Annotated in this window: 41 protein-coding genes, 1 tRNA gene and 1 riboswitch (1 of these 43 only partly in view); of the genes, 23 read left to right on the top strand and 19 right to left on the bottom strand. The window is 46.3% G+C overall.

The window, feature by feature from the left end:
• The 8 genes from DYP60_RS14305 to DYP60_RS10355 all read left to right on the top strand — a co-directional run.
• Positions 1-471, top strand: a 471-nt coding sequence (locus tag DYP60_RS14305; protein WP_165849557.1) for a hypothetical protein, incomplete at its 5' end; no start/stop codon positions are given.
• Position 472: 1 nt separating this feature from the next.
• Positions 473-652, top strand: a riboswitch (cobalamin riboswitch).
• Positions 653-703: 51 nt separating this feature from the next.
• Complete coding sequence (locus tag DYP60_RS10385) at positions 704-1579, top strand: ABC transporter substrate-binding protein (RefSeq protein ID WP_117330941.1); 876 nt, start codon at positions 704-706, stop codon at positions 1577-1579.
• A complete protein-coding gene (locus DYP60_RS10380) occupies positions 1579-2559 on the top strand; it encodes a FecCD family ABC transporter permease (RefSeq protein WP_117330940.1) in 981 nt (326 codons plus the stop codon). The genes DYP60_RS10385 and DYP60_RS10380 overlap by 1 nt, the downstream gene beginning before the upstream one ends.
• On the top strand, positions 2552-3307 hold the full coding sequence (locus DYP60_RS10375; protein ID WP_117330939.1) for an ABC transporter ATP-binding protein: 756 nt from the start codon (positions 2552-2554) through the stop codon (positions 3305-3307). Before DYP60_RS10380 ends, DYP60_RS10375 begins: the two co-directional genes overlap by 8 nt.
• Positions 3308-3325: 18 nt before the next feature.
• On the top strand, positions 3326-3997 hold the full coding sequence (locus DYP60_RS10370) for a lysophospholipid acyltransferase family protein (protein WP_117330938.1): 672 nt from the start codon (positions 3326-3328) through the stop codon (positions 3995-3997).
• A gap of 2 nt (positions 3998-3999) precedes the next feature.
• On the top strand, positions 4000-4752 hold the full coding sequence (locus tag DYP60_RS10365; protein ID WP_117330937.1) for a hypothetical protein: 753 nt from the start codon (positions 4000-4002) through the stop codon (positions 4750-4752).
• A 66-nt stretch (positions 4753-4818) separates the two neighbouring features.
• On the top strand, positions 4819-5790 hold the full coding sequence (locus DYP60_RS10360) for a Gfo/Idh/MocA family protein (RefSeq protein WP_237446241.1): 972 nt from the start codon (positions 4819-4821) through the stop codon (positions 5788-5790).
• A gap of 3 nt (positions 5791-5793) precedes the next feature.
• Complete coding sequence (locus DYP60_RS10355; protein WP_117330936.1) at positions 5794-6294, top strand: heme-degrading domain-containing protein; 501 nt, start codon at positions 5794-5796, stop codon at positions 6292-6294.
• Here DYP60_RS10355 and DYP60_RS10350 read toward each other — a convergent pair.
• The 4 genes from DYP60_RS10350 to DYP60_RS10335 are packed head-to-tail and all read right to left on the bottom strand — an operon-like array spanning position 6278 to position 8694.
• Positions 6278-6853: a CYTH domain-containing protein gene (locus tag DYP60_RS10350; RefSeq protein ID WP_117330935.1), complete on the bottom strand. Its 576-nt coding sequence runs from the start codon at positions 6851-6853 to the stop codon at positions 6278-6280. The genes DYP60_RS10355 and DYP60_RS10350 overlap by 17 nt on opposite strands.
• 1 nt (position 6854) lies before the next feature.
• Positions 6855-7631 carry an ABC transporter permease family protein gene (locus DYP60_RS10345; RefSeq protein WP_117330934.1) on the bottom strand — a complete coding sequence of 259 codons (777 nt, stop codon included), beginning with the start codon at positions 7629-7631 and terminating at the stop codon, positions 6855-6857.
• Between the two features lie 41 nt (positions 7632-7672).
• On the bottom strand, positions 7673-8512 hold the full coding sequence (locus DYP60_RS10340; RefSeq protein ID WP_117330933.1) for an aldo/keto reductase: 840 nt from the start codon (positions 8510-8512) through the stop codon (positions 7673-7675).
• A gap of 11 nt (positions 8513-8523) precedes the next feature.
• Positions 8524-8694 carry a zinc ribbon domain-containing protein gene (locus tag DYP60_RS10335; protein WP_237446242.1) on the bottom strand — a complete coding sequence of 57 codons (171 nt, stop codon included), beginning with the start codon at positions 8692-8694 and terminating at the stop codon, positions 8524-8526.
• A gap of 95 nt (positions 8695-8789) precedes the next feature.
• On the opposite strand from DYP60_RS10335, the gene DYP60_RS10330 reads away from it, so the two are divergent.
• The 5 genes from DYP60_RS10330 (at position 8790) to DYP60_RS10310 (ending at position 12173) form a co-directional block, all read left to right on the top strand.
• Positions 8790-8862: transfer RNA gene (locus DYP60_RS10330), tRNA-Met, on the top strand.
• Positions 8863-9434: 572 nt separating this feature from the next.
• On the top strand, positions 9435-9950 hold the full coding sequence (gene thpR / locus DYP60_RS10325) for an RNA 2',3'-cyclic phosphodiesterase (protein WP_117330931.1): 516 nt from the start codon (positions 9435-9437) through the stop codon (positions 9948-9950).
• Positions 9951-10006: 56 nt separating this feature from the next.
• On the top strand, positions 10007-10783 hold the full coding sequence (locus DYP60_RS10320) for a class I SAM-dependent methyltransferase (RefSeq protein WP_117330930.1): 777 nt from the start codon (positions 10007-10009) through the stop codon (positions 10781-10783).
• Positions 10784-10813: 30 nt separating this feature from the next.
• Entirely contained in the window at positions 10814-11653 is an 840-nt protein-coding gene (locus tag DYP60_RS10315; RefSeq protein WP_133299331.1) for a tetratricopeptide repeat protein, read from the top strand.
• Positions 11654-11747: 94 nt separating this feature from the next.
• Positions 11748-12173, top strand: a complete 426-nt coding sequence (locus DYP60_RS10310) for a flavodoxin (RefSeq protein ID WP_117330928.1) — start codon at positions 11748-11750, stop codon at positions 12171-12173.
• Here DYP60_RS10310 and DYP60_RS10305 read toward each other — a convergent pair.
• The 5 genes from DYP60_RS10305 to DYP60_RS10285 all read right to left on the bottom strand — a co-directional run bounded on the left by DYP60_RS10305 (position 12147) and on the right by DYP60_RS10285 (position 19312).
• Entirely contained in the window at positions 12147-13025 is an 879-nt protein-coding gene (locus DYP60_RS10305) for an agmatinase family protein (protein ID WP_117330927.1), read from the bottom strand. The two genes, DYP60_RS10310 and DYP60_RS10305, sit on opposite strands and share 27 nt — an antisense overlap.
• Positions 13026-13035: 10 nt before the next feature.
• Complete coding sequence (nspC, locus tag DYP60_RS10300; RefSeq protein WP_117330926.1) at positions 13036-14151, bottom strand: carboxynorspermidine decarboxylase; 1116 nt, start codon at positions 14149-14151, stop codon at positions 13036-13038.
• A 3-nt stretch (positions 14152-14154) separates the two neighbouring features.
• Entirely contained in the window at positions 14155-15360 is a 1206-nt protein-coding gene (locus DYP60_RS10295) for a saccharopine dehydrogenase family protein (RefSeq protein WP_117330925.1), read from the bottom strand.
• A gap of 3 nt (positions 15361-15363) precedes the next feature.
• Positions 15364-17271: a biosynthetic arginine decarboxylase gene (gene speA / locus DYP60_RS10290; protein WP_117330924.1), complete on the bottom strand. Its 1908-nt coding sequence runs from the start codon at positions 17269-17271 to the stop codon at positions 15364-15366.
• A 262-nt stretch (positions 17272-17533) separates the two neighbouring features.
• Positions 17534-19312 carry a bifunctional metallophosphatase/5'-nucleotidase gene (locus DYP60_RS10285; protein WP_117330923.1) on the bottom strand — a complete coding sequence of 593 codons (1779 nt, stop codon included), beginning with the start codon at positions 19310-19312 and terminating at the stop codon, positions 17534-17536.
• Between the two features lie 78 nt (positions 19313-19390).
• On the opposite strand from DYP60_RS10285, the gene DYP60_RS14300 reads away from it, so the two are divergent.
• Positions 19391-19843 (top strand): hypothetical protein, encoded by a 453-nt coding sequence (locus DYP60_RS14300; RefSeq protein WP_165849556.1) that lies wholly within the window; start codon positions 19391-19393, stop codon positions 19841-19843.
• A 151-nt stretch (positions 19844-19994) separates the two neighbouring features.
• Here the strand turns inward: DYP60_RS14300 and DYP60_RS10275 are convergent, their stop codons facing one another.
• The 5 genes from DYP60_RS10275 to DYP60_RS10255 form a co-directional block, all read right to left on the bottom strand.
• Complete coding sequence (locus DYP60_RS10275) at positions 19995-20849, bottom strand: DUF72 domain-containing protein (RefSeq protein WP_117330921.1); 855 nt, start codon at positions 20847-20849, stop codon at positions 19995-19997.
• A gap of 256 nt (positions 20850-21105) precedes the next feature.
• Positions 21106-21525, bottom strand: a complete 420-nt coding sequence (locus DYP60_RS10270; protein WP_206363134.1) for a 4-alpha-glucanotransferase — start codon at positions 21523-21525, stop codon at positions 21106-21108.
• A gap of 298 nt (positions 21526-21823) precedes the next feature.
• Positions 21824-24676 (bottom strand): HD domain-containing phosphohydrolase, encoded by a 2853-nt coding sequence (locus DYP60_RS10265; RefSeq protein WP_117330920.1) that lies wholly within the window; start codon positions 24674-24676, stop codon positions 21824-21826.
• Positions 24673-25731 carry a PAS domain-containing protein gene (locus DYP60_RS10260; RefSeq protein ID WP_237446247.1) on the bottom strand — a complete coding sequence of 353 codons (1059 nt, stop codon included), beginning with the start codon at positions 25729-25731 and terminating at the stop codon, positions 24673-24675. Before DYP60_RS10260 ends, DYP60_RS10265 begins: the two co-directional genes overlap by 4 nt.
• A gap of 80 nt (positions 25732-25811) precedes the next feature.
• On the bottom strand, positions 25812-26684 hold the full coding sequence (locus tag DYP60_RS10255) for an HAD-IIB family hydrolase (protein ID WP_117330918.1): 873 nt from the start codon (positions 26682-26684) through the stop codon (positions 25812-25814).
• A 20-nt stretch (positions 26685-26704) separates the two neighbouring features.
• Between DYP60_RS10255 and DYP60_RS10250 the strand changes: the two genes are divergently transcribed.
• The 3 genes from DYP60_RS10250 to dnaE are packed head-to-tail and all read left to right on the top strand — an operon-like array spanning position 26705 to position 31585.
• The gene (locus DYP60_RS10250; RefSeq protein ID WP_117330917.1) at positions 26705-27529 is read left to right on the top strand and encodes a DUF72 domain-containing protein; all 825 of its coding nucleotides are present in this window, start codon (positions 26705-26707) and stop codon (positions 27527-27529) included.
• On the top strand, positions 27490-28665 hold the full coding sequence (locus DYP60_RS10245) for a DNA polymerase Y family protein (RefSeq protein ID WP_117330916.1): 1176 nt from the start codon (positions 27490-27492) through the stop codon (positions 28663-28665). The genes DYP60_RS10250 and DYP60_RS10245 overlap by 40 nt, the downstream gene beginning before the upstream one ends.
• Positions 28640-31585 (top strand): DNA polymerase III subunit alpha, encoded by a 2946-nt coding sequence (gene dnaE / locus DYP60_RS10240; protein WP_240622866.1) that lies wholly within the window; start codon positions 28640-28642, stop codon positions 31583-31585. Before DYP60_RS10245 ends, dnaE begins: the two co-directional genes overlap by 26 nt.
• Before the next feature lie 33 nt (positions 31586-31618).
• Here dnaE and DYP60_RS10235 read toward each other — a convergent pair whose 3' ends face one another.
• Positions 31619-31768, bottom strand: a complete 150-nt coding sequence (locus tag DYP60_RS10235; protein WP_240622865.1) for a hypothetical protein — start codon at positions 31766-31768, stop codon at positions 31619-31621.
• 88 nt (positions 31769-31856) lie between these two features.
• Between DYP60_RS10235 and DYP60_RS10230 the strand changes: the two genes are divergently transcribed.
• The gene (locus DYP60_RS10230) at positions 31857-32303 is read left to right on the top strand and encodes an NUDIX hydrolase (protein ID WP_117330914.1); all 447 of its coding nucleotides are present in this window, start codon (positions 31857-31859) and stop codon (positions 32301-32303) included.
• 508 nt (positions 32304-32811) lie between these two features.
• On the opposite strand, the gene DYP60_RS10220 is transcribed toward DYP60_RS10230, so the two are convergent.
• The 4 genes from DYP60_RS10220 to DYP60_RS10205 are packed head-to-tail and all read right to left on the bottom strand — an operon-like array spanning position 32812 to position 38141.
• Complete coding sequence (locus DYP60_RS10220) at positions 32812-34797, bottom strand: dipeptide ABC transporter ATP-binding protein (protein WP_117330912.1); 1986 nt, start codon at positions 34795-34797, stop codon at positions 32812-32814.
• On the bottom strand, positions 34787-35617 hold the full coding sequence (locus DYP60_RS10215; protein WP_117330911.1) for an ABC transporter permease: 831 nt from the start codon (positions 35615-35617) through the stop codon (positions 34787-34789). The genes DYP60_RS10220 and DYP60_RS10215 overlap by 11 nt, the downstream gene beginning before the upstream one ends.
• Positions 35614-36582 carry an ABC transporter permease gene (locus DYP60_RS10210; RefSeq protein WP_117330910.1) on the bottom strand — a complete coding sequence of 323 codons (969 nt, stop codon included), beginning with the start codon at positions 36580-36582 and terminating at the stop codon, positions 35614-35616. Before DYP60_RS10210 ends, DYP60_RS10215 begins: the two co-directional genes overlap by 4 nt.
• Positions 36579-38141, bottom strand: coding sequence for an ABC transporter substrate-binding protein (locus DYP60_RS10205; protein WP_117330909.1), 1563 nt, complete (start codon positions 38139-38141; stop codon positions 36579-36581). Before DYP60_RS10205 ends, DYP60_RS10210 begins: the two co-directional genes overlap by 4 nt.
• Positions 38142-38569: 428 nt before the next feature.
• On the opposite strand from DYP60_RS10205, the gene DYP60_RS10200 reads away from it, so the two are divergent.
• From DYP60_RS10200 to DYP60_RS10180, 5 genes are all read left to right on the top strand, one after another.
• The gene (locus DYP60_RS10200) at positions 38570-39817 is read left to right on the top strand and encodes a hypothetical protein (RefSeq protein WP_117330908.1); all 1248 of its coding nucleotides are present in this window, start codon (positions 38570-38572) and stop codon (positions 39815-39817) included.
• Positions 39818-39904: 87 nt separating this feature from the next.
• Positions 39905-40654: a DeoR/GlpR family DNA-binding transcription regulator gene (locus DYP60_RS10195; protein WP_117330907.1), complete on the top strand. Its 750-nt coding sequence runs from the start codon at positions 39905-39907 to the stop codon at positions 40652-40654.
• 12 nt (positions 40655-40666) lie between these two features.
• Positions 40667-41449 (top strand): S-methyl-5'-thioinosine phosphorylase, encoded by a 783-nt coding sequence (locus tag DYP60_RS10190; protein ID WP_117330906.1) that lies wholly within the window; start codon positions 40667-40669, stop codon positions 41447-41449.
• A gap of 14 nt (positions 41450-41463) precedes the next feature.
• The gene (mtnA, locus tag DYP60_RS10185; protein WP_117330905.1) at positions 41464-42528 is read left to right on the top strand and encodes an S-methyl-5-thioribose-1-phosphate isomerase; all 1065 of its coding nucleotides are present in this window, start codon (positions 41464-41466) and stop codon (positions 42526-42528) included.
• Between the two features lie 74 nt (positions 42529-42602).
• Positions 42603-43187, top strand: the 5' portion of a protein-coding gene (locus tag DYP60_RS10180) for a BMP family lipoprotein (protein WP_117330904.1). It continues 537 nt past the right edge of the window; only the first 585 of its 1122 coding nucleotides appear in the window; it begins with the start codon at positions 42603-42605; its stop codon lies off the right edge, out of view.

Below are 43187 nucleotides of genomic sequence, written 5' to 3'. Positions count from 1 at the left end.
ACAGCGTATCTCGGAGAGTCCATACTGTTTGTTCCTGATGATATCGTCAGGAAAGATTGTCGAGTAGAGGCCATCCCGAGGGCAACGGTAAACGGCGAGGAGCATCTTCTCCACCGCCGGGCCAGCTTCTGCCGTGTACCTCCTGCCTCGCTCCCGGGAAAACGCATACTCACCCGGGCCCAGGCACTTGCGGCACACAATCCCGCCGTTGCCCTTTCTCAAGGATGGATGGCAACTGTCTTGAACTTAATAATGACCGGTGTTACTGTTTTCATGGTTGTTGATGAAGAGGAAGTCATTGAAAGTTGCCACAGACAAAGGGCTTCCTCTTCATTTTCTCCTTCGGGGATTCTCAATCCAATTATTATCCTATTAAACCACAGCTTTCCCCCTACTGGAATATTTCATTTACGGTATGAGTGGGAGTTTTCATATTCGAGACAGTCAATAGCAATATACACCAAAGGATAGACTTGACAACCCCTTCTCTAGTTCGTAGGATAGGTTGTCCATGCCAAGGGAAAGGGGTTGAAGCCCCTGCGGTCCCGCCACTGTAGAGGCTGGGAATCTGCATAAAGACACTGTGTAAACGGGAAGTCGCAGATTCTGTGTATGCCTGAGCCAGGAGACCTGCCATGGATAAATTCCGACGGCCTACGGAGTATAGGTCAGGGTATGTTACATGCCCGTGCAAAGGGGCGTTATGCACAATCGAACAGTAAAACAGTATCTTCTATTTCTGGCATCTTTCCTGCTTTTGACATTCTCTCGTGTCGGAGCTCAACCAACTCTTGAGATCGATAATCATGATAATGGGCAAGAATTGAGGATTGTAAGCCTCTCCCCCAATGTTACCGAAACCCTGTATGCATTGGGAGCAGGAGAGACTTTGGTGGGAAGAAGTGACTACTGCAACTACCCTGAACAGGTTACAGCGCTCCCATCGGTTGGAACCTTGTACAACCCAAGCCTTGAGACATTGCTTTCGCTTGAACCAACGGTGGCAATCAGCAGCGCATTTGTCCCTGAAGACTTTCTCTCTTCTGTAGAAAGAGCCGGCATAGAAGTTGTACAACTCGATACCCAACAAACCTTTCAAGGCACCTATGGGCTGATCAGAAAGATTGCCGAGGTGGTTGGAAAACAAAGTGAAGCTGAATTGATGATCCTCTCCATGCAGAATACGGTGAGGGAGGTGGTAAGCTCCTACAAAAACGAAACAAAGCCAAGTGTGTATATGGTTATCGACTTTGGCGGGTTTGATGCCACAGCCACAGGGGACACCTTTCTTGGAGAGATGATAGAACTCGCAGGGGCAACCAATGTAGCAAAAGATGCCAGAAACTGGACGTACAGCAAGGAACTGCTGATGGAAGCAGATCCTGAGATTCTTTTGCTCAATCCTCGATGGGGAGAAAGCGGAGAGGCAACCATCCAGGAGTTCAGAACCACAAAACCCTATAGTGACCTTAGTGGTGAAATTATTGTCTTTGATGCCGATTCAACCAGCAGGCAAGGACCAAGGAGCGCTGATGCATTGAAAGCACTAGCTGCCCTGATCCATCAAGGGAAACAATGATGAAGAAAGGGTTGTCAGCAACACTCGCGCTCTGCAGTATGCTCTTGATGTTGCTCTCCCTGACCTTGGGCCCGTCCAAAATCTCGCTTGCAAACACAATCGCCATACTTACAGGCCAGGAGGTTGGAGGAAATCAGGGGTACATCATTTGGCAACTGAGGCTGCCTAGGATTCTTGCATCATTTTTCTCGGGTGCGATCCTTGGATGTGCGGGCACGGTTTTTCAGGCTGCCCTACGCAACCCCATGGCAGACCCCTTCATACTGGGCATTAGCAGTGGGGCCTCATTTGGGGTAGCTCTTGCATTGTTCATAGGGATTGCACCGCTGCTTGGATTTCCCCTCAGTGCACTGATTGGTGCCAACCTCACTACCCTCTTCATCGTGGGAATGTCTCTCAAGCGCAAGAGCAGTGATACGACCCTTCTGCTTACTGGAGTAGCAGTGAATTACATTCTTAGCGCAGCAATGACACTGTTGATGTTTTTGCATCGTGAACAGTATCAACGTATTCTCTATTGGACTCTAGGGAGTTTCTCTACCAGTACCTACGCGCAGGTAATTATTCTATCAATTACGTTTCTCTTGCTCTTTATTCTGCTGCGGGCAAACCACCAAACCATGGACATGTTGCTTCTCGATGAAGCCTCTGCGCATGCAGGAGGGTTGGCAGTGGGAAAAACCCGACTCCTTCTCCTGCTTGCAGGTTCTGCAGCCAGTGCTATCTGTGTATCCTATTTTGGTGTCATCGGGTTCATCGGTCTGATGGCCCCCCATGTAACGCGTTTGTTGGTAGGTCCAAAACACAGCAGGCTCTTACTCCCTGCAAGCCTGTTCGGTGGGTTTCTTCTCCTTGCCAGTGATACTGTCGCCAGGGTCATGCTTCCTACCGGGGAGTTACCGGTAGGTATTATCACCAGCTTGCTGGGAGTTCCTCTGTTCATTTACCTGCTCCGCAAGGGACGATACCGCTATGGATAGCCTCAAGATACATCTCCTTACAGGTGGTTATGAGAAGCATCAGATTTTTCATGAGCTGGACCTCACCCTCCCCAAGGGGAAATTTATTGCGCTCACAGGTCCCAATGGCAGTGGCAAGAGCACGCTCTTGAAGTTTTTGTACAAACAGCTCAAACCAGAATCTGGAGCGGTCTATATCGATGGACAGGATATCCAACACCTCAAGCAGAAAGAGCTTGCTACCAAGTTGGGCTTTGTCGCCCAAAACGGTAAACTCGATTATGCCTTTACTGTACATGAGGCGGTTTCTATGGGTCGGTATGCATATGATGGGGAAGATAATGGTCATGCAATTGAAGCAGCAATGGAATCCTGTGACATTCTGCATTTACAACACAAGACAGTTACAGAGCTTAGTGGAGGAGAGGTGCAGCGTGTCTTGCTGGCAAGGGCGTTAAGCCAGGATGGAAGGCTTCTATTGCTTGATGAACCTGTGAACCACCTTGATGTCAGGCATCAGAGAGCCATGATGGGATTGCTTACCGAACTGGTTAAAAAGGGCTATACGGTCATCTGTGTCCTACATGATATGCTGCTTGTTCAGGTATATAGTCAACTTGCACTGGTGCTCAAGGAAGGAAAGATCGTCTCCTATGGGCCTACTGAAGAAGTCTTCACTGATGATTTGCTTAACGAGGTCTATCATATCAAGGCACACCAGGTTTATGATGGTGAACTGGACCGTAAGATTTGGCTACCCACCTGGTAGCGACAAGGATAGTTGTGCATGAAACCATTGAGCTTGTTTCTTCATCACATCTACCGTACCGTAGTCAAGGTAGGGTTGGCATTGAACTACGACTTTTTTACGTGGCAGGAAGAAGCATTACCCAAAGGTCCAAAATTATTCTGTTCAAACCATTTCAGCTCCAGTGATGTGCATTTTGTCACCACCCTTACCAATGAACCGTTGCATATGGTCATTGGTCCTGCTTTCGGAATTCCCGTCATTGGGTCTTTTCTCGGCTGGACAGAGCAGATCAAGGCCTTGAATAGAGAGGATCGCAAGCACGTTGTTGAAGAAGCCGTCTCATATCTCAAAAAAGGAGACAATGTGTATATTTTCCCTGAAGGTGATCTGAACACCCAGGAGGAGCTGATGCCCTTCAAGAAAGGGATTGCAGAGATGTATCTCTCCTACCCCGTCCCCATAGTCCCCATTGGCTTGATCGCCCCGAAAAGAAGGGTGAGAAACAAGATGAGTAAAACTGCACGACGAGAAATGCGGGTTGTGAGCAGGAATTACTATGCTAATATTGGAAAAGTAATGGAGTTTCCTGAAGCCTTGGAGGTAGCCAAGGTGGATAGAGAGGCAGCACGTGAGATGATCCTGACTGAACTCAGGAACACCATAGATTCATTGATTCGCGAAATCAAGACAGATAAGTTCTGGAGTTGAAAATGGATGATGTACAAAAGATCTTTTCAGATTTCAAGAACCGGGTTGATGAGATTGCAACACATGCAGAGCATGTACATTCAGTCTCTTTCAAAGCGGAATTGAAGAATGGCACCTCGTTCAACTTCTCCTTTAATGCGGAGAAGTTTGCAAAAGCAAAGAACCCAGAAGGGGCTTTCAAGTCCTATAGCATCTTCAATGGAATTGTGGACATTATTGCTTCCCTTTCCAGTATTGCAATGATTGCATACTTGATTCTTCAAATGCCTGATGGACAGGGGGTAAGAGTGCTGACATTTCTTACCTATTCTCTTTTTATCATCAGCTTTATCTGCTCAGCACTCTTCCACTTCTTCTCTACTGAACAGAAGGCCCATGTAATCTTCAGCTATATCAAGGAAAGTGCAAAAATCTTTGCTCTTGCTTTGGCTAACCTCTTGTGGGCACATATTCTAGAGCCTTCAAGCCTTGTCATGGTCAGAAGTCTTTCCTTGTTGTTGATCGCCCTTGCATTCCTTTTCCTCTCAGGAAGGACCCAGCTCTCATTGCAAGTAAGTTTAGCCATAACGGCCCTCTTGCCTTTCGTCTCACTGGTCGTTGATACCAGCATGGATTCCATCCTGCGTAGTATATTATTCAGTCTCTGGTCTATCGCCACCTTGGTGTTCAAGCCTGAATCCCGTATGAAAACCAACTCAGCTTTTGCATTGATGGGAGTAATCTCATTCTCCACCGCTCTCACAGCTCTGCTTTAATGGCGCATATTGTATCTTTTCATTCTGTTGAGTTGCCTCTATACTGAGAACATCAAGGAGGACGCTATGATGAGAATGGGAATTCTGGGGGCAGGCAACATCGCCCGCAAGATGGCTGCGACCATAGGTGAAATGGAACAGGTGGAAGCGTATGCTGTTGCTTCCAGAGATTTGCAGAAAGCGCGTGCCTTTGCCCAGAAGTGGAATGTACGGAAAGCATATGGTTCTTATGAGGAAATGTTGGGTGACCCTGATGTCGATTTGGTGTATGTCTGCACCCCACACTCCTTGCACTATGAACATATGATGCTCGCCCTTGAGCATAACAAACCGGTACTCAGTGAAAAGGCATTCACGATGAATGCCAAACAAGCACGAGAAGTCATTGCATTGGGGAATAAGAAAAAGCTTCTGGTGGCTGAAGCCATCTGGACACGATATCTTCCCATGCGACTGGTATTGGACCAGATTCTTGAGCGCAGGGTCATCGGGGAACCTCATTCTCTGACTGCAAATCTCTGTTATCCTGTCAAAGGTGTGAAGCGTATGATGGATCCAGCGCTTGCAGGGGGGGCACTCCTTGATCTCGGTGTTTACCCGATCAACTTTGCCATGATGGTCTTTGGCAATGAGATTGAATCAATAGACTCGTCTTGCATCAAGACTGACAGCGGTGTCGATGAATCGAACTCCATTACGCTCTCCTTCAAGGGGGGGAAGATGGCACTGCTTCACTCCTCAATGCTCAGCACGAGTGATAGGCGAGGTGCCATCTTCGGCAGCAGAGGTTATATTGAGTTCTTGAATATCAACAACTGTGAAGGGATCAACGTATATGACCGTGATTACAATCTGGTTGAAACCTACAAACCTTTCAAGAATATCACCGGATTCGAACACCAAGTTGAGGCATGTAGAAAGGCACTCGAAGAAGGAGAAATAGAACTCAAGCAGATGCCGCATAGTGAAATCATCAAAGTAATGGAAGTGATGGATACCCTAAGAAGCCAATGGGGTGTGCATTTCCCAGGAGAATAAGATATGGATTTACAAGAACAGATTGCGCTGGTGGAGAGCCAAGAAGCACTCCTGCAGTTTGACCATTTCTCCAACCAGGATGCATGGGAATTGGGAAAGGTGTTTGTGCAGGAAGCTTTGGGCAAAGAGATTCCTATTGCCATTTGCATCAAGACACTGAGTGGCAAGACGTTGTTCCACTATACTGCAGAAGGATCAAACAGAGGATCCCAGGACTGGATCGAACGCAAATTCAATACGGTCCAGCACTTTGAAACAAGTACATTGGGATACTCTTTATTTCTTAAGCAACGGGGAGCGACATTGAGTGAACGGGGGCTGGATCCAACCAAGTTTGTTGCTTGCGGAGGTGGGTTTCCCATTGTTGTCCGATCAGCTGGATTGGTTGGGGCAGTAATGGTAAGTGGTCTTACCGACTTGGAAGATCATGATGTTTTGGTACGTTGCATCAGCAAGTATCTCGGGGTAGAGAGTGTACCCAACTACCCTACGAAAGCTCCTTGAGCAAATGCATGTAATAGCGTTCCTCAATACGTTCTTGGGGAACACCTAACAATGAAAGTACTTCGAGCAAACGGGTCCTGGCATACGGGACCTGTTCTTCTGCCTCCAGTACGAATTCCATCTCTAGAAACCACCCAAGGGAAGCAATTTCAACAAGCTCAATGTGCAGCGCTGAGAGTGTTTCATCAACCTTCCATTCATAGGAATACCCACGTTTTGTTTTTCTGATATACACTTGATACCCAAGGCTCAGGAAAAATGCATGAGCTTGCTCTGCTTGGTCAGAGGAAGTGAGAAACTCAACTTCTTCATTGACTTCAATTCCCCCTTTCAGGTTTTTATATTTTCTTGTAAAACGGACGTTTCCAGAAAGCTCATGAAATGAGGGACCAAAACGTTCCATTCTAAGACGGAAAAGTGGTTCATCTCCTAGTAGTGCATAGTAGATATCATCCTTCTCCTCACAACATGCATCTACAATTCCAGTATGTTGCTCAATATCGTGCATGAGTGTGATGGGATCATCTACATGTGCTTTCAGTTCAACTTCATAGGACATATTAATCTTTCCAGGGGAAAATCATATTCTTTAATGATCGGTTGCCAACACTTTCGCGCTCTTCATAGAGCAGTTCATCCCAAGGGATATGCTTCCTGTCTGCGTCTGCTTCTGCTTCAAGATAATCATACTTGTACATCATCAGTTTGATGGCATCACTACTGGCAAGCAGCATACCGGTTACCCCAGGGGCAAGACCAGCAAGAAGTGCTGAGAGTGCAAGATTTATAAGTTGGTATACAGCAAAAAACAACGTAAAGGGCAAGTTGTCGAATACGATGAGAAAGCTCTTCTTCAGTGTCTTGATTGGACGATCGCCAGGCATGGAACGGAAGAGTGCCCAGTAATAGAGAAGGGCAAAACTCAATCCCATGAACAACCAGAAAAGGATAACACTGAGCAAGGTGCCCACCACATTGCCATAGCTCAGATAAAAAGGTACCACGAACAAAATGAGGGAGAGATCAAGGGCGGTAAGAAGCCAGTAAAAAAGACTATGTCGCCAAGAATCACGAATCCCATGTTTGAATCCTTCCCAACCAGGCCGTTCATATTTCGAATATGCCCAGGCAGAAGCAGATGCTCCTGCAGTGAAGAAGGCAAATAAGCCAATCGATAAGACCATGGCGAATGCTGCCAAAAGACCATTGGTTTCCATTAGACTCATGCTACCCATGAAGGCTAGCAAAATCAGAAGAAACCCAAGGTTGTGGACAACCATCGAAATGAGGTTGTCCCAGCCATCAAAGAACGCTTTTTTAATGAAGAATCCAGTCATGCTACAAGAGTACTCATACGCTTGCAGGAAAGCAAGAGGTTTTAGAAGGAGGTTTCATCTGGATTCTGTGTAGGTCCACAGATATTCTCCATTGCATCGAGTTGTGCCATTTGCTTGTCATCCAACGTGAAATCGAATATGTCCTTGTTCTGGAGAATGGAGGATGGTGTTACTGATTTAGGAAGCACAACATACCCTTTCTGGATATTATAACGAAGACATACCTGTGCAGGGCTCTTCCCCACTTCTTCTGCAATTCCTTGAACCAGAGAACTGGTCAGCAACGCACCGGTGCCTAATGGGCTGTACGCTTCCAACACCATCTGCTTGTCCTTGCAGTATTGGACCAACGGACGTTGTTGTTCTCCTGCAAAGAGGCGGATTTGATTGACCTGTGGTTTAATCTCGGCCTTTTCAAGCAACGACTCAATATGGTGTTCCCTGAAGTTACTGATACCGATGCTCTTGATCAGACCCTTTTCAACAAATTCCTCCATTGCCTTCCAACTTCCCCTGTTGGCATCCTGCCAATGAGAACGGGAAGCAATGGGATTGGGCCAATGGATCAGATACAGGTCAACATAGTCTGTTCCCAATTTTCTCAGGCTTTCCCAGAAAGCTTCCTGTGTTTGTTCATAGCCATGATCATTGTTGTGGAGCTTGGTGGTTAGAAAAATCTCCTCACGAGCGATACCGCTCTCTTGTATTGCTTTTCCAACGCTGACTTCATTCCCATAGGCAGCAGCAGTATCAATATGGCGATATCCTACCTCGAGTGCATAACGAACACTTTCATATGCCACCTTACCTTCTGGTATCTGCCAGGTCCCGAACCCAATTTGTGGAATCTCGAGATTGTTGTTCATCTTCACCGTCTGCATAAAACCTCCTGTTAATTCAAGAAGAAATCAAAAATATCCCATTCTGTCTGCCCTTTTTGCTTGAACAGTTCAGTATACCCACATCTAGTACAGGGTATCGTGATGAACCGTTTGCTTTGGGCATCGAAAATCTTGGCAATATTGCCACCATATTTTGGGCACCTATATTGTTTCTTCTCCATGCATGTAAGCATACCATGGTTTTAAGGAACCAAAAAGTGATAAAAACCCTCTTGACTAACTGTTTGGCCATTGGCTATAGTGTGGGAGTTGCTGTGGCGGCATAGCTCAGTTGGTAGAGCAAACGGCTCATATCCGTTCGGTCAGGGGTCCGAGTCCCTTTGCCGCTAGAAAGACCTCCTTGGAATACCAGGGAGGTCTTGTTGTATCATTGCACACAACCCAACTACCGCTGGTTTCGTTCGATCACCACAATCCAAGTAAGAAGCAATCCTCGGCTCAAAATATCAACAGCAAGTTCCCCGAACGGGAGAGCATCTCTTTCTGTCTACACATGGTTTCTTGCTCTTGATACCCTCTGACAGCGGATGAAGGGTGGACCCTTCGGCGATGAAAGCTTCTCCGTGCTTTTCCTCTATCCCTGTAGTATGTCTCCTGAAACACGCTGAAATGGTTCAAATCTGCACTCCGGGATTGTACCGGGGAGCCATCTCATGACAAATACCCACAAACCTGAGATCAGGAAAGAGTGCGGTAACATTACTACCATTTACTGCTTCCTTGCGCTCTGTAGCAACTTCTATGATGAAAAGATTATGCGCTTCAACAGATGCTGTAGCCTGGAAATACAGGCCATAACGCTTGTATAGTGTTATCCATCAAGGGGTACAAGACAAACATGGGCACTCCCTGCTTCTCTTACTCTTGCTACAAAGTCTATGTTTCATAGTATACTCAATCCATGAGACTCTTTTATGCACTCCTCTTCCCAGAGCATACATTGCGAGAACTTATTTCCATCCAGAATGCCATTAATCCGTATCTTTACAAAGGAAATGCTACAAGAAAGGAAAATCTCCATCTTACTCTGGCTTTCTTGGGTGAACAGGACGAGAAACTCCTTCCTTTGCTCAGTTCCATCTTGGATGCATTACCGGGAAAAGAGATTGAAGTTACATTCAATCATCTAGGGGTATTCCCAAAGAAGGGAGGGGATATCATCTACACTGGAATTGCATACCACCAAAGACTGTTCCAAGTACAGAAGACACTTATAGCTTTATTGCAAGAGTACCACGTTGTTTTCAAGGATACCCGTTTCAAAGCACATGTAACACTTTTTCGAAGAGCACAGTATGAAGAGATTCCCAGTTTTACTCCCTGTATCAGCAGGGCAAGCAGTATAGCCCTCATGCAGTCACACCGCGTGAGGGGAATACTCACCTACTCTCCTATATATTCTAAAATATTGCAATAAATACAGTTGTATCTCTTTTGATTGCAAACTTTCCCCTTTCATGCTACCGTAATAGCATGGATGGATATGTTGAGCATAATGCAAAGGCTTGGGATAGTGAGGTTGATAAACACAACATCTGGACAAACGGTTGTACTGAAGAACAGATAGAAAAAGCTCAAAAAGGCGAACTTGATATGGTGCTCTCTCCCTTTAAGCAGGTTCCCCCTTCCTGGGTAGCAGATGTGAAAGGAAAAGAGATACTCGCCCTTGCCTGTGGTGGAGGACAGCAAGCTGTTCTTCTCTCCCTTGCAGGGGCGCATGTGACACTTTTCGATATCTCTGAAAAACAACTTGCACGGGATGCATCATATGCTGGGCGTCTTCATCTGGACATGAAATTCTGCAAAGGTGATATGCGTGACCTCTCCCGGTTTGCTGACTCAACATTTGACATGATCTACAACCCAACCTCAACGTGTTTCATCGATGAGGTGCATAGCATGTATCATCACTGTTACAGGATCCTGAAGCCGGGAGGACGATTGCTTACCAGTATTACCAATCCAGTACTTTACCTCTTTGATGAAAAGAAAGCCCTTAAAAACCACTTACGGGTAAAATACACAATCCCTTACTCTGATTTGAAGAGTCTTGGAAAGAAAGAGTTGGAAAAACGGATGAGGAAAAATGATACCATTGAATTTTCCCACACACTGCAAGACCTGCTTGGTGGGCTTACAGATTGCGGTTTTCATTTGACCGGAGTCTACACGGATACTGCCGGATTCATGATGATCGACAGCTATATCCATGACTGTTATCTTGCGGTACGGGCAGAGAAGAGCTTGTAGGGCGCAAACCCATCTGTGTATACTAGAGGTATGGAAAACTACTTTACACGATTATTGATCTCCAGTGAACTTGATGACCCGCTCTACTTTGCACGTGTGCATCAGAATATTGCTGACCTGGAGAAGAAGCGAGTTGCACATTTCAATGAATATGGACCCATTAATCAGAAATACATTGTTTTGATGGGAGAACTTAATATGGCTTATTATCGTGCAGGAGAGACACAGAAGGAGCTTGAGATAGCACAACAGATTTATCAAACAAGCCAACTCCTTCACGGTGAGGAGGATGAGGCGACTGTTGAGGCAATGATAGCCCTCGGCACCTCTTATCTTGATAACGGCCTGAGTACAGAAGCACAGTCCATTGTTGAGAACTTACTGAGTCGGGACTTCACCAAAGAAGACGGGCCTTCCTACGACCTCTATATTGATTTACTCTGCCTGCAGGCGGACATCTATTACAAGCGAAAGCAGTTTGATGAGGAGCTCTTGATTCGTCAACAAGTACTCACCATACTCACCTCCTTCCAAGGTTCTACAAGCAGTCAAAGCATCATGGCACGTTGTGCACTAGGGGTATGTCTGGAGAAACGATACGCATGGAGAGAAGCACTTGAACAGTACAGGATCATCCGCTCTTACCTTGATATTGAGACAGATTTTGCTTCTGAAGCAGAAAAGATTGGACTGCTTGTGCACATTGCACGTTGCTATCGCAAACTTGGGGAGGTGGAAGATGCAAAAACCCTTTACCGATGGGCTCACCGTAAAGCGCATGTTTACTTTGGTCCTGCTTCTCCCTTGGCTTTGAAAATGCAGAGGATTCTTAAGGCTGCTGAACAAAATAAGAGATCCTATCATTCTTGACACACTTCCCTACAATGATGTAGTAATTAGCCAAAAGAGTTAGCTTGCACTAACCCTTATGGGATACATGAGAGCATGCCCCTATGGAGGAATTATGAAACGCATTGCAATTGTATATTATAGTGGAACAGGAAATACTGAAGCCCTGGCTCAGGCCGTAGCAAAGGGAGCAAAGGAAGCTGGAGCGGAGATCAGGATCATCAAGGCAGGACTTTTTTCAGCAGATATGCTAGGGAACTATGATGCTGTCGCGTTTGGTTGTCCTGCTATGGGATCAGAGAACCTGGAGGATGAGGTATTCGAACCCATGTTCGATGCAATCCTTCCCCATCTTAGTGGAAAACCTGTTGGGCTCTTCGGCTCCTATGGATGGGGAAATGGGGAGTGGATGGACGAATGGGCTGAAGTCACAAGAGAATCAGGTGCAGTATTGGTTGCAGATCCCGTCATTGCCTTGGATACTCCTGAAGAAGATTCACTGGAAGCAGCATTTTCACTGGGAACAGCGCTTGCTGGCTAATCCCATAAGGAAATATGTGAGCTTGCTTGCAGTGTAGGAAGGATGATGCAGGATATTGGGAGCCAATTCCACTACATCACAACCAACTATCGTCCTATTCTTGGTGAGGACGGTAAGCAATGTAATCGCATCCCACCAAGAGAGCCCACCGGGATCTGGGGTGCCTGTGGCACTCATCAGCCCACAATCGAACGCATCAACGTCAAAGGTGATGTAGAGCTGTTTTGGAAAAGAAGCCGGGAGATCAAGCGTTTCTATCGCGTGGATGCTCTTTTGGTTATAGAGAAACGATGCATCATAGTGGCCGACTTGATAGCGCTCACGAGCCTCAAGATCCTCTTCACTGTAATTTCGAATCCCTACTTGAAAAAGTGGTATGCCAGCTTCTACCACACGCCTCATTACCGATGCATGGCTGAGTGTATTGCCTTCATAGGCGTTCCTCAAATCCATGTGTGCATCAAATTGTAGAATACCTACCGCCCCTCTTGGGAAACGGTCTCTTAGGAGTGGGATGGCAGCATTCGTTACTGAATGCTCTCCACCCAGAAGCACTGGGATGGCCCCATGGTTATGCGCCTGTAAAATTGCCTCTGCAGCAGCAGCTACTGCTTGAGCAACCATACCGTCAGTTCCAATCGGCTCTCTTGTATGAATGCCCAGTAATCCAGGATTTCCAAATCCCTCAACAAGTTGCTCGAGCTGTGATGATGCTTCAATAATGGCTGCCGGGCCATTTGCGGTCCCCCCCATATAGGAAACTGTATCTTCCAAAGGAAACGGAATTACATGAAACCGTGCAGTCTCTTTATCGCTGTTGGGAAATTCTGAATCCAAAAACCAATGTTCCATCATATCTCTCCTACGACAATCGTCGTTGATACTCATCAAAGCCGAATGTCTTCACCACGTTATACTCTCCATCGTGATAGATGCCGATATCCGGTAAGGCGATACCGTTGAACATGGTGGTCTTTACCATGGTGTAGTGCATCATGTCACAGAGGATGAGGCGGTCACCGATTTTGGGTTTTTTTGCAAAGGTATACGTACCAACCCAATCCCCCGCCAAGCAAGAAGATCCTCCAAGACGATAGGCTCCATTTTCTTCAAGTTGGGCTCCCACCACATTTGGTGAATATGGCATCTCCAGGCAGTCCGGCATATGGGCAGCAAAGGACGTATCGAGCATCAAGGTTTTGATGCCCCCATTTTCCACGATGTCAAGAATTTCTGATACGAGATACCCGGTCTCCCAAACGAAAGCTGCACCTGGTTCCAATATAAGCTTGATATGGGGATGACGTTCATGGAAATCCCTGATTGTCTTTTTAAAGAGATCCAGGTCATACCCTTCCCTGGTTACCAAATGACCACCACCAAGATTCAACCACTCGATCTTTCCTAGCAGATGCCCCCAGTGTGTTTCAATGGATGCCAATGTATTCGCAAGTTCTTGAGCTCCACTCTCACAGAGATTATGGGAATGCAATCCGCTTACACCCTCCGGGAGAAGAGGAAGATCCTTTGGGAGTATTCCCAAACGGCTTCCATAGCTACAAGGATCATACATGGCTGTGGAGACTGTTGAGTACATCGCATTGATTCGGAGACCCAATTTCGCATTGCCGCTTCGATTGCGATAGGTTTCCAGTTGGGAAACAGAGTTGAAGGTTATGTGGGTTGCCATGGAGGCAATTGTTTCAAATTCGTTCTTTTGATATACCGGGGCATATGCATGAATTTCATTGAAATAGGGGGATGCCAGAAGAGCTTCATTCAATGAGGAAGCTGTAGCACCTGTTGCAACAGAGGCCAACTCAGGGAATACTGCATACATTGCAAACCCTTTCAGGGCAAACAAGAATGAGACGGGAAGCTCCTTTTGCAGCTGTTCAATAACGGAAAGGTTCTTTTTTAAGAGCTCATACTCCAGCACGAAAGCTGGAGTATGGGTAATCTTTGTTACATCGATCATGGGCTACTCACCAAAGGCAAGCTTGCCATCGACAACCACTTCCCAAGGAAGCCCGAGTGGTCCAAGTTCTTCCAAGAATGGATCGGGATCGAACTGTTCCATAGTATACACTCCAGCTTTTGACCAGATACCACGGGCAACCAAGCTGGTTCCCAGTGCAGCAGGAACCCCGGTAGTGTAGCTTACTGCTTGCGCTTTCGTATCCTGATATGCCATCTGGTGACTACAGTTGTTGAAAATGTAGAGAGTCCTTTCCTTGCCGTCTTTTATTCCCCTGATCTGGCAACCAATGGAGGTTTGCCCCTTGTAGTTTTCTCCCAAGGAGGAAGGTTCTGGGAGCACCGCCTTGAGGAACTGCAATGGCTGAATTTCCATTCCCTGGAACATGATCGGCTTGATGCTTGTCATACCAATGTCTTCAAGTACTTTGAGGTGGGTAATGTATTGCTCACTGAAGGTCATCCAAAACCGCGCACGCTTCAAGCTTGGATAGTGTTTTACCAAAGACTCCAACTCCTCATGGTAGAGCAGGTAGCTCTCCTTTCCACCAATACGGGGATAATCCACGTTCTGGTGGATTTCCAAAGGCTCGGTACTTTTCCACTCCCCCTGTTCATAGTAACGCCCATTCTGGGTAATCTCACGGATATTGATTTCTGGATTGAAGTTGGTTGCAAAACTTTTTCCATGATCTCCTGCATTACAGTCTACTATATCGAGATAGTGCATCTCATCGAAATAGTGTTTTGCAGCATAGGCGGTGAACACATTGGTCACCCCTGGGTCAAAACCACTTCCAAGTAGAGCGGTCAATCCTGCTTCTTTGAACTTCTCTTGGTAAGCCCACTGATAGGAGTATTCGAAATGGGCTTCATCCTTTGGTTCGTAATTTGCAGTATCTACATAATCTACACCATACTGCAAGCAGGCATCCATGATAGGGAGATCCTGATAAGGAAGCGCGACATTCAGTACGATATCAGGCTTGAATGTTTCCATCAACCTGACCAAAGCTTTCACATCATCGGCATCAACTTGAGCGGTTTGAACCGGCACAGGGCCGGCTTCAGCGGCAATTGCATCACATTTTGCTTTTGTCCTGCTCGCCAACATGATTACTTCATAAAGGTTTTCCATTCTGGCAGATTTACGTACGGCAACATTACCAACACCACCTGCTCCTATGATCATCAAACGTTTTTTTTCCATGTATTACTCCTCTTGGTCGGTTTCGTAGTAGGTATATCCTCTGAGTCCGGCTGTATAGGCAGCAATGATTCGCCGCCTCTCAAGCGGGGTTATTTTTCCATCCTGAACGGCTCGTTCAGCTTTATTTCTGATTAATGCTTCAAGATGCTTTGGTTCGTATTCCACATAACTCAACACATCAGCCACCGTATCACCTTCCAACTCATTGTGAAGGCGGAATTTCCCATCCTCATAGGTAACAGATACAACATTAGTGTCTCCAAGCAGATTGTGTAAGTCACCCAGCGTTTCCTGGTAAGCTCCTACCAAAAATACTCCAAGGATGTAATCATCATTTTCCGGAAGGGAGTGCAAGCTGAGGGTCTTTTCCACTTCCCAACGGCCGATGAATCGGTCAATCTTCCCCTCACTATCACAGGTGATATCGCTCAGTATTGCTTTTCTATCGGGCCTCTTGTCCAGCATATGGATCGGCATGATGGGAAACAATTGGTCGATCGCCCACACATCAGGAAGTGATTGGAAAAGACTGAAATTTCCGTAATAGATATCAGACAACTGTTGCTCCAGTTTCTCGAACTCAGGTGATTCAACTTCTCCATATGATTGCTTGATCTCTGCAACGATAGACCAGTAAACATGCTCTGCAGCAGCACGTTCTCGCATATTCACCTTGCCATAGAGAAACTTGTTCCGGATCTCCTCACGATAATAGTTCAAGTCATTCAGGCACTCTTGGGCATTCTTCTCGTTGAGCATCTTCCTTACATACAGGAGGTTTTCCAATGCAGGGAGGACTTCTTGATCGAGATTGGCTTCAACATCTTCCCCATTCCAGAATATGTTGGTGTCGAGGATGTTGAGTAACAATACCGAATAATAGGAGACCAATGCTCTTCCAGACTCACTGAGCAAGGTCGGATGCGCAACACCCTCTTCCTTACAGATTGTCATTACTTCCTCGACGATATCATCACAATACTCCTTGGTGGAATAATTCCTGCTGTTGGAACTATCGGTATGAGAGCCATCATAGTCTATAGCCAATCCACCACCGATATCCAGCAATCCCATGGGTGCACCCTCATGGACCAAGCCACAGTAAAAACGAGTGGCTTCAGTAGCTCCCATACGGATGTCCCTGATGTTGGGAATTTGACTTCCCAGATGGTAGTGCAACAGTTTTAGGCTATCGAGCATCTGCTCTTTCCTGAGTTTGTCCACCACCTGAATGACCTGTGTGGTATTCAAACCGAAAACACTACGATCCCCACCACTGTCTGTCCAATGCCCACTTGCAACAGTGGATGGCTTCATCCTGAGCCCAATATTGGGTGTAATACCCATAGCCCTACTTCGTTCCAGAATGATATCAACTTCCCCTGGCATTTCAACAACCAGGACGGTCTGGACGCCAATTGAAAGACCTCTGAGAGCCAGATCGATATACTCTTCATCTTTGTACCCATTACAGATAACATAGGCTTCAGGATCATCAATATGTGCCAATGCGATCAAAAGTTCAGCTTTACTGCCGGTCTCTAATCCATGATGATATTGCTTTCCGTATTTACAAATTTCTTCAACAACCTGCTGCTGTTGGTTCACCTTAATAGGATAGACCCCTCGGTAGGTACCGGTGTAACCGGCATCCTTCATAGCACCAAGAAAACTCTCATTGATGTGTTGAATCCTTGAGTCAAGAATGTTGGAAAAACGTAGAAGCACAGGCAACTTCATGCCTCGTTCTTGCAAACCCTTGACTATGGATAGCAGGCTTACCTGACTCTTGGGGTCTTTATCCTTAAGCCGAACCTCGATTTCCCCGTTTTCGGAGATATGAAAATAGTCATTCCCCCAGGAATCGATATGGTATAGTTTTCTTGCATCATCTAGTGTCCAAGTGTCCATTACTACTCCTCATAGGTCTTTTTGTTTCATCAGTATACCAGAAATGACCGACTCTGCACACAGAGGGGATGACTCACCAGTGAAGAAAGCGGATTTCATCACTCTGTCAAAAAACGAGGAAGCAGTAGGGTATTTGGCTAAAAATACTGTTGCATTGAGTTTCTTCTCACCGAGTGTGTGTGCACCCAGAGGAAAACACACAAAGATGATGAACAAGAGGTATAGAGCAGAGGGCTGGCCAAGCGACCAGCCCTTCCTGTTGCTACTTAATAATCCCTTGTTTCTTTAATTCATTGATGTTTAATGATTTACCGTATGGAACCTCAAGCTTTCCCTCATTAACCATCTTGATCACTTCATTACGATATGGGCTATCAAGGTTCACGCCCACAATCTTCCAGTTGTTGTCAACCTTTGGATAGATGGTTCCTTTTTCCTTTATGTAGGCAACCAGCATATCGCGAATTGAGTTTGGGCTTTCCCACTCTCTCACCCCTGATACCAGCTTCTGGGCCTTCAAGGCTGATGAGTAGCGGTAATTGTTCACAGCAAGGGTAAGGTTCTGTGTATCAGAGAGAGGCTTGCCCTTGAACATGACGTTTTTGATACGCTGGCCTACCGGCTTGCTGAGATCAATCTCATAGTCGACACCACTGAACATATCATAGAGGTAACCCGGCTTATCAGGATTGAAGCTGATGGAGATGTCCCCAGGCTTCCACTGGTTGTAGCAGGCAGCAGACCACTCCATATATGCTTTCAGTTCTGCACCGGTAACCGGTACGCGATAGAGGGTGTTGTCAAACTTGTAGATGCCAAAGATAGTTCCGTAGTTGATTGGACCCTTGGGAATATCACTGGTGTCTGCAAAGAGAGCAGCAGCTGATACATCAGCCCCACTATTGAGCAGTTGTACCTCATTGATGAGATCCATGACTGCTGTATCGCGTAGTTTGCCCTCAGGAATGCCCATAATCTCATTTTTGGGTTGGAAGTCGACCGCTGCAGTTCCGAATATCCCGCCACTGGTACTTCCATCAGCTGATGGGGCTCCTCCTGAAATAAAGTCTCTGGTAGCCTGATGAGCCTCCTTGATGAAATCATTACCCCTGATCAATTCACTCGGCTCATAGTCTGCCATATCGACGATAGTTACTTCTCGTCCATCAACCTGTTTATTTTCATCGAGACTGAGGTCGATCCTGATGACTTCACGGCCAAGGTTCTTTGCCCCACCGATTGCAATAGTATTCTGAACCTCAGCAATCGTGGTATGGGCATGACCAACAATCAGCACATCTATTTCAGGACAGAGTTCCAGGATTGCGAGTCCTCCATCACTACCACCGTCCACGTCATATTCTGGATAAAGACCCACATGAGCAACTACGACCAAGACATCGACTTTATCAGCAAGAATATCCACTGCGCGTCTGGCTGCAGGTCCTACCGGGGCATATACAAAGGGGTCCGTCTTCTCACCATCCCATCGGGGGGCATTCGGATTGGTCAGCCCAATGATGCCAACCTTTACTCCTGCTCTTTCAACAATGGTATACGGCATGGCTGCCATGGTTCCATCAACACGGGACATGTTCGCTGAAAGCACGGGGAAGTTGGCGAGTTCCTGTATACGTTTGATCAGATCCTCACCAAAGTTGAATTCATGGTTACCTAAGGTCATACTGTCATACTCAAGAAGATTCATAGCACGCATGACCGGATGTTCCCCTTCTCTTTTATTATAGAGATCATCGGTCATAATATTGCCTTGGATGGTATCACCATTATCAACTAGGATGACATTTGGATGCGTTGCACGCACCTGCTCTACATAGGTCGCGATGCGAGCCATCCCGTTGTTGTTTGTCTCCTTGTCGTTCTCGTAACTGAATCCCCAGACATTACCGTGAATGTCAGTGGTTGCAAGAATGACCAGTTCGTTCGCCTGTTCAGGCAGAGGCTGCGCAAAGAGGAATCCCATTGTGATGCAAAGCATCAAAATGCCGAGTAATACCCGTTTCGAGAGTACTCGTTTCATCTGCTACTCCTTTTTCCCGATTACCTATCGGTTGTATGATGTTGTCTCAATTCTACCACAGCTTTCCATGAATCCAAAATGAAAGGTATCAATACCCCAGGGCAAGCCCTGGACTCATCAGGAGGCGTTGCCTCCTTTTCCGCCCCAAGGGACGGGGTATCTCACCTTGCTTTCCCGGCACTCGCTCGCGAATCAATGGTACAATCGTTTCGTAATTTCCTTTCCATCTTCGAACTGTGCTTCGTACTCAACAGCCCCTACATGGTCATAACGAACCCAGGGACCATGTTTCACCCCATGCTTGAAGTTACCTACTTGCCATACAACCCCATTCTCCCGGTAATAATGCCAGAGCCCGTCCATAAGGTTGTCCTTGATTGGCCCTTCAGCTTTGACGGTTCCATTCTTAAAGAAATAAGTCAGCTTGTTTCCCTGCATCCGCTGTGCAACCTGACCGTTCGCATACGTTTTTACTTTTTCCATTGGTTACCTCCTTGTTGCGCACAATTAAAAGAGCAAGGACCAGATTAATCCTTGCTCGTAGGTTGTAATTTTGCACAAATGGATTTCTGCAGAGAAATCCTGCAGAGCGTTCAGATACTTTCATAACAGGAAAGCCAACCATGATGCTTGCCTCCTGAATACACTTTACCCTAGCACACCTTCCTGCTTTCGTACATCGTTAGGTATCGGCTTCCTGAAGATAATTCAGCAACTTCTTGATCGTCAGAGGAGCACTTCCTTCGTAGTGATTGTTAACGTTGATGTAGATTACCTTTCCCTCCTGGGCAAGCTGCACAATCTTTGGCGCTATTGTGCGTAATTCCTGATCATGATTTTCTAGGATACGGTCCCATCGTCCTCCACTCTCCTTCTCCATCTCTTTTCTATCTTCACCATGTAATCTGACACAAAAAGGTGAATGAAGATGAGTACCAGATTGCTGCAACTGGGCATCCAGATCATCCATCCAGTACCCTGAGAGTAATACAGGACCAATTTGCCTCTCTTCCAAGAAGGAAAAATAGGATGCATCCATCCATGCAGGATTCCTGATCTCCAAGGCATAGGGAAGCGAATCCGGAAGTAAGGTAAAAAACCTATCAAGTGAATCAAAGAATTCGCTTCGTTCCCGGAACATGGTACGGTTTAGGTATCCGAATTGGAACATCAACAGTCCTATTTTAGGTATGATTGGTTCGAGGGTCTCTATAAAGCGATAGAACACCTCCGCATCAAGAAACCAGGGATTTGCTTCAGTTTTACTTTGGTATGCAAAGGGTAGTGTCAACGTATTTGGACATTTGATAGTAAAACGAAAAGATTCAGGTGTATCTTGGTCATACGCTCTTACATCTTGAGGATCGGGAAGGCCATAGCTCTGCTTCCCTAAAGACCAGAACCATCTATCGACCTCAACTGTGTTATAAATCTTGGCATACTGCGCAAGATATCGTTGTGAACTTCCCTTCTCATACACCAACCCTTCCCAACTTTCGTACTTCCAGGAACAAGTTCCAAGGTGCAAGGTATCCATGCCTTAGTGTAGCGAGGCTGATAGGATGGGGCAAGGCCGGAACCTTGCAGTTCCGACCTTGTCAGGAAGATATATGAACACCGCTTGGGCGCTATAATCAAGTTCCCAGCCTTCCATCCCTCGTTGATATAGTTACCAAGTGGGAAAGGTTGCGGGCAAGTCCATCTGTAAACTCCTCTACATTCACCCTCCAGCTCCATAGGTAAGCACCATTTCCTTGTCCTGGGCATCGAGTGAATTGAACCAAAGTATTCTCTTACTTTCTTGAAGAAGGTTTCCCCGTCCACATTGATCCATTTTCCTCTCTCTGCGGTGCAATCCCCCGTGGGAATCTCATAATAGGTAGTTTTACCTCCTGTACCTTTTGAAAGAGTACCCTATCATCTGAAAACGATGGCGAGGAAGCCAAATCTTCCGGTGAAAGGAAACCTTCGTGCATCAGAGCTTCTAGATCTATGAGCAACTCATTGCCAGCGAAGGTGGAACGAGGTGCATAAGGAGAATTGCCAAACCCAGTAGGATGGAGTGGCAAGAGTTGCCAAAGGCGAATATCGGCCTGCTCCATCCAATCGGCAATGGCATAGGCATTACGCCCCAAGTCACCAATACCATAGGGAGAAGGAAGACTGGTGAGGTGCAACAGAATACCTGCATCTCTTATATGCTTGCTATTCATTGTTGCACACCTCGTTTACTGTATGTGGATTTCATGCTCATCACCCTTTCACTGCTTCGGCAATCACACCACATATGATGTGTTTCTGCGCAGCAAGATAGAAAGCAAAGGGGATGTAACAAAGACCAACAAAAAGGATTACATGAATTACTATGGTGAGAAGCTGTCTTTTGCGCGATAATCAATTGGAGAGTCAGTCTGTGAATACACCACTACATGGTTTATACTCAGTCTCCCGGCATAATGAGTGCAGCATCAACTTGGCATAAGATTTTTGCTTCTGTGTCATCCATATTTTTTAAAACAATTCGCTCTCTTCTTGGGTTTCTCCGTCTTGACCACGGAACTGACTGATTGAAGAAAGGAAAGCCGAAACAACAGCAGGGTCGTACATGGATCCACTACAGCGCTTGATCTCTGCAATAGCCACTTCCGGAGGCAATGGCTTCTTGTAGGAGCGCTCACTGGTCATGGCATCATAGCTGTCCGCTACACTGATGATTCTTGCTGGTAAGCTGATAGCTTCTCCCTTCAGCCCTCTGGGATACCCAGTTCCATCCCACCTCTCATGGTGTTCCAACACTGACAGGGATAGGTCACTGTATTCAACAGAAGCAGAGAGAATTCGATACCCAATCTCCGGATGCCTTTTTACTGCATCCCGCTCATTATCCTCAAGACGCGTTGGTTTATTGAGAATTGACTCATTGATTCCTATCTTTCCAATATCGTGCAACAAAGCAGCAATCCGAATACGCTTAATATCACTCTCAGAAAGATGCAACTGTTTAGCCAGGAATACGGAAAGGAGGCTTACCCTTCTTGAGTGTTGCAATTCCCGGGGACTCTTTGCGAACAGTGAATTGATGACCAATCCTATAGACTTGTTCTTTGCACTTGCACTTTCGTAGATCTTGTTTCGTTGCAGATGATCCTCCGCTCGCTTAAGCGTTTCCTGCAAACGCTCCTTTCCCACTTCTTTTACAGCATACCCAGAGGAGATGGAAAGTCTAAAACTCTCAATTCGTATCTCCCTGGAGCGTTCTTCTACACAAGCAAGCAACGCTTCCGTTTCTTGGACAGAATCGCCAGGAAGAAGAAACACAAACTCATCTCCACCATACCGCGCGATTGTAGTGCCCTCAGTGCTGCATTTTCGTAGGATTTGTGCCGTGGCCTTGAGCATCGAATCACCCACATCATGGCCAAAACTGTCATTGATTAGTTTCAATCCATTGATATCAATCAATGCAAGGGTAAAAGCTCCTGCATGTTCAAGTCTTTGCAGCTTGTGCTCAAAGTAAGCTCGACTATAGAGACCGGTAAGGTAATCATGGTTTCTCTGATAGATCAATTTTTTTTGGTTTGCACGGATTTCCGTTACATCACGACAAACGACAACAGCACCAAGCAACACATTCTGTTCATCTCGTATGGGAGCATAACTGTAGCTTCCTATCCAACGCTCCCCGGTTTCTCTCTTTACTACTGTATATTCAGTGTCTCCCGTTTTTCCTGAGAGTGCTTGAAACCCTGCCCACTTCTGTTTATCGAGTAGATTCCCTTGACTGTCATAAGCTTCAAACAAGGAAGAGAAGGCGTTCAGGGTCTCGGGACATTCAGTACGCTCCGAAAATCGGTAGTAACGCAAGAATGCTTTGTTGACTAGGATGAAACGGCTTTCAGGGTCAATTATAAACACAGAGTCAATCATGCTGTTGATGGCTGCATCAAGGGTGGCCTTGCTTTGTGCAAGTGATTGCTGGGCAATCTTCTGATCCTCAAGCGCATTAAGGATGATTCGCCTTCCCTGCTCAGTTTGTTCTTGCAAACCTTGTAGCGAGCGCATGGAGGAGTTTCTCTCAGTAATATCAAAGAAGGTAATAAGGAGAAACCGGTCCAGGAATGCACCACTGATTTCCATCTCCAAAACAGTTCCTGATGCTGCAACCAAGGTATATTCATGCGACTCAATATGATGCAGTTTTTTTCTTCTAGACTCCTCAACAGCCGCTTCCCAAGATTGTCTTGCCTGTATTCGATAGGTAGGGTCGGGATACACCTTCTCATACCAGATATCAATATCGTTAATCTCACCATGCTTGAAGCCAAACGTTGTAACCCAAGCATCATTCACAGAAGCCACCTTCCCTTCATGCGTGAGCAGAACCATTGGTACCGGTGCATTGGAGAAAAGTTGCTTGAATTTTATTTCACTGTCTGCTAATTCTTTTTCCACAGCTTTTCTTCTCTGTACTTCCTCGATGAGTTTCCAAATCCAGAAACCCAATATCACAGCAACAATCAAGGCTAATCCAACAATCAGGTAAATGGTTGAGCGCTGTACTGTTCTTTCATACTGGAGCGGGAGATATGTTCGATACAGACGCTCCCGCGTCTCGCTATCAATGGTTTGGAGAGCTTTGTTGATAATGGGAAGAATTGATGCATAGTCCTCATGCACAGCAATGGAGAGAGAGTTCATATACGCGGTAGTGCCCACTACCTTTACCTTTCTGGAAAGCCCTAGCTTTGCCCGATAGTGGTTAGCAACCAGTAGATTCTCCACCAGAGCGAAGCACTCACCCCGGGAAACCTTCAGCAATCCTTCTGAAACGGAGGGAACCTCAACCAGTGTCAGATTCGGGTAATCCCGGGCAAGCCATTCCTGTGCCGCATAATGGGATACTACTGCGACTCTTTTTCCTTCGAGCTCAGCCAGGCTGCCAATATAACCCACCTGTTCTCCTGCGATAATAGCCAAAGGCACAGTCAGGTACGGTTCACTGAATCGTAGGGTTGCTTCACGCTCTTCAGTCTTGCTGATGCTCCCTGTCATGGCAATTTCACCGGAAAGCAACTTGTCATATGCATCCTGCCACGAAGCTTCTTCAACAGGAATAAAGGTTAAGCCACTGAGAGAGCTGATACACTGCAAGTATGCATAACTCAAACCAGTTGGGTTCCCCTGCTTGTCTAGGTATTCCAAGGGTTCCCAGGCAGGATCAACCAAGACAGTGAGGGGCTCCTGCTGTGCAAGCAAAGCAATTTCAGCATCACTCAATGTAGAAAGGAAGGAGGAGTCGGAGGCGAAGAGAATGGAGGATAGTGAGAGGAGTATAACGAGTAGTTTCAAGCGAATAACATTCATGGCATACCCTCCTCTTCCACTGAGGAGTAACGGGATGTTCTTCCGAGTTCCCTAAGCAGAGCATTCACCTCTCGCTTCAATTCCATGATTCGTTCTTCCCTCTGGCTCATTACTGCGTACCAACGCTTCAGTTCTTCCAGCTGTTCCTTGTTCTGTTGTTCTATCGCATTACGTTCAGTTATATCCAACCCCTGGGCGATGGTTGCTACGAGGGAACCGTCAACAGGGTCAAGAATGGGCCCTGCATTCCAAAGAATGGTCCGTACCTGGCCATCAACAGTTTTGAGATGTATTTCGACATTGGAAAGACTATGTTCCGTTTCCAGACGGCTTTCCAGACGGTCGAGCTCCCCCTCACCCAGTGAAGATAATACGATGCCTACGTTCTTTCCCACAATCTCGTGCATTGGTATTCCCAACAAGGTGGAAAAAGAGTGGTTTGTTCTGGTAATAGTATAAGAAGAGTCCCAGACAAGGATGGGACTGTTCGATTGCATAAGCAATGCATCAAGATAATCATGGGTTTCTTTCAGTTCTGATGCCATCCGCTTCTGTTGGGTGAGTAACTCAGTATAGACAATGATGCCACCAATCTTGCCGTTCTCTGTATACCATGGGCGGCATTCCCAACGTGTGTAGTCTACAGTTCCATCTGCATGAGTATAGGGGTCGTCTTCCCCATTGATCACTTCACCTTTCAGACAACGTTGGTGGACCTTTCTCCATTTTTCGGGGAGATTGGGAATTACCTCATAATGGTGTTTGCCAATAATGGCATTCCTATCTGGGATATGATACTCCTCACAATATTTCTGACTGACATAGAGGTAATGCAGGTTTGTGTCATGCACGGCTATGGCATAACGCGAATGCTCTATAACATAGCTGAGTAACTCTGATGTATGCCGAAGAGAGGTTTCCTGTGTTTGTAATGTTCTGGCCTTACGTTTCTGTATGAAGGTTATGACCGTAAAAAGGATAAGCAGTCCAAAAAGGAGTACTATCAGATTGGAAAATGTTAGAACAAAATGCCCTTGCGTTGCGCTGAAAAGCAAGTTCAAACTCGTTACTCCTCGTTCTCCAAGCCTGTATACAACACTACCTTACCATACCCCCAAGCATCCTACCAGTACGTCTAGCGTTGCTTTTCTATAATTTTCCTGATGGTCCCAACCAAATCATGACAGTGCTCGAAATCCCTGTCCTTCACTCCTTGGTGTGCACTTCCCATGATATAGCCTTTACCAGCAGCCTCAAGCATGGGAATGTCATTCTCGTCATCTCCAAAGGCATAGGTGTATGCGAGGGGAACAGAGAAGTGCTCACTGATGGCTTTCAACGAGGTGCCTTTCGAAGTAGGACAGATGTCAAACATCTGGTTCCCTGTGGTGACTACATGAAAGGAGGAATCCCAAGCCTTCCGACTTTGCTCAAGAACTGTAGGTACATTGCCATCACATACTGCGGTAATCTGCAACACATCACCGATTACTTCGTTGAATGTGTCAAAAAATCTCGTATACCCCTTTGCCAGATAGCTCTTTGCCTTCAGCTGATTCCGGGAGAAGGTGGGCAAGTAGATCGCTTCTGTCGTAGAGATAAGCGCCGTGGCTCCCCAGGCATGCAACGAGGAGGTTATCTGCTCAGCCAAGGGACGGGTTATACCATGATTGGGAAACAACTCAGTTCCCTGATACACTACCCTGCACCCATTGGAAGCTGAAAAAACCACCTGGGAGGAAACCGGTGAAAAGAGAGGAATGAGCGCTTCATGAAACCGCCCGCTGGATATGCAGAACAGGAAATCCGCCTGCCTTGCTTCTTCTACCAAGGCAAAGAACTCCGAGGAGATGGTTCTCTCCCCATGGGGAAGAATCGTTCCATCCACATCACAGAAAACGATACCGGCATATGTATGCACATCCACCTCCAAAATATTGTGCACCAGTATGGCAAATATCCATCCTAGAGGCAAGACACGTGAGGTTTCCTCTTGATTACTTAACATATATATAGTATATCAAGAATATGAGTACCGTTTTGATTGGAACTTCAGGCTACAGTTATACCGAGTGGATAGGACCAGTGTATGCACAGGGAACCAGACGTGAGGACTTCCTCGCCCACTATGCCCAGCTGTTTCCCACAGTGGAGCTGAACTTCAGCTACTATCGCATGCCTGAGGCCACACAACTTGCAGCAATGCACAAGAGTGCTCCGTCCCTCCAATTCTCCATCAAGGCTCACCAGAGCCTTACCCATACCATTGATCCTGCTTCCTGGAGGGAACAGGCCCTCTTGTTCTCCCATGCCATTGAGCCACTGGCTCACAACCAAGTGCTTAGTGCTGTCCTACTGCAATTCCCCTATTCGTTTCATTATGAAATAGCAGAACGCAAATATCTGGATTCGCTCCTGAAGGCCCTTGCCCCCTTCCCCCTTGCCATCGAATTCCGGAACAGCAGCTGGTACAACAATCGTACTCTTGACTCACTACGACAGAGAAACATTGCCCTTGCTTCCCTTGACATGCCCTCGGTGAAAGGCAATCCTCCCATGATGGATGTAAAAACCAGCAACTCACTTGCCTATATCAGGCTCCATGGAAGGAATGAAGAGACTTGGTGGGGATCGGATCGTGCAAGCCGTTACGATTATCTGTACAGTGCTAAGGAACTTGCCAGCCTACTTGGACGGATTCAATCGTTTACTACACATACACAGAAGGTACTCATCTACTTCAACAACCATCGCAGGGGTCAGGCAGTAGCCAATGCGCTGATGTTGTACCAGTTGGCAGTAGGAGGGAAAGTATGCGACCTTCCGGGGCAAGCATCATCCATATCAATGTGACCGACTTTGCAGCAGCAGTAGCAGTGGCAAAAAATCCAAGTCTTGCTGACACCCCATTTGTGGTCGCCATGGAGGGGTCGGCAAGAACAGTAGTGCTTACCCCATCACGCAGAGCATGGGAGGAAGGAGTACGGACCGGTATGCCACTTCGTCTTGCAAAACAGAGAATCCCCTCCCTGCAGGTACTCCCCTGGGACAGGCAAAGCACGGCAAAGGCTGATGCAGCAATTACCACCATCGCACAGGCATATTCTCCCAGCATCCAGTGCGACCGGGGCGGTCATATCTATCTGGACATGCAGGGAACCACACGCCTCTTCGGCCCGGTGGTGGATAGCGCTGTGCATATTCGGGGAGAAATCAAAGAGAAGCTGAACCTTGATGCTTCAGTGGCTGTGGCCTCCAACAAGCTGGTCGCCAAAGTGGGGACCCGTACCACCAGACCTGCTGGATTGATTCAGGTCAGGGAGGGGGATGAGGCTTCATTCCTTGCTTGGCAGGATGTTTCCTTGCTGAGCGGAGTAGGAGTTGCCACTGCACGACTGCTCTCGGTGGCAGGTATCACGACAATTGGCCAGATTGCAGCGCTGAAGGATGACCAGGTACTTGCCTTCCTGGGCAAACGTGGTTTGGCTCTTCGCGATGCTGCCCGTGGACTGGATAGCAGTCCACTGCAAACCGGGCTGCCAGAGAAACGGCTTGTGCAGAGGAAAATCAGGTTTGCTGCACCAATCCTGGAGATGGATGCCCTCCATGCCGCTGTGGTCGCTGCAGGAGAGGATGCAGCCTTGGCCATGAGATCTGCAGGACTTGGCTGCGCAAAGATCCAAATAGCACTGCTCTACAGTGATGGAAGAAGAACCGAGGCGTCCCTCCGTACCAAGGGACAGTGGGTCTATGACCATGAGATCACCCTTGTTGCATGGAAGGTTGCCCAACTGGCAGCAAGCCGTAGGGTACATGTGCTCTCTTGCTCACTCTCCCTCGCCGAACTCTCCCCACTTGCACCGACTCTGGACCTCTTTCTCCCCGATGCACAGCATCGCTCGGACTCCCTACAACAGGCAGTTGATCGAATGCGTCATAAGTTTGGTCCTGGCATCCTGACCCATGCAACAACCATCGCCCATGCGTAGTCGTCTAGCTCTGAGCACAGCCTACTCACTTCTCTTCTCTCCAGTGGCGGTGGATGACCTCTTCAACCGTTTACAGGCAATGCAGGTAGAACAAGTTGCCATCACGGACCGTGACAACCTCTATGGGTATCCTGTCTACAGGGAAGCAGCAAAAGAGAGGGGAATATCCCTTGTTTGTGCTTGCCTGCTTACCGAAAGGCAGGGGGATCTGTTTGCCTTCGTCCAAGACCAGAAGGGCTATGAGCTACTCTGCACCCTCATCAGCAAGAGGAATCTCGATCCTTCCTTTTCGTATCTCCCTACACTTAAGAAAACTTCGGAAGGTCTTGTGTTGGCAACCACAAGTAGTGCAATCCTTTCCCAGCTTGCCGATACAGGAGCAGCCCTGTACGGTGCGATTAGCCCAGATTCCCTGCAGATCATCACAACTGCGAAAAAACTCGCTGTTCCCCTTCTCGCCATTGATGGAGCTTTTCTGCTTGAAGAAGGACAACGGGAGGTCCACCGGGTACTTCGTGCCATTGCTCTCCATAAAAGTGTGGGCAGTCTTACAGAGGAAGCGTATATACAAAAAGGAGGAATATTGCTCAGGCAAGAGGAGTGGGAACAGGCTTTTGCGCCCTGGCCAGAGGCCATAGAGCATGCACAGATCCTTATACCGTACGACCCATTTTCCTCCTCCCTCATCTTTCCTACCTATCCGGTCACTGCACAAGGCAGTGCTGAGGAAGAACTGAAAAATCGGGTCTACCTAGGTGCGGAGAACCGCTATGGGGAGATTAATGATGCCATCATGGAACGTATCGACTATGAGTTGGGCATCATCAACGAAAAGGGGTTCGCCCCCTATTTCCTCGTGATGCACGATATAGTACAGATGAGTAGCAGGACCTGCGGCAGAGGGTCAGGAGCTGCATCCATCGTCTCGTACAGCCTCTTCATTACCAATGTGGATCCCATTGCCCATCATTTGTACTTTGAACGGTTCCTCTCCCCTTCCCGCCAAGACCCACCGGACATCGATGTTGACTTTGCATGGGATGAACGAGATGGGGTTTTTGCTGCTGTTTTTGAACGCTTTGGTATTGAACACTGTGCGAGGGTAGCCAACCACAACCGTTTTCGTCTGCGCTCCGCTATCCGTGAAACGGCCCGTTGTTATGGACTGAGTGATGCACAGATTACCAAAGCGGAAGAGACGTTGTTCATGAAAGGGGTTGATGCTCTGCTTGACCCACTGTGGCAGACCATTGTGCGGATAGCCACAGCACTTGACCGACTTCCCAAAGAGATTTCCATGCACTGTGGTGGATTGGTTATCACACCCAAAGAGATAACCCGTTATGCCCCGATCCTCCGATCAGCCGATGGATATCCCTTGCTGAGTTGGGAGAAAGAGGGGACGGAAATGGCAGGCTTTGTAAAGATTGATCTCTTGGGAAACCGCTCCCTTGCAGTCATCCGCGATACCTTGCAAAACCTGAGGGAAGAGGGAGTCTCCCTCGATGAACGAACATGGCAGCCTGCAGAAGATGCTGAAACCGTCAATGCCCTCGCCCGTGGGGATTCGATGGGAGTCTTCTACATTGAATCTCCTGCAATGCGGCAGTTGCAGAAGAAAACAGGACGAGGGGATTTTGCACATATCGTCATTCACTCCTCCCTCATCCGGCCTGCAGCAAACAAGTACATCAATGAGTACGTCCAGCGTTTGAAAGGAAAACGGTGGGAACCCCTGCATCCCAGGCTTGCCTATATTCTGGACGAGACATACGGGATTCTTTGTTACCAGGAAGATGTCTCCAAGACAGCCGTTGCCTTGGCAGGCTTTTCCCAAGCTGATGCCGACCAGCTTCGCAAGATCATTGCAAAGAAGGCTGATGGGAAACGTCTGCAGGTATTCAGGGACCAGTTCTTTGCAGGTTGTGAGAAGAATGGGGTCAATCCTTCGATTGCTGAACAAATCTGGCTGATGATGCTCTCCTTCGATGGCTACTCTTTTTGCAAACCACACTCAGCAAGCTATGCAATGGTTTCCTTCCAAAGTGCATACCTCAGGGTCCATCATCCAGCCCATTTCATAGCAGCTGTATTGACCAACCAAGGGGGATACTACCGCCCACAGGCGTATATCAGTGAGGCAAGAAGGATGGGGCTTACCCTGACCGGTCCCGATATCAATACAAGCAGGATAGCGTACTGGGCTGAAGGAAACACCCTCATCATCGGCCTAATGGCCATTGCTGAACTTAGCAGAAATGCTATGAAGCGAATTATCGAGGAACGAAAGCAAGGTGGATGGTTTTCCACTCTAGAAGAAGCTTCCCACCGACTCGCTCTGGGCAGGGAGGATCTGGTGGCCTTGGTAGCCTCAGGTGCGTTTGACTCATTGGCCCCTGCAAGGAAGCGAAGTGACCAACTCAGGATACTGCTCACCACGACACGGTCCCACTCATGCAATGGGCAGGCAGACTTGTTTTCTATTGAGCAGCCCCATTACAAGAAAGAGCAGCTTCCTGTTGCCATTCAGCGCCCCTACAGTGAAGGAGAACTCCATCGTGAGTTTGCTTCCCTGGGTTTTCTCAGGAATCATCACCCCTTGGTACTCTACGCACACCTCTTGAGTTCAGTCCACCGGATCAAGGCATGTGAGATTGATCAAAATGTGGAGCGATATGTTACGCTCATTGGCTACCAGATTACCCAGAAACAGGTATTGACCAAAACAGGAGAATGTATGAGCTTTGTCTCCTTTGAGGATGAGACAGCACTCTACGAGACGGTGCTGTTCCCTGAACTCTATAAGCGCCTTTACCCTTTGCTGGCAGGTCGTTGGCCGCTGTTGGTCTTCGGCTTGGTAAAGAATGATGAAGGTGCCTTGATCGTGGAGGTGCAGAATCTGAGAAAACTGGGGTCTTGAGCAATCCGCTCAAGATAAGCTTTCATGTTGAATTTACGCTCTAGACCTCGGTCGCTCCACCCATGGACGGTCATGCTTGCCGAAACACCAGGCAACCCCGGCATACCCATTGGGGTCGCGCCCATCGGCCTGGTAGGTAGTGTTCAGCTCAAAGGCCAATGAAAAGCCCTGCTTGATTCCCATGGCTTCTACAACTCCATACGGATGAGAAGTCAGTATTTTTAACCCAAAGGACATCTATTCCGCTATACTGCAGGGAGGAGTATTGTTCATGCATCTACCCTATCATGGAGCAGGCATTATATTTTGGACAATCACAGAAAAAGGTGAGTTGTCTTTTCTGATGGGCAACCGTTCCATGTCTCCCCAGAACCACCACTGGTCTTTTCCCGGGGGGACGTGGGAGAGAGCAAGAGATGGATATGATACCAAGGGAAAGATTTCCTACAGAGAGACAGCAAAGAGAGAGTGTCTTGAGGAAGTGGGACTGGACGTACCATCTCCCGAGCACATGATACTCATCTGGTCACTTGATGTGCCTGGTTTTCACTACAAGGTGTTTGCCTATCATCTGGATGAACAAGTAAAACCACCCTACATCGACGAATTCTCCGAGGTAGGCTGGTTTACCTTTTCTACAGTCCCTTCTCCTACGGTTACCTTTGTAAGGACCCAGATCCGTAAGCTGAAGCACTATGTTGAGAAGTTAGGGTGCTAGAAGAAAATGTTGTTCTTGTTTCTTCGTAGCTTCCAGCCAAGGCATACTAGTATCGCGTGTCTTCATCATAACCATCCTTCCAAGGGTGGTTTGCTTCACAACGGGTCAGCCAATAGCCTTTGCCACTTTGGCCGCCCCTCAAGGGGCAACCGTGTTACTCGCTACCCGTAAAGGGGCCTATCATACTTCCTTACACTCAGCTTGCTATGCTGTTCATACTTCAGACACTCCCACCCTGCTTACAGAGTACCCCATAAAACTCGATACAATCCTTCGCACCCACACAGTGAGCGCAGGATCTGGCCTAAACTGAGCCTATATTGATTGTAAATTGCTTTTCTCACATACTTTGGCGTAAGCACAATATTGATACTTCGTGTGGGCCACAGAGGTTTCCTTATAGCGGGTGGTTTATTGTTTCGCACACTTCATGTGCTCAACTGTCTGAAGACATTAAAAGAGGAACCATTGGTTTTACAACGGCCCCTCTATCTATTGAATTACTCTCTTACGGCTTGATATGGCAGAAGTAGTAGTGATCTTCCGTCAGCTGTACCATAGGAGGATACTCTTTCACACAAATCTCACCCACTTGCTTATGACATCGACCGGCAAACGGACATCCCTTTATTTTCTTTGCGGGATCAGGGAGCATTCCTTCCAGCTCAATGATATCTTTTTGCTTCGTTGGATCAACCTCGGGAACAGCAGATAACAGTGCTTCGGTATACGGGTGATGGGAATTTTCCATCACCTCATCACGCTTTCCATACTCTGCAATTTTTCCTGCATACATTACCATGATGTAATCACTCAGATAGTTGATGACATTCAAGTCATGAGAGATGAACAAGTAGGCAACATGCGTGTCCACCTGGAGATCGTTGAGCAAGTTGAGTACCGATGCCTGTACAGAGACGTCTAGTGCACTGGTTGGCTCATCACAGACAATCAAGCTTGGAGAAATGGAGAGTGAACGGGCTATTGCAACACGCTGCTGTTCTCCTCCACTCAGCTGACGAGGTTTCTTCTCCAAGTATTCCTTCCCTAAGTCAACTTTCCTGAGAATGTCGATAATTTTCTCTCGTCGTTCTTTCGCATTATTGATGTTTGCAAGCTTCTGCATGGTTCGACCAATAATCTTCTCAACGGTATGGGAAGGATTGAGACTTCGCCCAGGATTCTGGAAGATGAGCTGAATATTTTTCAACGTCTCCTTATCCCGCTTGTTCCAGCCAATGGAAATATCGGTATCTCCGAAGATAATCCTCCCTTTGGAGGGGGGGAACAATCCACTGATCATATGTCCCGTTGTGGATTTTCCACATCCTGACTCACCAACAATTCCTAAAATTGAATGAGGCTTGACCGAGAACTCAATACCATTGACAGCATATACTTTTCGCTTGTTACCATAAATCTTATGCAAATCCTCGACCTTCAATAGATCACGTTCACTATCAAAATCAGGATCTTTCTTGCGTGCAATGGGAGTAATTCGTACCTTCAGCTTGTCAGGGATATCCTCAGCATACGCACGATCACACGCTGCATAATGATGTTCGCCAATTTTCTTAGTTCCATATTTACTGATACAGGTGTCATTTTTCTTATCACAACGGTCAGCAAACGGACAGCCACCTTCATCAACCCCACGTCTCTTTACATATCCAGCGATGGTATTGAGTTTGGTCTTTTCCTTCACAACTCCACCGCGAGGCATACAATTGATCAAAGCACGAGTGTATGGGTGCACAGGATTCTCAAAGATCTGCTTTTTAGGGCCACTTTCTACAATTTCTCCACTGTACATGACCACAATATTCTCGGAAACTTTATTGATGACACCGATATCGTGGGAGATATAAATCATGGACATCTTCAACGTATCCCTGAGCTCTGCAATAGAATCAAGAATGACTGCTTCAGTGGTAACATCCAAGGCAGTAGTTGGTTCATCAAGAATCATAAGGTCTGGCTTGCAAAGCAAAGCCATCGCAATACAGATCCTCTGCTGGATACCACCACTGACCTGGTGAGGATACCTTCTCACAATCCCCTTGGGGTCCCCAAGGTTCATCATTTCCAAGGCCTCAATTGTCGCTTTTCTTGCCTGTGACTTAGAGAGCTTCTGGTGGTGCATTCCCACCTCATCCAACTGAAAGCCGATAGTAAGAGAAGGATTCAGTGAAGAGTATGGATTCTGGAATACCATGGCAATCCTATTGCCACGAACAGATTCCATCTCCTTTTCCGAATTCTCAAGTAAGTTAATACCCTTGAACCGTATGGCTCCCTCCACTTGTGCGTTGGTGGCAAGATAACGCATAACCGTGAAGGCAAGGGTACTCTTTCCACATCCCGACTCACCAATAATCCCTATAGATTCATTGTATCCCAGATTCAAGGATACATTATTGACCGCAGAAAACAGTCCATCAAAGGTGCTGAATCGTACATGGAGGTTTTCAATTTCTAAAATATTATCGTTCATGTATCAATACCTTACTGACAAAGTCAGAGAAAATTGAGATGGCAATCACCAAGGAAGCGATAGCCAAAGCTGGAAACAAAACCGCCCAAGGCGCTTGTGCTATGATCGGTTTATTCTCGATAACCATCATGCCCCAGTCAGGGGTGGGGGGTTGTAGTCCAACTCCCAAAAATCCTAGCGAAGCAACCATCATGATTGAATACGCAAACCTTGCAGTCGCTTCAACAATGATGGGACCCATGGTATTGGGAAGAATCTCCACAAACATAATGTACAAATGATTTTCACCACGAATACGAGCCGCCGAAACATATTCCTGGCTCTTCTCTGTCAGCAACACACCACGGGAAACACGTGCAGTAGCCGGTACAAAGGCAATGGATACGATGATTGTCAAACTAGCAATACTGGAGTCTCCAAGAATTCCAAGAATTACCATTGATAGTACCAAGGGTGGAATGGCCATAAGTATATCCATTCCACGAAGGAATGCCGTATCCAGTCTTCCCCCAAAGTACCCTGCAGAAAAACCGAGTAAAATACCTACCACCGTTGAAAATATGGATGTAAGCAATGCAACGGTAAGGATGGATCTGCTTCCATACACAATTCTGGAAAGAATATCGCGTCCCAGACTGTCGGTTCCCAGAACATGACCATATTCACCAGGAGCTGCCATCTGATTCATAGAATCCATTTCTGTATGCGTGAAAGAAATCATGGACGGCCCTGCAAAGGCAGCTATCAACCAGAATACAATGATTGCAATACCAACCATGGCCAAAGGACTTTTCTTTAATTGATAAAAGAAATATTTCATTTTTGACCTCCTTGGTATCTGATCCTCGGGTTGAGATAACTGTACATAATGTCAGTTATCATCGTAGAAACTGAGTAAATGACGGTAATCAAGAGAACACAAGCCTCAATCAAAGGTACATCACGTGTCTTGATGGCGGTCATCAAAAGAGATCCCATACCGGGGAATCCAAAGAGCGTCTCAACTACAACAAGTCCGCCGAAAAGCCAGCCCATGTTCATGCCGATGATAGTAATGGTAGGAAGCATTGCATTCTTCAAGGCGTGTCTGAAAATGACATATCTGCGAGGCATACCTTTCAAGGTTGCTGCACGGATGTAATCAGAATTCATGACAGAAATCATGGAAGAGCGTTGCATTCTCGAGATGTATCCAAACATTACCAAGGTGATGGAGAGCGCAGGGAGAACCACGATGTTCAAATTCTGCCATATGCTCTCTCCTATCGGTATGACACTTACAATAGGAAACCATTTCAATTGAACAGCAAAAACTGTAATAAGAATAACTCCAGAAACAAACTCAGGAAGCGCCATTGTCGCCAACCCAAAAAATGAAATAATTGAGTCTGTCGGTTTCTTCTCCTTTACCCCTGCCAATACCCCAAAGAAAATAGAGAGCGGAACAAAAATAATAAAGGCGGTCATGGCAAGGATTATTGAATGTCCAACTTTTCTCCAAAGAATAGAGTTGATCGAAACCCCTTGCATATAGATTGAATCACCTAAATCACCGACAACTACACCGCTGATCCATCTTCCATAGCGTTCCAGCAAAGGATCATTCAATCCCCTCGCCTCACGGAGGGCAGCAACGGCTTCCTCTGTGGCACTCTGGCCAAGAATCATCTGTGCGACATCTCCCGGCATGATTTCAACAAGCAGAAAGATAACAAACGACATGACGACCAGGGTCGCTAAAAGCGACCCCAGACGACGAAGAAACATTTCCATTAATCTCTTCATAGGATATCCATGTACTTATATTGCGGGAGCATGGTAAGCGGCTGACGATAGCCAACAACATTATCCTTGATCGCCACCAGATACGGAACCTGTACATTGATCAAAGGACCATTATTGTAGAACCATTCCTGCAACTCATGATAGTATGCCATGCGCTGGTCTGGATCTGCCTCACTGGAAATCTTTTCAATCAGGTCATTCAAAACCGGCTCATCCAAATGGGACTCATTCCAAGGACCACCGCCCTTGAATGCAAGTGAGAGCAACATTGATGGGTCAATACGTCCACCCCAACCGGTGATAGAGATGGGAACATTCAACCAGTATTGAGAAAGGTAGACGTCACGCGTATATCCTTTCAGCTCGATATCAAATCCTGCTTCAGCTGCCAATTCCTTTACGGTCTGGCTCAACTCTTTTCCAAATGGATGATCAGAAGCGTAATAGAGTTCAGTACTCAAACCATTGGGATACCCAGCTTCTGCAAGCAGTTGCTTTGCCTTTGCAATATTTCTCTCACGAAGCGGTAACTCTTTGTACTCAGCCAACATGTTCATGATAGGAGTCTCATTGTAGAACACCCCATCATTGAGCTCCATTTTTGCAGTACTACGTGCTATTACCTTCGGGTCCATAGCATATTTGAATGCCAAGCGAACACGATTGTCATTAAACGGAGCCTCATCTACACGCATGGAGATGAATCGCTGCTCCTGATAAGGAGAGATGACAGAAATACCATCAATCCCATCAACACGCTGCTGAATCTCCGGGGTAATAAAGGGAACCACATCTACACGATCGGATTCGAGCATTGAGATGCTTGCATCAATATCACCTACGAAATAAATAGCAATCTGATCAATCTTCGGAAGACCTTCTGCCCAATAATTAGGGTTCTTCTTGAGCAATGCAGATTCCTTGGGAACCAACTGACTCATCATGAAAGGACCAGTCCCCATTGGCTTGGATTCACCCAAGGAAGCATAGTCATACTCGCTGGAAAGAATAGCCATGTTGTAGTCAGTAAACAGATAGACGAATGTCGGGCGAGCTTCTTTAAGCGTTACCTGAACAGTATAATCATCAACAACACGAACAGATTCCACTACTTCAAAGTCAGTTTTTTTCAAGTGACCAAGACTTGGATCCTGCGTCCTTTCAATGGTGTATTTCACATCTTCAGCGGTGAAATCAGAACCGTCATGGAACTTCACTCCCTGGCGAAGCTTGAAGGTCCAGACTTTTCCTTCATTGGTTTCCCAGCTGGTTGCCAAGACAGGATCAAGTTCACCGGTTTCGGCATTGATTTCAATCAAATACTCATAAATGGATGAGTTCATAGAGAAAACCTGACCATCCCAGACACCAGGAGTAATCAATCCAGGGACCTGTTCCGCCACACGAATCTGTTTAACAGGAGCCTCTTTTTCTACAGGCTCACCTATTACAGCTGCCTCTTGTGTGGTTTCATCTTTCTGAAAAACCATCAGCAAGACAACGACCAAAACCACTACCAATACCAGCAATCCTATCATTATAGATAATTTACGTTGCATAATTCCTCCTCAAAGTTGTTTGAACCAAAACGTTTTTTTGTCGGAAGCTCCCCCCATGGGAACCATTTTTTCAGAACATACAGGTTTTTCGTGCAACCTTTGCACGTAACATGGCTTGTGCAATTCCTGTATCCGACAACTCTATTAAACTATTAAAGTTGTCACTTTGTCAAGAAACATGCTATAATTGTTTGCTATTAGCAATCTTTCGCTTTACTCCTCCTCTTTCAATCCTTCTCTAGTAAAGAGCTTATTAGAAGTTTCCCTGGGTATAAAATTTTCAATATAGCAACGGTGCTATCTGGAATAACAAAAAACTCACTGGAATTCATAAAAAATCACTTTATGATTTTTCTCGACATATTTATGATTCAATGATACCCTCTGAGTATGTACATTCCATCAAGTACAGAGAAAAGGGAGTCACCATGAAAAAAATCACGATGGTTGCAGCTATTCTGTGTGTAACGGCTTTGCTCTTTAGTGCAGGAATTAATGAAGGCCAACCTCTTCAGAACCAGTTTGCTGATCAAAGCAATGCTGAATATCTTGATCACTATTTCCGAATCACACTTCCATCCGATTCAGTGGATATCGCAACATTTGCCGAAGCACTCACGCAAATTACCAATACTCCTGTTGAAATACAGGAGCAGAAGGACATCTTTGAGGCACTCGTCGATGCTGCTGATCTCACTGAACTTGCCTTGACCTATAGTTCGGAGAAAGCTGCAACACGACTATCCTTCCATGGCATCTCTCGTGAAGTCCCCTCCGATGTCCAGAAGTATCTTGCATGTGCCTTGGATGCATCGCTACTTCCTTCCTCAGTTGCAGAAGAAATCATAAGTAATGCCCCACTTTCCAGCCATACAGCATCAAATCTACTGATGAGCATTGCCAATGCGAATGGAATAAGTAGAAACTATATCGGCAATGTACAGGATAGTGATATTTTAATGCGTATTTCCAACTCATTCGACCACTACACCCTCTTTACTGACAATAATTTGGATGCAATAGGTGCAGAAGCAGTCAAAAGGAAAGCTTCTACCGGATACAATTTAAAAAGGGACGCAGATGACGCACAATTTATTCCTTCACGAACTATCCAATATGGGCACAGTGATGAAACCCATCTCAAACAACTTGTTGTCCTGCTCGCCAGTGAGGGAATGAATGCAAAGCTACAAATTGAGCCAAAAGTATCTATCTATGAGTACTTGCTCGACTGGGGTCCTGTACCTGAACCAAGCCCCTACTACATGGTACTTGAAAACAGTGAAGACTTCTATCTTGCTTATGCAGTTGAGTATGATGCAAAATTTGAGTTTGAAAAGAAAGAAGATTTGTTGAAATTCGACCAGATCATCAATGCTTATGCAAAGAAGAATGATGAGAATCAAGCCAAAGACAGCAATGCAGCCTTGCTTAGTGATTCTTGGTGGCAGCCCCTATACAGCACCAATTTCAATGCAGATACAGAAGCCTATCAGGAAATTGTAGACTGTATTCTTAGGGAAAATGGGTATTCCATTCATCCCTTCTCCTTGATCGAGAACAAGAACAACCTCATCATTACTCTGGAAGGACTTAGTGGATTGGAAGTACAGGAACATACCTTGTTTGTAAATAATGCCTTTTACCGGTATCTCACCGGTTCAGATTACCAGTAAGATTGTACCTGTAGGATAGGTTGCCAGATATCGGTCGCATATCCTTCATGCAGGTATGTAAATACACCTACCATGGAGCCCACTCATATGATTCCATATGTTCGTCAGAATCAAATCTATTCCTACATCAAGATGAAGCAGATTGCCTACATCGAAGATATTCTGGAATTGACCAAAGTTTCCCTTCCAACCGTTCGTCGAGATCTCAAGAAACTTGAAGAAGAAGGCAAAATTATTCTCCTGAATGGTGGTGGGGTGAGGCCTAATGAAGAAGTCGAGCACTCCGTTGTTGCAAGATTGGAGATGAATTCAGAAGAGAAGTACTTGATTTGCAGCACAGCTGCAAAATTATTAGAGGATAATGAATTCTTGTACCTTGGTCCGGGAACTACGGAAACGTATCTTATCGGGTTTCTCTCTGGAAAGCATATAACAGTGGTGACAAACGGCATATTTCATCTTTCAAAATTATTGGAATACAACGTCAAGACAATTGTAATTGGGGGAGCTCTTGACAATAACTATGGGATTACCCATGGCCCTGATGTATATGAAAAAATTGAAAAAATGAATTTCAGTACCTGTATCATTGGAGCAAGTGCCGTTTCGAACCAAGGGATTTCCTCCTTTGACCAGGATGTTTCAGTTATTAATCAACTGGCTCTTCGTCGTGCAAAGAAGCGCATCCTGATTGCAGACTCAACCAAGTTTTCTGCATTCAGCCATTATGAATTCGCTAACGTTGATGATTTCGACTATATCATTACTACGGAAAAAGCTGGGCTTGATGCAACAAAAATGAAGAATCTTGTCATTGCTCAGCCCTCTGACTTATAAAGGAATTATACCATGCCACATTGCAGAAAAGCTATCATTGGAGGAACAGGAGTCGGGTCTCTGGCAAATCTTTCGGGTCCATTTCCCGTTGAGACTATCTATGGGGTTGTAGAAACATACCGGTTCATTCTATCAGGTGAAGAGATTCTTTTTCTTCCCCGGCATGGAAGAGCACACACTACGCCTCCTCATGCCATCAACTATAGAGCCCAGATGAAGGCAATCCAACAAGAAGGGGTTTCCCATATCTTTGCCCTACTCACGAGTGGGTCAATGGATGAGGCTGTTGTGGAAGGTTCAATAGTGGTTATTGAAGACTTCTTGGACTTTACCTCTGGTCGTCAAAAAACGTTCTTTGATGGGAAGGACAATACCGTTGCTCATGTTGATATGCATGATCCATACTGCAAGAATCTTCGTTCCCTCTTTATCCAGACAGCACAAGCTAGAGATTTGCCTATCCATACCAAGGGGGTGTATGTATGTACGGAAGGACCCCGCTTTGAAGGCAAAGCAGAGATTGCCATGTTCCAAAAACTTGGTGGCACATTGGTAGGTATGACAGGCCTCCCTGAAATGTTTTTAGCCAAGGAATTGGGGATGTGTTATGCCGCTATCGGGCTTATCTCCAATATGGCATGCGGGATAAAAGATGAAAATCTTGCCCAGATTGACCATGGGCAGAGAGTAGCAGCAGCGAAAGATTCTGTGTTGCAGGTCATCAATTCCATTTTCACTTCCCAACTACTAACCCAAGATAGTTGTAACTGCTCCCATGCAGTCCTTCAAATATAATTCAGGAGTTCACTATGCCTACTATTCTTCCCGTCCGCTTGCAGCAACACCCAGAGAAACTCGTACTGCTGGACCAAACAAAACTTCCAGTCGAAGAGGTATTCTTATATCTTGATACGCGAGAATCAATATTTGAGGCTATTAAAAAACTACGTGTTCGCGGTGCACCTGCTATTGGTATTGCCGCGGCGTATGGTATGTATGTATGTCTCTCTCAGAATACATACCCAAGCTTGGATGCAATGGAACAGGATATGAAGGCCCTGAAAGAATATTTTGCTTCCAGTAGGCCCACTGCTGTCAATTTATTCTGGGCTTTGGATCGCATGGAAAAGACTTTCCATGAGAATCTGGGGAAGCAAGGCATTACCCAAACGCAACTACTTGCAGCATTATTGCAGGAAAGCAACCAGATTTTCTTGGAAGATCAAGCAATGGGGAAATCCATTGGAATGCATGGATTGTCACTCTTCGACAAGAAGAAACAGTGGGGTGTAATGACACATTGCAATGCAGGAGGACTGGCAACCAGCGGATATGGGACTGCGCTTGCCCCACTCTATCTTGGTCATGAACAAGGGTACCAATTCAAGGTATTCTCGAATGAAACAAGACCGTTGTTGCAAGGAAGCCGACTCACAGCCTATGAACTTGCAAAAGGTGGCATTGATGTCACTATTCTTTGTGATACTATGGTATCATTGGTAATGAAGGAAAGGAAGATTGATGCTGTGATTGTAGGAGCTGATCGTATTGCTGCAAACGGAGATACGGCCAACAAGATAGGCACTTCTGGTGTCGCAATACTTGCTAGGTACTACAATATTCCATTTTATGTTGCTGCTCCTAGTTCTACGTTTGATGTTGCAACAGCAACGGGAAATGACATTATCATTGAGATACGTGATGGAGATGAAGTAGTCAATGGTTTTGGAAAACGTACGGGGCCGAAGAATGTGAGTGTGTATAATCCTGCTTTTGATGTTACTGATGCTACACTTATCACAGGTATTATTACGGAGAAGGGAATAATTGAATCCCCAAATGCTGAAAAAATTAAGAACCATCTAAGCATTTGATCAAAAGGAATATCAAGAGGATCAATCATCATGGAAAATGATGGATATCACAAAATAGTCAGAAGGAGATAGACATGAAGAAAATTGTTGGTTTTATTGCAATTGTTCTTATTGCAGGAATGCTGTTCGCAGCAGGTTCCACTGAAAAGGCATCTCAGGCAGCAGGCTTGAATATTGCCATTATCACCACACCGAGTGGAGTGGATGATGGTTCATTCAACCAGGACAACTATAACGGAATCCTGGCCTTCATCGATGAGCATCCGGAAGCTCAAGTTACCGCAATTCGTGAACCCAGCGGGGATGTTGCAGCTGCCTTGAAGACAGCTGCTGATGTTGTTGCTGAGTATGATGTACTTGTGTGTACTGGATTCCAGTTTGCAGGTATTGGCGAATTGGCTAAAGAAAACCCGGAGACCAAGTTCATCCTGGTAGACACCTACCCCACCGATGCTGCAGGCAACACGGTTGAACTTCCCAATGTGTATGCAATGATGTTTGCAGAGCAAGAAAGTGGATTCTTTGCTGGTGTTGCTGCTGCCCTTGAGACCAAGACAAACAAGGTTGCAGTGGTAAATGGTGTGGCCTACCCCTCAAACGTCAATTACCAATATGGGTTTGAGTGCGGTGTCATCTATGCTAATGAAAAGCTCGGTACC

This window comes from Sphaerochaeta halotolerans, from assembly GCF_003429665.1.
GTDB lineage: Bacteria > Spirochaetota > Spirochaetia > Sphaerochaetales > Sphaerochaetaceae > Sphaerochaeta > Sphaerochaeta halotolerans.
Note: the sequence above shows the minus strand (reverse complement) of the source record. Positions and strands in the feature narration are given on the sequence as shown.

What these genes read in the sequence shown, in the direction of transcription:
- DYP60_RS10385 (WP_117330941.1), top strand. Translation starts at nt 704, where the DNA reads ATGCACAATCGAACAGTAAAACAGTATCTTCTATTTCTGGCATCTTTC.
- DYP60_RS10380 (WP_117330940.1), top strand. Translation starts at nt 1,579, where the DNA reads ATGAAGAAAGGGTTGTCAGCAACACTCGCGCTCTGCAGTATGCTCTTG.
- DYP60_RS10375 (WP_117330939.1), top strand. Translation starts at nt 2,552, where the DNA reads ATGGATAGCCTCAAGATACATCTCCTTACAGGTGGTTATGAGAAGCAT.
- DYP60_RS10370 (WP_117330938.1), top strand. Translation starts at nt 3,326, where the DNA reads ATGAAACCATTGAGCTTGTTTCTTCATCACATCTACCGTACCGTAGTC.
- DYP60_RS10365 (WP_117330937.1), top strand. Translation starts at nt 4,000, where the DNA reads ATGGATGATGTACAAAAGATCTTTTCAGATTTCAAGAACCGGGTTGAT.
- DYP60_RS10360 (WP_237446241.1), top strand. Translation starts at nt 4,819, where the DNA reads ATGATGAGAATGGGAATTCTGGGGGCAGGCAACATCGCCCGCAAGATG.
- DYP60_RS10355 (WP_117330936.1), top strand. Translation starts at nt 5,794, where the DNA reads ATGGATTTACAAGAACAGATTGCGCTGGTGGAGAGCCAAGAAGCACTC.
- DYP60_RS10350 (WP_117330935.1), bottom strand. Translation starts at nt 6,853, where the DNA reads ATGTCCTATGAAGTTGAACTGAAAGCACATGTAGATGATCCCATCACA.
- DYP60_RS10345 (WP_117330934.1), bottom strand. Translation starts at nt 7,631, where the DNA reads ATGACTGGATTCTTCATTAAAAAAGCGTTCTTTGATGGCTGGGACAAC.
- DYP60_RS10340 (WP_117330933.1), bottom strand. Translation starts at nt 8,512, where the DNA reads ATGCAGACGGTGAAGATGAACAACAATCTCGAGATTCCACAAATTGGG.
- DYP60_RS10335 (WP_237446242.1), bottom strand. Translation starts at nt 8,694, where the DNA reads ATGGAGAAGAAACAATATAGGTGCCCAAAATATGGTGGCAATATTGCC.
- thpR (WP_117330931.1), top strand. Translation starts at nt 9,435, where the DNA reads ATGAGACTCTTTTATGCACTCCTCTTCCCAGAGCATACATTGCGAGAA.
- DYP60_RS10320 (WP_117330930.1), top strand. Translation starts at nt 10,007, where the DNA reads ATGGATGGATATGTTGAGCATAATGCAAAGGCTTGGGATAGTGAGGTT.
- DYP60_RS10315 (WP_133299331.1), top strand. Translation starts at nt 10,814, where the DNA reads ATGGAAAACTACTTTACACGATTATTGATCTCCAGTGAACTTGATGAC.
- DYP60_RS10310 (WP_117330928.1), top strand. Translation starts at nt 11,748, where the DNA reads ATGAAACGCATTGCAATTGTATATTATAGTGGAACAGGAAATACTGAA.
- DYP60_RS10305 (WP_117330927.1), bottom strand. Translation starts at nt 13,025, where the DNA reads ATGGAACATTGGTTTTTGGATTCAGAATTTCCCAACAGCGATAAAGAG.
- nspC (WP_117330926.1), bottom strand. Translation starts at nt 14,151, where the DNA reads ATGATCGATGTAACAAAGATTACCCATACTCCAGCTTTCGTGCTGGAG.
- DYP60_RS10295 (WP_117330925.1), bottom strand. Translation starts at nt 15,360, where the DNA reads ATGGAAAAAAAACGTTTGATGATCATAGGAGCAGGTGGTGTTGGTAAT.
- speA (WP_117330924.1), bottom strand. Translation starts at nt 17,271, where the DNA reads ATGGACACTTGGACACTAGATGATGCAAGAAAACTATACCATATCGAT.
- DYP60_RS10285 (WP_117330923.1), bottom strand. Translation starts at nt 19,312, where the DNA reads ATGAAACGAGTACTCTCGAAACGGGTATTACTCGGCATTTTGATGCTT.
- DYP60_RS14300 (WP_165849556.1), top strand. Translation starts at nt 19,391, where the DNA reads ATGAAAGGTATCAATACCCCAGGGCAAGCCCTGGACTCATCAGGAGGC.
- DYP60_RS10275 (WP_117330921.1), bottom strand. Translation starts at nt 20,849, where the DNA reads ATGGATACCTTGCACCTTGGAACTTGTTCCTGGAAGTACGAAAGTTGG.
- DYP60_RS10270 (WP_206363134.1), bottom strand. Translation starts at nt 21,525, where the DNA reads ATGAATAGCAAGCATATAAGAGATGCAGGTATTCTGTTGCACCTCACC.
- DYP60_RS10265 (WP_117330920.1), bottom strand. Translation starts at nt 24,676, where the DNA reads ATGAATGTTATTCGCTTGAAACTACTCGTTATACTCCTCTCACTATCC.
- DYP60_RS10255 (WP_117330918.1), bottom strand. Translation starts at nt 26,684, where the DNA reads ATGTTAAGTAATCAAGAGGAAACCTCACGTGTCTTGCCTCTAGGATGG.
- DYP60_RS10250 (WP_117330917.1), top strand. Translation starts at nt 26,705, where the DNA reads ATGAGTACCGTTTTGATTGGAACTTCAGGCTACAGTTATACCGAGTGG.
- DYP60_RS10245 (WP_117330916.1), top strand. Translation starts at nt 27,490, where the DNA reads ATGCGACCTTCCGGGGCAAGCATCATCCATATCAATGTGACCGACTTT.
- dnaE (WP_240622866.1), top strand. Translation starts at nt 28,640, where the DNA reads ATGCAACAACCATCGCCCATGCGTAGTCGTCTAGCTCTGAGCACAGCC.
- DYP60_RS10235 (WP_240622865.1), bottom strand. Translation starts at nt 31,768, where the DNA reads ATGGGAATCAAGCAGGGCTTTTCATTGGCCTTTGAGCTGAACACTACC.
- DYP60_RS10230 (WP_117330914.1), top strand. Translation starts at nt 31,857, where the DNA reads ATGCATCTACCCTATCATGGAGCAGGCATTATATTTTGGACAATCACA.
- DYP60_RS10220 (WP_117330912.1), bottom strand. Translation starts at nt 34,797, where the DNA reads ATGAACGATAATATTTTAGAAATTGAAAACCTCCATGTACGATTCAGC.
- DYP60_RS10215 (WP_117330911.1), bottom strand. Translation starts at nt 35,617, where the DNA reads ATGAAATATTTCTTTTATCAATTAAAGAAAAGTCCTTTGGCCATGGTT.
- DYP60_RS10210 (WP_117330910.1), bottom strand. Translation starts at nt 36,582, where the DNA reads ATGAAGAGATTAATGGAAATGTTTCTTCGTCGTCTGGGGTCGCTTTTA.
- DYP60_RS10205 (WP_117330909.1), bottom strand. Translation starts at nt 38,141, where the DNA reads ATGCAACGTAAATTATCTATAATGATAGGATTGCTGGTATTGGTAGTG.
- DYP60_RS10200 (WP_117330908.1), top strand. Translation starts at nt 38,570, where the DNA reads ATGAAAAAAATCACGATGGTTGCAGCTATTCTGTGTGTAACGGCTTTG.
- DYP60_RS10195 (WP_117330907.1), top strand. Translation starts at nt 39,905, where the DNA reads ATGATTCCATATGTTCGTCAGAATCAAATCTATTCCTACATCAAGATG.
- DYP60_RS10190 (WP_117330906.1), top strand. Translation starts at nt 40,667, where the DNA reads ATGCCACATTGCAGAAAAGCTATCATTGGAGGAACAGGAGTCGGGTCT.
- mtnA (WP_117330905.1), top strand. Translation starts at nt 41,464, where the DNA reads ATGCCTACTATTCTTCCCGTCCGCTTGCAGCAACACCCAGAGAAACTC.